Origin of the sequence: Veillonella sp. CHU740 (assembly GCF_003992055.1) — a bacterium.
Lineage (GTDB): Bacteria > Bacillota > Negativicutes > Veillonellales > Veillonellaceae > F0422.
In genome coordinates this window covers 1-57,671 of sequence record NZ_RQVD01000009.1, presented here as the reverse complement: position 1 = coordinate 57,671, position 57,671 = coordinate 1, and the positions used below count along the sequence as shown (strand labels likewise).

Annotated in this window: 48 protein-coding genes (1 of these 48 running past the window's edge); 44 read left to right on the top strand and 4 right to left on the bottom strand. The window is 41.3% G+C overall.

What is annotated here, in order from left to right; genetic code table 11:
* From EO115_RS06090 to EO115_RS06045, 10 genes are all read left to right on the top strand, one after another.
* Positions 1–691, top strand: the 3' portion of a protein-coding gene (locus EO115_RS06090) for a ParA family protein (protein WP_126938078.1). 74 nt of this gene lie to the left of the window's left edge; the window shows 691 of its 765 coding nt (coding positions 75–765); its start codon lies beyond the left edge, outside the window; it ends in the stop codon at positions 689–691.
* A complete protein-coding gene (locus tag EO115_RS06085) occupies positions 681–1,550 on the top strand; it encodes a ParB/RepB/Spo0J family partition protein (RefSeq protein WP_126938077.1) in 870 nt (289 codons plus the stop codon). Before EO115_RS06090 ends, EO115_RS06085 begins: the two co-directional genes overlap by 11 nt.
* 7 nt (positions 1,551–1,557) lie before the next feature.
* Positions 1,558–2,775 (top strand): [FeFe] hydrogenase H-cluster maturation GTPase HydF, encoded by a 1,218-nt coding sequence (hydF, locus tag EO115_RS06080; protein WP_126938076.1) that lies wholly within the window; start codon positions 1,558–1,560, stop codon positions 2,773–2,775.
* Between the two features lie 11 nt (positions 2,776–2,786).
* Positions 2,787–3,308: a DUF4446 family protein gene (locus EO115_RS06075; protein WP_126938075.1), complete on the top strand. Its 522-nt coding sequence runs from the start codon at positions 2,787–2,789 to the stop codon at positions 3,306–3,308.
* A gap of 12 nt (positions 3,309–3,320) precedes the next feature.
* A complete protein-coding gene (locus EO115_RS06070; protein ID WP_126938074.1) occupies positions 3,321–4,271 on the top strand; it encodes a M23 family metallopeptidase in 951 nt (316 codons plus the stop codon).
* 9 nt (positions 4,272–4,280) lie between these two features.
* Positions 4,281–4,859: a cob(I)yrinic acid a,c-diamide adenosyltransferase gene (locus EO115_RS06065; RefSeq protein ID WP_126938073.1), complete on the top strand. Its 579-nt coding sequence runs from the start codon at positions 4,281–4,283 to the stop codon at positions 4,857–4,859.
* Positions 4,860–4,923: 64 nt separating this feature from the next.
* Positions 4,924–5,778: a hypothetical protein gene (locus EO115_RS06060; RefSeq protein ID WP_126938072.1), complete on the top strand. Its 855-nt coding sequence runs from the start codon at positions 4,924–4,926 to the stop codon at positions 5,776–5,778.
* Positions 5,779–5,813: 35 nt separating this feature from the next.
* Entirely contained in the window at positions 5,814–6,164 is a 351-nt protein-coding gene (locus EO115_RS06055) for a GerW family sporulation protein (RefSeq protein ID WP_126938110.1), read from the top strand.
* 148 nt (positions 6,165–6,312) lie between these two features.
* The gene (locus EO115_RS06050) at positions 6,313–6,768 is read left to right on the top strand and encodes an OmpH family outer membrane protein (RefSeq protein ID WP_126938071.1); all 456 of its coding nucleotides are present in this window, start codon (positions 6,313–6,315) and stop codon (positions 6,766–6,768) included.
* A gap of 112 nt (positions 6,769–6,880) precedes the next feature.
* The gene (locus tag EO115_RS06045; RefSeq protein ID WP_126938070.1) at positions 6,881–7,228 is read left to right on the top strand and encodes a hypothetical protein; all 348 of its coding nucleotides are present in this window, start codon (positions 6,881–6,883) and stop codon (positions 7,226–7,228) included.
* A gap of 68 nt (positions 7,229–7,296) precedes the next feature.
* Here EO115_RS06045 and EO115_RS06040 read toward each other — a convergent pair whose 3' ends face one another.
* The 3 genes from EO115_RS06040 to EO115_RS06030 all read right to left on the bottom strand — a co-directional run bounded on the left by EO115_RS06040 (position 7,297) and on the right by EO115_RS06030 (position 9,515).
* Positions 7,297–7,578, bottom strand: coding sequence for a cupin domain-containing protein (locus EO115_RS06040; RefSeq protein WP_126938069.1), 282 nt, complete (start codon positions 7,576–7,578; stop codon positions 7,297–7,299).
* Between the two features lie 94 nt (positions 7,579–7,672).
* Positions 7,673–8,326 carry a hypothetical protein gene (locus tag EO115_RS06035; RefSeq protein ID WP_126938068.1) on the bottom strand — a complete coding sequence of 218 codons (654 nt, stop codon included), beginning with the start codon at positions 8,324–8,326 and terminating at the stop codon, positions 7,673–7,675.
* A gap of 1 nt (position 8,327) precedes the next feature.
* Complete coding sequence (locus tag EO115_RS06030; RefSeq protein WP_126938067.1) at positions 8,328–9,515, bottom strand: DUF1858 domain-containing protein; 1,188 nt, start codon at positions 9,513–9,515, stop codon at positions 8,328–8,330.
* Positions 9,516–10,242: 727 nt separating this feature from the next.
* Here EO115_RS06030 and sfsA point away from each other — a divergent pair.
* From sfsA to EO115_RS05915, 23 genes are all read left to right on the top strand, one after another.
* Complete coding sequence (gene sfsA, locus EO115_RS06025) at positions 10,243–11,397, top strand: DNA/RNA nuclease SfsA (protein WP_126938066.1); 1,155 nt, start codon at positions 10,243–10,245, stop codon at positions 11,395–11,397.
* A 154-nt stretch (positions 11,398–11,551) separates the two neighbouring features.
* Positions 11,552–14,026, top strand: a complete 2,475-nt coding sequence (gene gyrA, locus EO115_RS06020; RefSeq protein ID WP_126938065.1) for a DNA gyrase subunit A — start codon at positions 11,552–11,554, stop codon at positions 14,024–14,026.
* A gap of 417 nt (positions 14,027–14,443) precedes the next feature.
* Positions 14,444–15,361, top strand: coding sequence for a DUF2156 domain-containing protein (locus EO115_RS06015; RefSeq protein ID WP_126938064.1), 918 nt, complete (start codon positions 14,444–14,446; stop codon positions 15,359–15,361).
* Positions 15,362–15,552: 191 nt separating this feature from the next.
* Positions 15,553–16,161: a LysE/ArgO family amino acid transporter gene (locus EO115_RS06010; protein WP_126938063.1), complete on the top strand. Its 609-nt coding sequence runs from the start codon at positions 15,553–15,555 to the stop codon at positions 16,159–16,161.
* 172 nt (positions 16,162–16,333) lie between these two features.
* A complete protein-coding gene (gene eis / locus EO115_RS06005) occupies positions 16,334–17,515 on the top strand; it encodes an enhanced intracellular survival protein Eis (RefSeq protein ID WP_126938062.1) in 1,182 nt (393 codons plus the stop codon).
* A 211-nt stretch (positions 17,516–17,726) separates the two neighbouring features.
* Positions 17,727–20,633: a DUF3427 domain-containing protein gene (locus EO115_RS06000; RefSeq protein WP_126938061.1), complete on the top strand. Its 2,907-nt coding sequence runs from the start codon at positions 17,727–17,729 to the stop codon at positions 20,631–20,633.
* Positions 20,634–20,643: 10 nt separating this feature from the next.
* Positions 20,644–21,027 carry a (deoxy)nucleoside triphosphate pyrophosphohydrolase gene (locus EO115_RS05995; RefSeq protein ID WP_126938060.1) on the top strand — a complete coding sequence of 128 codons (384 nt, stop codon included), beginning with the start codon at positions 20,644–20,646 and terminating at the stop codon, positions 21,025–21,027.
* Between the two features lie 92 nt (positions 21,028–21,119).
* Entirely contained in the window at positions 21,120–21,797 is a 678-nt protein-coding gene (locus EO115_RS05990) for a hypothetical protein (protein ID WP_126938059.1), read from the top strand.
* Between the two features lie 147 nt (positions 21,798–21,944).
* On the top strand, positions 21,945–22,586 hold the full coding sequence (locus EO115_RS05985; RefSeq protein WP_126938058.1) for a hypothetical protein: 642 nt from the start codon (positions 21,945–21,947) through the stop codon (positions 22,584–22,586).
* 42 nt (positions 22,587–22,628) lie between these two features.
* Positions 22,629–23,282: a hypothetical protein gene (locus EO115_RS05980; protein ID WP_126938057.1), complete on the top strand. Its 654-nt coding sequence runs from the start codon at positions 22,629–22,631 to the stop codon at positions 23,280–23,282.
* A gap of 120 nt (positions 23,283–23,402) precedes the next feature.
* Positions 23,403–24,305 carry a peptidoglycan editing factor PgeF gene (gene pgeF / locus EO115_RS05975; protein ID WP_126938056.1) on the top strand — a complete coding sequence of 301 codons (903 nt, stop codon included), beginning with the start codon at positions 23,403–23,405 and terminating at the stop codon, positions 24,303–24,305.
* Positions 24,306–24,569: 264 nt separating this feature from the next.
* Positions 24,570–25,259 carry a YggS family pyridoxal phosphate-dependent enzyme gene (locus EO115_RS05970; protein WP_126938055.1) on the top strand — a complete coding sequence of 230 codons (690 nt, stop codon included), beginning with the start codon at positions 24,570–24,572 and terminating at the stop codon, positions 25,257–25,259.
* A 14-nt stretch (positions 25,260–25,273) separates the two neighbouring features.
* Entirely contained in the window at positions 25,274–25,777 is a 504-nt protein-coding gene (locus tag EO115_RS05965; RefSeq protein WP_126938054.1) for a cell division protein SepF, read from the top strand.
* Between the two features lie 16 nt (positions 25,778–25,793).
* A complete protein-coding gene (gene proC / locus EO115_RS05960) occupies positions 25,794–26,612 on the top strand; it encodes a pyrroline-5-carboxylate reductase (RefSeq protein WP_126938053.1) in 819 nt (272 codons plus the stop codon).
* A complete protein-coding gene (locus tag EO115_RS05955; RefSeq protein ID WP_126938052.1) occupies positions 26,602–27,387 on the top strand; it encodes an RNA-binding protein in 786 nt (261 codons plus the stop codon). The genes proC and EO115_RS05955 overlap by 11 nt, the downstream gene beginning before the upstream one ends.
* A 13-nt stretch (positions 27,388–27,400) precedes the next feature.
* Positions 27,401–27,913 carry a DivIVA domain-containing protein gene (locus tag EO115_RS05950; RefSeq protein WP_126938051.1) on the top strand — a complete coding sequence of 171 codons (513 nt, stop codon included), beginning with the start codon at positions 27,401–27,403 and terminating at the stop codon, positions 27,911–27,913.
* A 68-nt stretch (positions 27,914–27,981) separates the two neighbouring features.
* Positions 27,982–28,617, top strand: coding sequence for a bifunctional precorrin-2 dehydrogenase/sirohydrochlorin ferrochelatase (locus EO115_RS05945; protein ID WP_126938050.1), 636 nt, complete (start codon positions 27,982–27,984; stop codon positions 28,615–28,617).
* Positions 28,586–29,872: a glutamyl-tRNA reductase gene (gene hemA / locus EO115_RS05940; RefSeq protein WP_126938049.1), complete on the top strand. Its 1,287-nt coding sequence runs from the start codon at positions 28,586–28,588 to the stop codon at positions 29,870–29,872. Before EO115_RS05945 ends, hemA begins: the two co-directional genes overlap by 32 nt.
* Complete coding sequence (hemC, locus tag EO115_RS05935) at positions 29,869–30,807, top strand: hydroxymethylbilane synthase (protein ID WP_126938048.1); 939 nt, start codon at positions 29,869–29,871, stop codon at positions 30,805–30,807. The genes hemA and hemC overlap by 4 nt, the downstream gene beginning before the upstream one ends.
* A complete protein-coding gene (gene cobA, locus EO115_RS05930; protein WP_126938047.1) occupies positions 30,804–32,339 on the top strand; it encodes a uroporphyrinogen-III C-methyltransferase in 1,536 nt (511 codons plus the stop codon). The genes hemC and cobA overlap by 4 nt, the downstream gene beginning before the upstream one ends.
* Before the next feature lie 13 nt (positions 32,340–32,352).
* Positions 32,353–33,327 (top strand): porphobilinogen synthase, encoded by a 975-nt coding sequence (gene hemB / locus EO115_RS05925; protein ID WP_126938046.1) that lies wholly within the window; start codon positions 32,353–32,355, stop codon positions 33,325–33,327.
* Between the two features lie 21 nt (positions 33,328–33,348).
* Positions 33,349–34,644, top strand: coding sequence for a glutamate-1-semialdehyde 2,1-aminomutase (hemL, locus tag EO115_RS05920; RefSeq protein WP_126938045.1), 1,296 nt, complete (start codon positions 33,349–33,351; stop codon positions 34,642–34,644).
* A gap of 163 nt (positions 34,645–34,807) precedes the next feature.
* Positions 34,808–35,623 (top strand): sulfurtransferase, encoded by an 816-nt coding sequence (locus EO115_RS05915; RefSeq protein ID WP_126938109.1) that lies wholly within the window; start codon positions 34,808–34,810, stop codon positions 35,621–35,623.
* Between the two features lie 314 nt (positions 35,624–35,937).
* Here the strand turns inward: EO115_RS05915 and EO115_RS05910 are convergent, their stop codons facing one another.
* Positions 35,938–37,137 (bottom strand): MFS transporter, encoded by a 1,200-nt coding sequence (locus tag EO115_RS05910; protein WP_126938044.1) that lies wholly within the window; start codon positions 37,135–37,137, stop codon positions 35,938–35,940.
* Between the two features lie 552 nt (positions 37,138–37,689).
* Between EO115_RS05910 and ileS the strand changes: the two genes are divergently transcribed.
* The 11 genes from ileS to EO115_RS05855 all read left to right on the top strand — a co-directional run.
* A complete protein-coding gene (gene ileS, locus EO115_RS05905; protein ID WP_126938108.1) occupies positions 37,690–40,524 on the top strand; it encodes an isoleucine--tRNA ligase in 2,835 nt (944 codons plus the stop codon).
* Between the two features lie 101 nt (positions 40,525–40,625).
* Complete coding sequence (locus EO115_RS05900; protein WP_126938043.1) at positions 40,626–41,159, top strand: cysteine hydrolase family protein; 534 nt, start codon at positions 40,626–40,628, stop codon at positions 41,157–41,159.
* Positions 41,160–41,405: 246 nt separating this feature from the next.
* Positions 41,406–44,624 (top strand): autotransporter outer membrane beta-barrel domain-containing protein, encoded by a 3,219-nt coding sequence (locus EO115_RS05895; protein WP_126938042.1) that lies wholly within the window; start codon positions 41,406–41,408, stop codon positions 44,622–44,624.
* A gap of 57 nt (positions 44,625–44,681) precedes the next feature.
* Positions 44,682–44,879, top strand: a complete 198-nt coding sequence (locus tag EO115_RS05890; RefSeq protein ID WP_126938041.1) for a DUF362 domain-containing protein — start codon at positions 44,682–44,684, stop codon at positions 44,877–44,879.
* Between the two features lie 409 nt (positions 44,880–45,288).
* Positions 45,289–49,455 carry a DNA-directed RNA polymerase subunit beta gene (gene rpoB / locus EO115_RS05885; protein ID WP_126938040.1) on the top strand — a complete coding sequence of 1,389 codons (4,167 nt, stop codon included), beginning with the start codon at positions 45,289–45,291 and terminating at the stop codon, positions 49,453–49,455.
* Positions 49,456–49,487: 32 nt separating this feature from the next.
* Positions 49,488–53,732: a DNA-directed RNA polymerase subunit beta' gene (gene rpoC, locus EO115_RS05880; protein WP_126938039.1), complete on the top strand. Its 4,245-nt coding sequence runs from the start codon at positions 49,488–49,490 to the stop codon at positions 53,730–53,732.
* A gap of 457 nt (positions 53,733–54,189) precedes the next feature.
* On the top strand, positions 54,190–54,435 hold the full coding sequence (locus EO115_RS05875) for a ribosomal L7Ae/L30e/S12e/Gadd45 family protein (RefSeq protein WP_126938038.1): 246 nt from the start codon (positions 54,190–54,192) through the stop codon (positions 54,433–54,435).
* A 75-nt stretch (positions 54,436–54,510) separates the two neighbouring features.
* Complete coding sequence (gene rpsL, locus EO115_RS05870; RefSeq protein WP_009353904.1) at positions 54,511–54,885, top strand: 30S ribosomal protein S12; 375 nt, start codon at positions 54,511–54,513, stop codon at positions 54,883–54,885.
* Positions 54,886–54,931: 46 nt separating this feature from the next.
* Positions 54,932–55,402 carry a 30S ribosomal protein S7 gene (rpsG, locus tag EO115_RS05865; RefSeq protein ID WP_009353884.1) on the top strand — a complete coding sequence of 157 codons (471 nt, stop codon included), beginning with the start codon at positions 54,932–54,934 and terminating at the stop codon, positions 55,400–55,402.
* A gap of 20 nt (positions 55,403–55,422) precedes the next feature.
* Complete coding sequence (gene fusA / locus EO115_RS05860; protein ID WP_126938037.1) at positions 55,423–57,498, top strand: elongation factor G; 2,076 nt, start codon at positions 55,423–55,425, stop codon at positions 57,496–57,498.
* Between the two features lie 81 nt (positions 57,499–57,579).
* A partial coding sequence (locus tag EO115_RS05855) for a GTP-binding protein (protein WP_018590913.1) occupies positions 57,580–57,671 on the top strand: 92 nt, incomplete at its 3' end.

Genomic DNA, 57,671 nt, shown 5'->3' with positions numbered 1-57,671 from the left:
TTCTCTGGCAGTAGAAGGAAAACGAGTGCTCTTATTGGATTTGGATCCTCAAGGAAATGCAACAAGTGGCCTGGGTATTAATAAAGACGATATAACTCAAGGCGTGTATGAAATGCTTGTTGATGATGTAGCGATTACAGATATTATTGAAGAAACAGTAATAGATACTTTGCATATTGCACCGACAACAATTGATCTAGCTGGTGCAGAAGTCGATTTGGTCAACATGGATAACAAAGGATATATTTTGAAGCATGCTATCGCACCGGTTGTAGCGAATTATGACTATATTATCATTGATTGTCCGCCATCCTTAGGGATGTTGACAATTAATGCGTTAACGGCTGCGAATAGTGTGTTAATTCCAATTCAAACAGAATTTTATGCATTAGAAGGTGTAAGCCAGCTTATTAAAACGATTGAACTTGTACAAGAAGAATTAAATGAAGACTTAGAACTAGAAGGTGTAGTTCTTACTATGTACAATGGACGCACTAAATTAGCAGTACAAGTGGCAGAAGAAGTAACAAATTACTTTGGTGATGCTGTATATACAACGACGATACCTCGTAATGTTAAATTAGGGGAAGCACCAAGCCATGGATTGCCAGTTGTGATTTACGATAAACGATCGAAAGGTGCGGAAGTATATTGTGCATTAGCTCGGGAGGTAATACAACGTGGTTCTTAAAAAGACAAAAGGTGGTCTAGGAAAGGGATTAGGGTCTTTTGGATTAACGGGTACATTTAAGGATGGTCATAAAGGTGGCTACGAAGTAGATATCACAAAAATTCAGCCGAATCCAAATCAGCCTCGTAAACGATTTACAGAAGATGATATGACAACTCTTGTTGAATCTATTACTAAACATGGATTGATTGCTCCCATTGCTGTGCGCAAGGTAGAAGATCATTATGAAATTGTAGCTGGTGAAAGACGATGGAGAGCCTGTCAATTAGCAGGACTTTCCAAAATTCCTGTAGTAGTTCGAGACTATACAACAGAAGAAGTGAGTGAAATTGCTCTTGTAGAAAATTTGCAACGGCAGAATTTAGACCCCATGGAAGAAGCCTTTGGATACCAATATTTAATGGATACATTCAAAAAAACACAGGAAGAAATTGCTACTATCGTAGGCCGTAGTCGCTCTTATATTGCGAATATGGTACGACTCACACAATTGCCGGAATGTATTCAAGAAGATTTGATTGAAGGGGAGTTAACGGTAGGCCAAGCAAGACCTTTATTGGCCTTAAAAAGCGAAGATTTACAGCGAGAAGCGTTGGAGATTATTAAAGAAAAAGAGTTAAATGCTCGTCAAATTGAACAACTTGTAAAAACATTACAGGCAGGTAAGAAAAAACTTACGTCCACACAACCTAAAGCGACAGCAGAACTAAGAAAGCTGATGCAACGATTAAAATATAGCCTGGGAGCCCCTGTTGATATTCGTTTAAAAAACACAAAAAAAATACAAGGAACCATTGAGGTGACTTTCAAAAATGAAGAAGAGCTAATGCGATTGATTAGCTATATAGAAGGAGAATAAAGCAGCTATGTTAGAAGGAACAGCAAAGGCGAATCGAGTGCATATTGGATTTTTTGGACGATGTAATGCAGGAAAATCCACATTGATTAACACCCTAACAGAGCAGCAAATTTCCTTAGTATCGCCTATCGCAGGAACTACAACAGACCCTGTATCAAAAGCCATGGAATTGCTTCCATTAGGCCCTGTTGTGATTGTAGATACAGCAGGTATTGATGATACATCGGAATTAGGTGTGTTACGGGTGGAGCGAACAAAAACAGTAGTGCCACAAATGAATATGGCCGTGTATATGATGCGTACGGATGTAGCACCGATTCCTGAAGATATCGAATGGTTGCAACTCTTGGAAGAACAAAAGATTCCTACCTTAGTGGTGTATAACGAGGTAAGCGGTCATACAGGTGCAGCTTTTATCAAGGCACATCCGGAATTGCAAGCCTATAGTACACATGTGGCAATCGCTGATGTGAGTGATGGAGCTCATCGAATTGAGTTATTAGACTCTTTAAGTCGATTAAAACCTGTTGATGAAGAAGTACAGTCCTTATTAGGTGGTTATATAGAGGAAAAAGATGTTATCGTTCTTGTATGTCCCATCGATGAATCGGCACCAAAAGGTCGTATCATTTTGCCACAAGTACAGATGATTCGAGAAATTTTAGACCATCACGGCATGGCAATGGTGTGCCAAGTAGAAGAATTACAGGATACATTGCAACACTTGCACAGAGCTCCTAAATTAGTGATTACAGACTCACAAGCGTTTGAGGCTGTCAGTCAAATTGTTCCAGAAGAAATACCTTTGACAAGCTTTTCCATTTTAATGGCTCGATTTAAAGGAAAACTAAAAGACTTAGTAGCTGGCGTACAAGCTATTAGTCAGTTACAGTCAGGATCTAAGGTATTGATCAGTGAAGGATGTACGCATCGTCAACAATGCGAAGATATAGGGACTGTTAAAATCCCTCGTTGGTTACAAGCAAAAGGATACACAGATTTAGTATTAGAGTGGACTAGTGGAGGGCAATTTCCTCACGATGTATCTAGTTATGATGTCATTATTCACTGTGGTGGATGCATGTTGACTCGCCGTGAAGTATTACGCCGTATCGATGTAGCATCTGTTCAAGGAGTTCCTATTGTGAACTATGGTGTGTTGATTGCATCCTTGCATGGCATATTGCAACGTGCTATTGCACCTTTTGTACATGAATTAGAATAGAGAGGATTATTGTGTTAGAACAACTATTACCGTGGTTGCCATGGATATTAGGGGGTATTATTGTACTCCTTGTATTACATGCGCTCAGTCTACAGATTCGGGTGAATCGACTGACAAAACGATACCGATATTTTATGAACGGTGGAGATGGACAAAGTATTGAACGCCGTCTTGCTATCGAAGTAAAAGAACTTCGAGATATGGCAAGCACATGGGAAACCATTTTATCAGAGCAAAAGATTATTAAATCCACACAATCAGAAACATTTCAACATATAGGTTTTGTAAAATATAATGCCTTTGAAAATATTGGCAATGAATTGTCATTTTCACTGACTTTATTAGATGGTAACTTAAATGGGATTGTTATCTCTAGTGTATATGGTAGAAATGAATCCCGTATTTTTACAAAACCGATTGTCAATGGTAAAAGCCTAGCTAGTCTTTCACAAGAGGAATTAGCTAGCTTACAAGCAGCGATGGGACAGCGTAGTAATGGCGATGTATTGGCCAGCTCATCCGTTTCTGCCTAGAAAGGAATAGCAATGCAAGTACCTAAGTGGTTACAGTCTCGCCTAGAACAAAAAGGTGAGGATTGGACGTTGCGGTTTACCAAGAAACAGTTGCGAGTAGTAGCGGTTATTCTTATCGTCTTGCTAGTAGCACTTCTTGGATTTGGCGTGTGGGGGATAGCTCGACAAGTAGAAGTCTTACAACTACGCCAAGAAAACCAGCTACAAAAAGAGCAGCTTAAATTACTCGATCAAAAGGTTGAAGTATTAGATAAAAAAATGAAGACCTTAGATGAGTTAGATCAAAATATTAGAAATATGATTAAGGGGACAGAGTCGGGAACGGTACAGAATACAACCGCTACTCCAAAAACAAATGAAGAGAAAGAGGACCCTTCTCCCAAAAGCCCCAATAAAACTTTCACAATTACACAATTATCTGCACATATATCGAGTTTAGACAGACAGGCACAACGACGTATGACATCGATGTATACCCTATATCATGTGCTTCGTGATGGAGTGGGTAAAGATATTCGTGAATTGCAATCTATGTTATTGTCCGAAGGGGATGATACGAGTGCAAACAGTCATATGCCATCCATTTGGCCAGCAAAAGGTGTGATTACCTCTGGTTTTGGTGGGCGACAAGATCCCGTATATGGTGGTGGTGGATTCCATGAAGGATTAGATATCGCCAATGATACAGGAACGAATATTGTGGCTACAGCGGCAGGCACCGTAGTCTATGCTGGTGATGGTGGCGGATATGGTAATTTAGTAGAAATCGATCATGGCAATGGATTTGTCACACGATATGGTCACAATTCTGCTATTTTGGTGCAACAAGGGATGACTGTAAAAAAAGGTCAGTCTATTGCACTGATGGGTAGTACTGGTAAAAGTACAGGTAGTCATGTACATTATGAAGTGCGCGTGAATGGTGTGGCTGCCGATCCATTATTATTTTTGCCGATTCAATAGGAGGCAACTATGAAATCCTACGTACAAGTTTATACAGGTGATGGTAAGGGAAAAACAACGGCAGCTATCGGCCTCGCAGTACGAGCTGCAGGTGTTGGTAAGAAAGTATTGTTACTACAATTTATGAAATCTAAAGTCTACTCAGAACATGCTGTGTTAGACCAATTAGAGCCAATTACTGTAGAAACGGTAGGGAAACCGTTTTTTATCGTTCCTGAAGGTATGAAGCGTGATGAAGAATTGCGTCGTTGGGGTGATGATGTAGTGGTCTTTCCCAAAGGGCAACCACCACAAGAATACAAAGATTTAATTCATATAGGGCAAGAGCGAGCCTTGCAAGCCGTGTCCACAGGTGACTTTGATATCGTTATCTTAGATGAATACAATATGGCTCTTTTCTTTGGACTCGTGGAAGAAGAAGAAGGCCGTGCAATCCTAGCTGCACGCAACCCTGATGTGGAAGTTGTCTTTACAGGACGAGGAGCTCCACAGTGGTTATTAGACGAGGCAGATTTAGTGACTGTTATGGAAGCATACCGTCATTATTATGATCAAGGTGTAGAAGCTCGTCTTGGTATTGAGCATTAAGGGTAAAGAATGTTATAATTTAAGTAATATACGTCTTGTAAATTGCTGAAAGGCAGGTGGTATCGTGTCACTATGGATGATTCTATTACTTGTGGTAGTAGCTTTCATCATAGCAATTCTATGTATTCCAATCACGTACAGTCTGAAAGTAAGTTCTCGTAAACCCTATGAGTTTGACTTCCGATTGCAGTGGATGTATCGTATTTTAAAAATGCATTTTGCCTATAAACAAGGTCATTCGCTGTTCAAAGAGGTGTATGTGTTAGGGTCTATGAAAGTGGGTTCTGCTCGCGATTATGAAGATTGGTTAAATCGTCGCGTTAAAGAAGAGCTAGATCCACTATCCTCGCAAATGGAGGATGAGGAGATGGACGCAGACTCTGTGCAAGAAGAGATGGATCCGTATCCATTATCTGGTTATGATGGACCAGAGCCAGTGGCATCTGTACGATTTGATGCGGATGGAAATGTCATTGAAGAAGTAGGAACTACCTCATCAACAGACGAACAAAAAGAAACGAAGGATACAAAAGATCTTCCCACATTTTGGTGGTGGAAACATGTATCTAATCCTAAGCTGTATGAAGCCTTGTTTATTGTAAGTAAACAATGTGCTGGTCATGCAAGTCCTAGAGTGTTTCGTTTAGAGGGGGATTTTGGGATTCCAAAACCATACGAAATGGGACTGATTACAGCGACTGCCTATAGTCTTTGTCCGAAACAAATGGAAGAAGTAAATTTCTCCTATACGGATTTTGCCTATACAGGTAGTTTAGAAGTAAAGGGACATATGCAACTAGGTGTGTTTGCTTTTTACGGAATTCAATTTCTTCTAAAAAAAGCAGTTCGAGAATGTCTAACAGATAGTGTAAAAGCATTTTTACAGTATCGTCGTCGTAAGCAAAGTGCAGTAAATTAATACTTTCAGAAGTCTAAGAATCATAGGAGGTTATGATGGATACAAAACTTACAAACTTAAAGGAAAATTTAGAACCCTTATTTGAACAATTCAAAGAAATGATCCGTGTAGAAACTGTAGTAGGTGAGCCTGTACGTTTGGGCGATACTACGATTGTTCCTTTTGTAGATGTATCTCTTGGTTTAGGCGGATGCCAAAAAGCAAGTGGTGGCGGAGCAAAAGTTGAGCCAACAGCAGTACTTGTTATTAAAGGGGAGCGTATCGAGTTATTCAATATTAAAGGATCTGCTAAATATACTGGCTTTGATCGTTTAATTGGTATGGTTCCAGAAATTATCAGCAAATTACGAAAAGAAGAATATGTATATGTAAGTGAAGAGAAATAATTGCAAACTATTCGCATAGATTTGTAGTTATTGATTTCATGTAATATTCATATACATGACGTATAGTAAAGGGGTAAGTTGCTAAATAACAACAACTTTGCTATACTAGATAAATAGATGAAAATATTTCTCATAGGGAGGCTTATACATGAATTTAACTAAAAAAATTGCAACATTAGGCGCATTGGCTGTTGTAGGTGCTTTCACAGTATCCAATGCAGCAAATGTAGGTGTTATCAACGAAGAAGCTATTTATACTGGTTATAATGGTTTTGGTGCGATCCAAATGCAAATTGAAAAGTTGCGTGGTGAATATGGTCCAAAATTACAAACTGAGTTCAATAAATTGAACAACTTCAAAACTGATGCAGAAAAACAAGCATACTTCGATAAAAACGTTCGTAGTATCCAAGAAAAATACAATCAAGAAGAAGCAAAAGTATTAGCTCCATTGGATACAAAAGTAGGCGAGGCTATCAAAGCTGTTGCAAATGAAAAAAATATTGATGTAATAGCTATGAATCCATCTTCTGTTGGTGCAGTAAAAGAAGGTAACCAAGTTATCGACTTAACTCCAGATGTAGTAGCTCGTATCAACAAATAAGATATAATAAACCCCTAGGTCGTGTGACTTGGGGGTTATTTTTTTATTCATAGTATGATATTCTTATGGTATAGATATAAGATACGAGTGTGGTAATAAGGGAGGAAAAGATATGTTAAAAAGAGTGTTACTATTGGCTGTGTTGCTAATTTCATTAGGGAGTACGATGTCTTTGGCGGCAAATCATTGGTATTATGTGGGAACTAATGGTGGAATATCATATTATATTGATAATGATACAGTTCAGAAGGATGATAAGAATGCTTATGTATGGACAAAGATGGCCGACAGCCGTGGTAGAGAAGTGTGGGGACATGTTTTAATTAGTCGGTATGGCAAAACGTTTACTGTAACTGAAGTAAGGGGACCTGCTGGGATTCGTAAAGCAGACCAATCTACAAAGATACATCCTATTGTACCTAATTCACCAATAGAAAAAATTGTTGATTTAATTTGGTAGGTGAGCTATAAAAAAGGTGTGAACCCGATGCTAATGACTAGCATGGATTCACACCTTTTATTATGAGCTTATTTATGAATTAGATTTACAACGAACTCGCTATCTTCTACTAATGTAGCTTGGATGTAGTTGTTGCCGTCGAAGTGCAATACTTCGCCTGGTGTTAAGATATGGGATTCTGTGTCGTTAAGGAATACGTTTACTTTGCCTTTTACAACGGTGAAGATAACGTTAGCTTCTGGGTGATTGTGTTTTTCTACTTTGTCACCAGCGATGCCGCCTTTTTTCACGATTTTGTAATTAGGGCCATCAAAAATTAAACCTAGTTCTTGTTTTACAGTTCCTGCCATAGTAGAACCTCCTATTCTGGGGACTTTCACAGCGGTGAAAGTCAATACCAACAGCGGTCATGCTGCTCTAATAATATAAAAAGGGTTTAGCTACTTAGCTTTTTGCAATTGTATATACAGGAATGTCACCATCAAGGTTCACATTGAATGCGAAGTCCGGTGCTACGTGACTGACGAAAGCGCTGAACCATGCTTGGAAGGCAGCGGCCATAATAATTGGATTTACGCCGGCTGTTTTCCAATAGGAAATTTGATTTTGGTGATTTCCGTACCAACTAAAGGTAGTATCAGTTTGCTCGATAATAGTATCGCTTGGATCGCAAGGCATACCATTTACATAGTAGTCTTGCATCACTGTGTAAATGGCAGGTGCTGTTTGAGCAGTCAATTTTTCTTTTGCTTCTGTACCGCACATTGCGCCTTGTTTGATGAACGCTTCTAATACTGCATCGATACCGTCGTCTCCGCCACAATCCGTTAAATCTTTGATGAAAGTAGCTTCGCGAACGGAAGAGGTTTGTAATTGGTTTTGCAACCAACCGTGGATGTTGTTATGGTCGATGATGCGGTCCAACTGACGATCAGGCGGAATTGGTTTTCCATATAAATCGATGGCTGTTGCATATAACTCATCGGCTAAGTCGTCGAGGCGACTTTGTGCCTCTTTCTTAATAATTTGTTCACGTTCAGCGATAAGCTGAATTTTTTTGTATAACCAGAAATGAATGTGTCCTAGTACTGCTGACATGTTACGCTCCTTTTCGTGCGACTTCTAATTTGGAAACAAGTTCATCCACATCCATGCCGTGAATGCTAGCGGCTTGCCATAATGGTTCCCCCGTGGAGGAAGGGCAGCCAAGACAACCCATGCCGATGGATTGCAACACAGGCACCGTTTGTGGATACATATCTATAATATCACGAATGATGGAATCTTTTGTAATAGCAATTTCAGATACATTGCGACCAGCATTGAGTTTTGCCACTAATTCATCGATGTCCATGCCGTGGATATTCGCCGCTTGCCATAGAGGTTCCCCTGTAGAAGAAGGACAGCCAAGGCACCCCATGCCCATGGATTGCAAAATAGGAATTAATTCTGGGTATACGTCAACGATATGACGAACGATAGTATCTTTTGTAATCAGTTGTCCTGGTGAAAGTGGTGTGGCCCCTTTGTCGTTAGTTGGTGCAGCTGCTTCTACAAGACCTGCATTGCCTTGACCTGGTAATTTGACCACTGGTTCTGCAGCGGCTTTCGGAGCAGTTTCTGCAGCATCCACTGTGTCTAATACAGCAGCTTTGAAAGCAGCAAGACCGATGCGTTCAATGAATTGGCCCATACGCTCGATTTGCGCGTTTTCTTTATAGTACGTAATCATGCGGTCGATGATGGCTAGTACTTCCTCTTCGGTAGCCACCTCTGTGATTAAATCGCCTAAGCGTGGATGAGCGCCAGCGCTACCACCTGCATAGATTTGCCAACCTTGGTCATTACCGATAACGCCGATATCTTTTGTGATGGCTTCGGCGCAAGAGTTAGGACAACCAGATACGCCAATTTTCATTTTAGAAGGCATTTCTTTAGAGATGTATTTTCGTTCTAATTGCATACCTAAATGTACGCTGTCTTGTTTCGCACGTTTGCAGAATGTCGTGCCAGGGCAGAATTTCACAGAACGAACACGATTAGATACGGTATGCGCTGGTTCCATGCCAAGCATGGCCCACGCTTTGTCTACATCTTCTGCCTTTAGGTTTGTAATCATGATGCGTTGAGCACCTGTAATTTTCAAAGTTGCGTGGAATGTGTTTGCCACGTCGATAAATTTTTGTAACATTTGTGGTTGTACGAAACCACCAGGTATGCGAGGGGTAATTGCGTATGTGCGTTTCCCGTTGCGGATACGTTGTAAATTGCCTGCCACTTGTGCCATGTGTATCTCCTTAAAATTGAGTAAATGTTGTTTATGATTGTGTATGAAAGTAGGTATTGTCCTTAATATAGATAATGTTGGATAGCTATAATGTATCTAGTCAATCTAGTGAAGGGCTGTATACCTATTTATATGTTATGTAGTAGTATGTATAAAATTATAACAAGTATTTTACATCAAATTGTCTTAGACTGCAGTTTCATGAAAATAAATTATATAATTGCTATACATGACTAGGCGAAAGCCTATGCTCTTAGTATACTATAAGAAGTGGTTCTTGTATGTAGCTGAGGCAACGAATTTTATTCACAAACTATACACGGCTTATACACGGGAAATTTAAAGTTACACACAGAATTATCCACAAAAAGTGATTAAGTTATGACAAAAATAAACATACAGCAAAGATAACTTGGAATTACACACAGAGTATACATAAGATAATCACGGAGTTATCCACATATCAGTGAATAACTTGGAGCTTACACACAGATTAGGCACAGGATACTCACATAGTTATCCACAGAGTAGTGTATATATGTTACTAATTAGAATATTAGAGCACTGTGAATAGAGAAATTTTATCTTTTTTGATGATTTTGTAATGTATTAATCTTGATAAATATATTGTATAAATCTAGATATATGTATAAAACCTATCGTAGAATACTATGCGAAGATGGGTTAATAATGATGTAATATGAAGTGATAGAACGTAAGGATATATATGAAAGTATTATATGAAAATGTACAGGTTGCTACCTTTGTAGAGCGACCTAACCGATTTGTTGTTCATTTAGAGTTACAGGGACAAATCATAGCAGCTCACTTGCCAAATCCAGGTCGTATGTGGGAGCTCCTGTTTGTAGGGGTGAAGATGTATGTGGTGCATCATCCGAAAGAAGGCGCGAAAACGCAATATCGTGTCATCGGTATTGAACGAGATGGTGTGCCTATCATGTTGGATACCAATTATTGTAATGACATGGCGGAGTACATGATTGCTGAACAACTCATCCCAGGTTGGGAGGAATGGCGTGTAGTACGCCGTGAATATACTGTGGGTCATAGTCGCTTTGATTTGCTTCTCACCAATGATCAGGAAGAACACTTTTTACTGGAAGTAAAGTCCTGTACCTTATTTGGTGATCAAGGGGCCATGTTTCCTGATGCGGTAACGGAGCGTGGTAGGAAACATTTACTACACTTGCAAGAGTTACAACATGAGGGATACCGCACGGGTATTTTGTTCTTAGTGCAATGGGAACGAGCTCTGTGGTTTTCTCCAGACTTTCACACGGATTTGGAATTTACGAAGACATTTATAGAGGTAGCACCACAGTTAGACTGGAAAGCTATGGCATTGCAGTGGACACCAGAATTTACTAAACCTACAGTGGTGCGTGAGTGCTTATACAATGATGCAGCGGTGCAACGAGAAGCAGAGGACCGAGGGGATTACCTCATGGTGTTGCAGGTGGAAGAGCCAGTGACCGTAACCATCGGCAGTAAGGGAGACATGCATTTTGAAGCTGGGTATTATATCTATGTAGGGTCAGCGAAAGCCAATTTAGGAAAACGCATAGAACGTCATAAACGGAAGCGTAAACAAAAACATTGGCATCTAGATTATTTGCGAAGTGTCAGTACTGTTGTGGCAGCCTTACCGATTCGCAGCTCCAGCGATTTAGAATGTAAATTGGCAAAGGCGATGAAGGCTATTAGCGTAGACGAGGTGAAAGGTTTTGGTTGCAGTGATTGTCATTGTTCATCACACCTATTCAAAATGGATGTGAATCCTATCCATGATGAACGCTTTATGATCGATGTGGTGGAACAGTTCCGTATGAATCGATTAAATGAGGCGATGTTAAGCAAATAAGGATAGCTTTATAGGAATAATTATACGAAATATACTTTCATAAGCATTAAAATTTGAGTGTATTGAAACTTTCATGTAAAAAGATAGAAAAAAAGTGCATAAAATGGTATAATGGATTAGTTAATAGATTCGTTTTTAAAAATGAGGTGATACAATGGAGGAAAAGGCTTGGAGTCACGGCAAGATTGTGCCGGTCCAAATCGATAAAGAAATGCGCAGTTCCTACATCGATTACGCGATGAGCGTTATCGTTATGCGCGCCCTTCCAGATGTACGTGATGGGTTGAAACCTGTACACCGTCGTATTTTATATGCGATGCATGAAACAGGCATGACACCGTCGAAACCGTACAAAAAATCGGCTCGTATCGTCGGCGACGTACTTGGTAAATACCATCCACATGGTGATAGCTCTGTGTACGATGCAACGGTGCGTTTGGCCCAAGATTTTAATACAAGATATCCGCTAGTGGATGGCCATGGTAACTTTGGTTCCATTGACGGCGATTCTGCAGCGGCTATGCGGTATACAGAAGTTCGTATGTCTCGCATTGCCACAGAAATGCTAGCAGATATCGAGAAGAAAACAGTGGACTTCATGCCGAACTATGACGAATCTTTGGAAGAACCAACTGTACTTCCAGCAAAGATTCCGAACTTGTTGATCAATGGTTCCGCCGGCATTGCCGTGGGGATGGCGACGAACATTCCGCCTCACAACTTAGGGGAAGTGGTAGATGGTCTCGTGATGCTCATCGACGATCCAGAGGTAGATGTGAACCAATTGATGACGGCTATCAAAGGTCCAGACTTCCCAACAGGAGCGTCTATCCTTGGTCGTGAGGGTATTAAAAAAGCCTACGCCACAGGTCGTGGTAGCATCAAAATGCGCGCGAAAGCTCACATTGAGGCTATGACGAAAGGCAAACACCGTATCGTGGTCACAGAAATTCCGTACCAAGTGAATAAAGCACGCTTGATTGCAACTATTGCAGATTTAAGCCGTGATAAAGTGGTGGACGGCATTACCGCCCTTCGTGATGAAAGTGACCGCCGTGGTCTTCGCATCGTCATCGAATTGCGTGCTGACGTGCAACCAGATATCGTGTTGAATAAACTATATAAACATACACAATTACAAGATACATTCGGCGTGATTATGTTGGCATTGGTGAAAGGCCATCCAAAAGTATTGACGTTGAAAGAAGTATTAGGTCATTACTTAACACATCGTCAAGAAGTGATCGTACGCCGTACTGAGTTCGACTTGGCAAAAGCAGAAGCTCGTGCCCACGTATTGGAGGGTTTGCTGATTGCCTTAGATCATATTGATGAGGTAATCCATACTATCCGTAGTTCTCAAACTACAGATATTGCTCGCACCGCTTTGATTGAAAAGTTCAGCCTTACAGAAATTCAAGCGAATGCTATTTTAGATATGCGTTTAGCTCGTTTAACAGGCTTGGAACGTGAAAAAATTGAAGAAGAACATGTGGCATTATTGGTGTTGATTGCGGACTTGAAAGCGATCTTAGCCTCCGATGCACGCCAACGTGACATCATCAAAGAAGAATTGATCGCCATGAAAGAAAAATATGGCGACAAACGTCGTAGTGAAATCACAATCGATACCTCTGACTTTGATGTAGAAGATTTAATTGCTGACGAAGAAATGGTGATCACTTTAACTCGTCAAGGCTATATCAAACGCATGAATGCCAATGTGTACCGCAACCAACATAAAGGTGGCGTAGGTGTTGTGGGTATGAAAACGAAAGAAGACGATTATGTGGCGCAAATTATGCATGTGCGGACCCATAATACATTGTTATTCTTTACATCAACAGGTCGTGCGTACCGCTTGAAAGCATACGAAGTTCCAGAAGCATCGAGCCGTAACTCTCGTGGTACAGCCATTATCAACGTACTTCCTCTTAATGTAGGGGAAACAGTGACGAACATGATCGACTTAGAACGTATTTCCAGCGATGTGAACTTGTTCATGGTTACAAAACAGGGCGTTGTAAAACGGACATCCATTGATGAATACCGCAACATCCGCCGTGGTGGCTTGAATGCAGTGGCATTGGACGAAGGGGATCAGTTGATCTCTGTAGGCTTGACCTATGGCAACCAAGATGTATTGCTAGGCACGAAAAAAGGTATGGCGATTCGTTTCCATGAAGCAGATGTACGCTTGATGAAACGCGCTGCTCGTGGCGTGAAAGGTATCAACCTAAACGCTGGCGATGAAGTGGTAGGTGCTAGCATCATCCACGGTACTGGCGAAGAATGCCAAGTATTCACTATCAGTGAAGAAGGCTATGGCAAGCGCAATGTAGAAAGCTCCTACACAGTGCAAAAACGTGGTGGTAAAGGAACGAAAAACTTTAAAATCACGGATAAAACTGGCGAAGTAGTAGCCGTGGAAATCGTAAATGACAACGATGAAATGATGCTGATTTCTGAACAAGGCAAGATCATTCGCTTTGACGTGAACGACATTGCTGTGAAGAAAAGTAAAGCCATTTCTGGCGTGAAAACACAGAACTTAGACGAAGGAGATAAAATTGCCTCTGTGGCGGTTATCTCGAGTGAAGCACTAAAAGAAGACGAAAGCTTGTTCTAATATCGGCTTTCTTGCTTTTCTTAATTGAGAACAAGGGAAGAGCACGACACATTCCTCCACAAACTGATCCTACGGTAGGTTTGCTACGGGTCGTCACTTGTTTCGCTATGTAGCCTGCGGCGTTCTGTCTAAATTAGTATAAGGGAAGACCGTAACACACCCCTTCTCAAACTGATCCTACGGTAGGTTTGTTCAGGGGTATGTTGCGGTCTTTTTGCGTTTTCGTAATTTAGGTGGTTACGAACGCAACAAAGGCTGCTACTCGTAACTGCGTTCCTCAGTGTTTAGGTAGTAAAGGTGCGTCACATGGTTACTACTCGAAATGGCATTATACTTTTTCTGCATTGAATTTTATCGATGAATAGCATATAATAGTAATGTTATATCATAAAATCAGTGTATTAGGAGGCGAGTCCTATTTTAGACTTCAAGCGTTTTACCTTAGAAGATAAGCCCCGTATTGATGCGTATTTTGCAGAGCATCATTATGAAGCGTCAGATAACAGTTTTACTACATTGTTTATGTGGCAAGATGCGTATGGCATTACTTGGGCAGAAGAAGAAGGCGTATTATTTATTAAAGGTGGCGGAGTGACGGACACTCCATTTATGTTGCCACCATTTGCAGGAAAAGATGCCAAATTTGTCGATGGTTTACAAATGGCTAAGGAATGGTTCAAAGACAATCAAATTCCATTTTTATTAAAAGGTGTTAACCCTATTATGATGGAACGAATGCAAAAGCTATGTCCAGATTGTTATGAATTTACTGCAGACAGAGATAACTTTGAATATATTTATCGTACAGAAGATATGATTACCTTAGCTGGTAAAAAGTTACGTCAAAAGAAAAATCATTTAAATCAATTCCGTATGCAATATTCTAACTATGAATATATGCCCATTGATGAGACTACAATTCCACTTTGCCGAGAAGCGGCAGCGCAATGGGTAGAAACTCATCATGAAGAAGGAATTGAAGATGAGTTAACAGCTATCAACTTACTCTTTGATCATTGGGATGCATTAGGTCTTGTGGGCGGATGCATTAAACTGTTCGGACATGTCGAGGCTTTCACGATTGGGGAAATGCTGAATGAACATATGGCTTTGATCCACATTGAAAAAGCAAATCCGACTATTCGTGGTTTGTATCAAGCTATCAATAATGAATTTATTCGTCATGAATTCGCCGATACGAAATTTATCAACCGTGAAGAAGATATGGGATTGCCAGGCCTTCGCATGGCGAAAGAATCGTATCATCCAGACCATTTTGCAGAAAAATTTGATGCCCGTTGTATCAAACAGGGTGGCTGTGATGACACTCTATAACAAATCGCATGTAATTCCTAGGAACAATAGCATAGGTTCCTAGGAGTTTTATTTTCTCGTTGGTTAAAAAGTAGCTCGTTCTTGGCGATGTCTTTTGGGGACGCGCTTACTGGAACTGTACAAGACTTCACGTCAAGCCGTACAATACCTAGGTAGTAACAGAATGGATGTAGATAATGAAAGGAGCCAATATGACCTATTTTTGGGAAGGGCTTCTATTGGGATTTGCTGTATTGGCACCCATTGGAATGCAAAACCTATTTATTGTGAATACCGCGTTGGTCCAAAAGGTCTCTCGCATTGTGATGACCATTTTAATTGTGGCATTTTTTGATATTACATTAAGCGTGTCTGCCTTTTATGGCATCGGTGCTATCTTTGATATATGGACATTTCTGAAAGGTATTATCCTATTGCTAGGTGGGGCCGTTATTTTTTATATGGGCTATACCGTGTTTAATTCAGAACCACAAGTATCTCACATGGATACGAATGTGACGATTTGGAATATTGTGACCACAGCCTTTGCAGTGGCATGGTTGAATCCACAGGCACTGATCGATGTGACGATGATGTTCGGCGCTGTGAAAGCTAGCATTCCAGAGGATGCGGCTATATATTTCTTGCTGGGGTATATCGTATCTGCCTTTGCTTGGTTTGGTGCTTTGTCTACGATCATTCATAAGTTAGCCAAGCGGATACAAATTTCTCAGCTTGTTTGGATTAATCGCATTTGTGGACTCATCTTATTCGGCTACGGAGCAAAATTATTCGTAGATGGTGTGTTTATGTATCTATAAGCTAACATTTTGTTTTATATACAGTACAACATAGTAAGTTGTTGGATTTGTAAACTTTCACAAAAGAAGTGTATAAAGGGTCTAGCAGTAGACCCTTATTTTTTTATATAATAATAAGATAGATGAATTGAACTGTTAGTATGTGTACCATATCTATGGAAGAGGGATAATTTTGAAGTTTAGAATAGCAAAAGAGACGGATTTCAATGATGTAAAACGTTTGTGGGCCTACTGCTTCGAGCCAGAAGGGCATCCATTTTTTAATTATTATTTCGACAAAGCCTATGAAGCGGACAATACGATGGTCGGTATCGATCACAGCTATTTAGTGAGTACCGTTCATTTGCGACAAAATACAATTCGTGTTCGTGGCGTGAACCTCCCTATGAGCTATATGATTGGGGTGGCTACGGATCCTATTATGCGCCGTCATGGGGTAGGTAAAAAATTATTGAAAGCAGCCTTAGAAGAATTGAAAAAACGAGGTCAAGGGTTAACCATTTTGATGCCATCGAAAGCGGGCTTTTACCAACAATATGGTTGGGAATTATATGCACACCAATGGGTGCAAACGATGAAACTAGATGACCTTCGTCCGTTGACGAGCCATGAGTTATCCTTTGGCATGCTGCGGTCCCCACGCGAGTGGAAACGATTGGCTGGGGTGTACGAAACGTATACAAAACCATTGTCGGGCTATTCTTTGCGCAAAGAAAAAGAATGGGTTCGTTTGTTAGAGTCCCTATTTGCAGAAGGCGTACAAGTAGGGTATGTGAAAAATGATTCTGGCCAATTAGAAGGGTATTGTTTCTATCGATTGGGAGAGCCTGAAATCAGTGTGTCAGAATTTGTGTACACGACACGTCGAGCACAGAAGTCGTTATTGAACTTCTTATATAATCATCGCTCCCAAGGTGAAAGTGTACGTTGGAACGAAGGCATGATTGACCAAGGGTATATCTTTCAGCCAGATGGAAAAGTGGGACATAGCACGATGCCGTTTATGATGAGTCGTATCGTGGACGTGAAATTAGCGATGGAGAGTATCCCTGTTCCAGTAGCCTTAGAAGGAGCTATCCAATTTGGGGTGCGCGATGAACTATGTCCGTGGAATCACGGCACCTATGTCGTGTCATATAAAGAGGGAAAAGCACACATCGTGAAGCATAAAGATCATGTAGACGTGAATGCAAAACTAGTGTTCTCAGTAGGATCGTTGGGACTATTATTGATGGGACGCATGAGCGCCACAGAATTGGCCTTTGAGGAAAAATTAGAAGGGCCGGAAGATATTTTAGAAGTATTGAACCGTGCCTACCCAAAACAAAATACATATATTAATGAATGGTGGTAATCGAAAGCGATATACAACAATACTAGCAGAGAGAGCTCTGCTAGTGTCGGGTATATCGTTTTTTGTTATGAAAAGATGCAAGAAAATATAATGGAATTAGTTGAGTGAATGCTTTGTTGGGGACAGCATGATGCATGAATTAGTTTTTTCCTATTGATCTTATGCATAAGAGCTGGTACAGTGATCTTATATAGATATATAGGAGAAAGAGATGCACGAAATTAATTTTACGAAGGCCTTGCAACAAGGCGGACCGGAGTTTGTATCAAATAATGCAGAAGAAGGAAGAAAAGTTATTTCTGCCATAGAAAGCGAATTGAAGCGATGTGAATCGTTTTTTATTAGTGTTGCTTTTATTACTGCTGGTGGATTAAGTCCCTTGCTTATGACATTAAAAGAATTAGAAGCAAAACAAATTTCTGGACGAATTTTAACCACTAACTTTTTAATGTTCAATGATCCTAAAATATTGGACAAATTAAGCCAATTTAAAAATATTGAACTGCGAATTTTTGATGTGCAAGAATCAGACATTGGCTTTCATACAAAGGGATACGGATTTCATTTGCAAGATGAGTTCACCATAATTATGGGAAGTTCCAATATGACACTTCATGCATTGACACGAAATAAAGAATGGAATGTTCATTATAGTTCGCATAAGCAAGAATCGTTCGTTACCTCTGTATTAGAAGAATTTGAAAGTTTATGGTCTGCTAGTGAGACAAAATCTTATGCAGAATATATAGATACGTATAGACAGTTATATAAACAATATAATGAAGTGAATCAGAAACAGGTATTGCATATAGAGGAAACAAGGAAGTCTGTATATCATGAGGCGCAACAATCTTTGCAACCCAATAGTATGCAGTCCTATGTGATTGAACAGTTCAAACAGCTCTATAAGTCCGGCGCAAATAAAGGCTTACTAATTTCAGCAACAGGGACAGGTAAGACGTATGCTTCTGCATTTGCAGTGAGCAGTGTTAAGCCGAAACGAGTTTTGTTTTTAGTCCATCGTGAACAAGTGGCAAGGCAAGCGTTAGAATCTTATCGACATGTGATTGGCGATACTGTGACATATGGTGTATTGTCGGGTACGGCAAAAGGATTTTCTGAAACCTATTTATTTGCTACGATGCAAATGATGGCGAAGCCTGAATGTTATGAACGATTTTCTCCTACAGATTTTGATGTAATTGTGATTGATGAGGCTCATCGAGCAGGATCTGAAAGTTACCATCGTATTATGGATTACTTTACACCTAAGTTTTGGTTTGCTATGACAGCAAGTCCAGAACGGACGGATGATTTCGATATTTATAAATTATTTGATTATAATATTATTCATGAAATACGCTTACAGCATGCTTTAGAATCTGACTTATTATGTCCATTCCATTATTTTGGTATCAGTCAATTATCAGATGGGATTACAACCTATGAAGGTGATGAGGCACAAAGTATTTTTGCGAATGAATGGGATTATAAGACGAGAGCCAGATTGATTTTAGAACAATGTAACTTTTATGGATATTCAGGAGAACGAGTAAAGGGGTTAGTGTTCTGTCATAGTATAGAAGAAGCACAAGCTTTATCTGATGCATTTAATGAATTAGGGATGCGTACCGTTAGTCTAAGTGGTGCAGACTCACAAGAAAATAGAGAGAAGGCAATTCAACGATTGTCAGGGTCTCATACGAATGAGTCCTTGGATTATATTATGACGGTAGATATTTTTAATGAAGGTATAGACATTCCAGAAGTAAATCAAGTCGTTATGGTCCGTGGCACAGAGAGCCCTATTGTATTTGTGCAACAGTTAGGTCGTGGGTTACGGCGTCACAATAGTAAAGAGTATGTAGTAGTTCTTGACTTTATTGGAAATTTTAATAATAACTTTATGATTCCTGTGGCCCTTTCTGGTGATGTGAGTCATAATAAAGATAGTTTGCGTTATTATGTGCAAGAGGGAACTAGGGTAATACCTGGAGCTTCGACGATCCATTTTGATGCGGTAGCACAAGAGCGAATTTTTAAATCCATCGACACAGCTAAGTTTACTCAGATTAAAAACATTCGCCAGGCCTATAAACAGTTAAAGTATAAATTAGGTCGCATTCCAAGTCTTGTAGATTTTGAAAACTATGGAAGTATCGATATTTCATTAATCTTTAATAGTAGTGCTAAGACGTATTATAAATTTTTGGTGGACTATGAAACAGAGTATACGCATAGATTTTCAACGGTAGAAGCGAAGATACTAGAGTATATGGGTCAATATATGGTGCTTGGAAAGCGAGTACATGAGCTCTATGTATTGGAAGGATTGTTACAAGGTGAAGTAGATCCATTAGCGTATATGAGAACACAATTAGAGATACTAAATATTCCTTGTACAGTTCATACAGAGAGAAATATTATTAATTTGTTCACCGGACAATTTAAAACTGGCACATCTAAAGCTAGCTTTAAAGAAGCGGTGCTTTGTAGAGAAGAAGGTAGTAGCTTACGTATTTCTGATGTATTTTGTGAGGCTTTACAAAAAGAAGGTTTCCGAAATATGATAGAGGACTATGTAAAAGTAGGCTTTCAGAGGTATGAAAAGTATTATAAGGAACGGTATCAAGAAGCATCTTTCACGTTGTATCAGAAATACACCTATGAAGACGTATGTCAATTGATGGAATGGGAAACTAGTATAGTACCATTGAATATTGGTGGTTATAAGTACGATGAAGCAACGAAGACCTACCCTGTATTTATCAATTACGACAAAGGGGAAGATATTTCGGATACTATACGCTATGAAGATAAATTAGTATCTCCTCATCAGTTAATTGCCATTTCTAAAAGTGGTGTAGACCTTACTAATAATTTAGTGCAAAAAGCATTACATGCTCGTGAAGAAGGCATTGCTATGCATCTATTTATTAGAAAAAATAAAAATGATGAAGATGGAGCGAAAGAGTTTTACTATTTAGGACATATCCATGCTACTGGAGAAACAGAAGTATTTACGATGCCGGGGACTACGAAAAAAGCAGTTCGTATTGCCTATGAGTTAGACACACCAATACGAGAAGATTTATATGATTATTTTGTGAACCGTTAAGGAGATATGGATGAAAACGATAGAAGTAGTGGCGGCTGTCATAATGAAAGACAAACAGGTCTTGGCTACACAACGAGGGTATGGAGACTTACAAGGAAGCTGGGAATTTCCAGGCGGAAAGATTGAAGCTGGAGAAGATCATACAACAGCATTGTCTCGTGAAATCCAAGAAGAGTTAGATGTATTTATTGTGGTAGGAGAATTTTTGACCACCGTAGAATATGATTATCTTAGCTTTCATTTGATTATGCATGCCTATCAATGTGAGCTGAAAGGAGAGTTTCATTTACAAGAACATAGTGCAGCTCGTTGGTTAACAAAAGAAATACTATACGATGTAGATTGGTTAGAAGCTGATTTGCCTATCGTGGAATGTGTGGGAAAGTTGATTTGATGAGAAGGACTTTAAAAGCTACAAATGATATACTAATAATAAGTAATATATTGTGAGCTTAGTATGTATTCTTTGATGAAAGTAGAGAGAACATGAAGAAATTAACGACATCGATTGTATTAGCACTATTTAGTGCCACTGTGTTTGCTCCCACTCATGTGGATGCGAGTTGGTTATCTAAAACATTAAAGAAGTTTGAAGCCTCTTGGAATGCAATGGCAGAAAGAGAGCGTGCTTCTAAAGAGGGCTCTGTGGATAAAGTAGAAGAGGATGAACAAGATAGCCAAAATTCTACTAGCACCATACGTTTACCTCAAAAGTCTGATTATCCTAGAAATTATAGAGTGGGGCAAATGGTAGGATATAGATTGAGTGCTGAAGAATATGCTATAGCAGGTGTACACGTTAATTCGACGTATGAAGAAATCCGGAGGGTATTAGGTGAACCAACAGAAGAAGTCCATCATGAACTTCGGAGGGATGGAGAGCAAAAAGCTTTTATGCGGTATGGTGGCATCACCTATCGTAGTATTTACGGGCAGATAGAAACGGCAGGTGAAATAGTAGTAGTTAATAGAGATGCTGTTACTTATCGTGGAATTGCCGTGGGAGACTCATTAGAACAAGTATATAAAGTATATGGCCGCCCAACATATATTTTTGATGATGGTTCATGGTTTTATGGAGTTTTTAAATGGACCACGGACTATATCGGTGGTATATATTTTGAGAATGATGGTGTGAAAGTAACTAAAATTAGAGTTATATAATTAAGAAATCTGAGAGTGCATGTTTAGCAAGGAGGTACCTCATGTCAAATCAATCTCAATTTTATACATCGCCCTTGGTGCAAGAGGTATCTCTTCAGAAGAATTGTCTGTAGAAGATAAAGTTAGGTCATATTTAGAGGTATTATTATGAAAAAATTATCTACATCTATTTTACTAACGCTATTCAGTGCCACCATCTTCACACCAACTCATGTAGAAGCGAGTTGGTTATCTAAAACATGGAAAAAGATTGAAAAATCTTGGAATGAAGCGGGACAACAAAGCGAATCTAGTGAAACAATTGAAACATCTACGAGTAAGATTCGCTTACCACAGCGGTCAGATTACCCAAGCAATTATCCAGTAGGACGAGTGATAGGTCAGCATTTAAATATAAAAGATCGTAGTGTTGCGGGTGTTTTTGTAGGATCAACGTATGAGGATGTTCATAGAGTTTTAGGAACACCTACGGAGGAACAAATGTTTAATCCTTCGTGGAGAAAACCTCAAAATGTATTTGCACGTTATGGAGGTATTACGTTTTATAGTCATGTAATGGCAGTTCATAATACAGATTTAATTGAGATAGTGAATCGTGATGCTACAACGTATAGCGGGATTGCAGTAGGTGATACGTTGGAACAGGTGTATGAAGTGTATGGTCGCCCGACACATATTTTTGATGATAATGTGTGGTTCTATGGTGCGTTTATGCGAGATTCAGACTATATCTATGGTATTAGATTTATTAATGATGGAGAAAGAGTCACAAAAATTATAGTTACATAGATTATATATGGAAAAATATAATGCTTATCTAGGAGGGTTATTATGAAAAAATTAACAACATCTATTTTGCTAGCTGTTTTCAGTGCGACGGTTTTTACACCAGCTTCAGCGGAAGCGAGTTGGTTATCTAAGTCTGAGAAAAAACTAGAAGCAGTTAGGGATAAAACAGAGCAACGAAATACGTCTTTAGAAGTTCAGTCTAGCAGAAATGATGTGGATAGCGAAAGCTCTTCGGGTATAATTAATCTACCTAAGAGGTCAGAGTACCCAAGTAATTTTAGTCTTCATCGGGTTGTTGGAAACCCATTAGATGCTATGGAATATCAGGTTCTAGGAGTTCCAATGGGAGCAACTTTAGGACAAGTTCGATCTAGTTTAGGAAATCCGACTTCTCCTGGACATGGATTGGTATATGGAGGCGTAAGATTTACTCAAGTGTTTACAGAGGGTGACAATAAAGATTCATATGTAGTTAATTATATTGAAATTAAGAATCGAGATGCAGTCACATATAGAGGAATCGGTGTTGGTGATACTTTAGAAAAAGTATACAAGATGTATGGGCGACCAACATATATTTTTAAAACTAATACATGGTTTTATGGAGCCTTTATGTGGAACTCAGATTTTATTTCAGGGATTTCGTTTGAAAATGATGGAGAACGAGTAACTAAGATAAAGATAGATGCACATTAATTTCAGAGAGCTGAACATTTTCCTAACTACAATATAAAATAAATTTGATGCTCAAATTAAGATAATCTATATATTCATTACACTATAAATCAGTTTACTAATACCTCAGGAGGCCTCAATATGATCACAACTAAAATACCCTACTCATCCTCCACTCTTCACAAATCCTCCATCTCCCAAAATAATTCCACCAGTATTACCTATGAATATAGTCCGCTACTAGAGCGATTCCCTTTGACTCATGGTGTCACTTGTCGTTATGGTGGTGTCAGTGAAGGTGACTTCACCAGTTTTAACATGGGGCTTCATGTAGGTGATGATCCTGCGGCGGTGGTGGAGAACCGCAAACGGTTAGCTCAGGTGCTAGGGGTGGATCCGAATCATTTGACTTGTGGTGAGCAAGTGCATGGTGTGGGTGTAACGAGGGTGACAGAGGAGCTCGTCGGTAAAGGGGCTTTTAGTTGGGCTGATAGCATTCCTGATAGTGATGCTATCCATACTAACTTAGTGAATATACCTTTGCTATTACTAGTAGCCGATTGTGTGCCAGTTCTGCTCTATGATGCAGCACATCATGCTGTGGCGGTGATCCATGCAGGATGGCGAGGTGCTATTGTTCATATTGTGGAGCGCACTTTGGACAGCATGCATGAAGACTATGGAACGATGGCTAATGCATGTTACTTGTACATAGGTCCTTCGATTGGTGGAGACTCCTTTGAGGTGAGTGAAGAGATTGCACAACAGTTTCGTCAAGACATAGAAGGGCTTGGACTTTCACAGGAGATAGACCTAGTCAAATATATCCAACGGGAAGGGCAGACGGTGGCCACACCGCATGTAGATTTAAAAGGATACATTGCAACCTGTATGGTACAGCGAGGCATACCGATGGATCAAATCTCTGTATCTGGCACAGATACGATGACAGAAGAACGATGTTATTCGTATCGTCGTGACCAAGGACGTACAGGGCGCATGGCTATGTTTGCTGTGCTACGTGATGTAGAACATAAATTATAATAAAAGTTGTATTGACAGAGTCTATCACTACAGATATTTCTTAGTGATAGTTATGGAAAGTTTGGATGAGATTCCCTGTTTACGGGCAATACATGTATACGATTTATCATAAAGAATAAGAAAATACACAGAAGTAGCCTTGAAATCATGCTTTTTCTATGTACTTTTCTTATTCTTTCGTTTATAATAAAAAAGATAAAGTATTATTTTCTTTATTAAGACCTTTCACAGTAAATAGAAACGACTAAAAAAGGACTGACATATATGATTGCAACAGCATTACATCATGTGCAACAGCGCATAGAAGAAGCAAAAGCACGAGTGGGTAGAACAGACTCGGTCATGCTAGTAGCAGTGACAAAGAATCATCCTGTCGACGCTGTACAAGAAGTGGCTCGCCTCGGTGTGACCACAGTAGGTGAGAATCGTGTACAAGAAGCGCGAGGGAAGATGGAGCTCTATGAGGGCCCCGAATTACAATGGCATTTAATTGGTCAACTACAGAACAATAAGGTGCGCAATGTAATTGGAAAGTTTTCTTTAATTCATTCAGTTCATAGTGTCAAATTACTGGATGAAATCCAGCGTGTCGCGGCTAGAGAAGGACTAGTACAAGAAATATTACTGCAAGTGAATGTGGCTCGAGAAGAGAGCAAATCCGGTATGGATGTAGAAGAATTCCCAGCTATACGGGACTATGCGAAAACCTTGCCTAATATACGGGTGAAAGGGTTGATGTGCATGGCGCCTTTCTTTGATGATCCAGAGGAAGCTCGACCTATATTTAGAGTCGCTCGCGCTTTATTTGAAGATATGAAATCCCATTTTGATGTGGGACAGATTGAATATATATCGATGGGGATGACCCACGATTTTGAAGTAGCAATTGAAGAGGGTGCCAATATTGTGCGTGTGGGAACGGCAATATTTGGAGAACGCCACTATGATGAGTAACGGAGGAAATAACGATGGCACTGAAGGACAGTTGGAATTCTATGAAAAACTTTTTCGCTGGTAATCAAGACGATGAGTATGAATATGAAGAATATGCAGATGAAATCTATGAAGATGATCCACAACAACCAGTGGTAAGCGCACCAGTGGCAGGAAACCCTGCACCTGTGGCACCAGCTGCACGACCAAAAACAGGAGGATATAACACAGTGGCACAACGTTCTAGTGGTATGAAAGTAGTAATTGTCGAACCAAAAGCGTTCGAGGATTCTGAACACATTACAAATCAATTGCGCGATATGCGTCCAGTAGTCATTAATTTTGAAAACACAGATCCACATGAAGCGGCTCGTATCGTTGACTTCGTAAGTGGTGCAACATTTGCGTTAGATGGCAAATTAGAAAAAATTGGAAAAGATATTTTTATCTGTGTTCCAGTGAATGTAACAGTAGATTATACAGATAAAGAATATACAGAATTATCTGATAAATTAGCTTGGAAAGAACCACAAGCCTAAGTATTAGGAGGTAGCCATGCAAAAAATACTGATGATTGGTGTAGGCTCTATGGGCGGTGCTATTTTACAAGGCGCTCTAGAGCAAGGTGTTTGGGGCCCTGATGAAGTTGATGTATTAGTGCGTCGCAGTGAACAGGCCTCCGAATTAGAGCGCCAATTTGGGGTGACAGCTTTCACAGATTGTGAGGCTATACCGGCCTTTGATGAGTATCGATTGATTGTATTTGGTGTAAAACCTCAAGTGTTACCCTCTCTTATGGAGGAGGTAGGACCACATATTGAACCACGAACTATTTGCATCTCCATTGCGGCAGGAATACCGTTAGAGACCTTGCAATCCTTTGCGCCAGAAGCGCATTGGTTGCGAGCGATGCCGAATACTCCGATTTTGGTGAAAGCTGGTTTTACTGCGATTGCTAGTGGTGAAACAGTGACACCAGGTGAAAGGGAGCAAGCCCTGCGTATTTTTGAAGCTTTAGGGGAAGCTGTTGTTTGCTCTGAAGCGGATTTAGATCGCATCGGAGCTTTAGCGGGGGCCGGCCCGGGATATATGTATACCATCCTAGATGCGATGGCGAATGCAGGTGTACGGATTGGCTTGACTAGACAATTGGCCTTGCAAGCAGCGGTACAAACGATGTACGGTTCTGGTTTAATTGCTTTGGAAACAGGCAGCCATCCTAGTGTGCTTCGCGATCAAGTGACATCACCAGGAGGTACAACTATCGCAGGTATTGCAGCGATGGAAAAAGAAGGTCTTCGTTCAGCCATGATGGAAGGCATTCTAGCGTGTTATGAGCGGTCCAATGAAATAGGAAAACAACGTGAAAGATAAAGAAAAGTTAATTCGTTATTTTGAGGCTTCTGGAAATGGAGAAGAAGCGCGGCGCATGATCGACTTAGCGGAACAAGTACAAGCAGGTCGTCCGTATCGGGTGACAGACTTTATGTCTCCGGCGGGTTTGGTGATTGCCGATGCAGTGAAAGCCAATTTCGGTGGCATCGAAACCATCTCCAGTGGCGGTTACGAAGGGGCAGAACGTCTTCGTGTAGCCTTTGTAGATCCACACTTTCAAGGTACGGTAGATTTACAAATAGCCGTATTGAAAGTGTCTTGGGACCCACGATTTAGATTATTAACGCATCGAGATGTGTTAGGTTCCTTGATGGGGTTGGGGATTGATCGCACTCATTTTGGTGATATTATCGTTACCAGTGGGGGCGCTCAAGTAATTGTAGATGCAACGATTGCAGACTTTGTCATCCAAAATTTTACAAAAATTGCCATGGTATCCGTCACGGTATCGCCTATGGAATTGAGTGAATTACAGCCGAAAGAAGAAAAAATAAAAGAAGTGCGTACCACCGTCGCATCTATGCGTTTGGATTCTATTGCATCTTCAGGATTTAGTACGTCACGTACTAAAGTAGTGGAAGCGATCAAAGCAGGGTTAGTACAGGTAAACTGGCAACCAGCAAAAGGACCATCGCAAGAGGTAAAAGAGGGGGATGTCATTTCTCTTCGTGGTAGAGGACGTATGCAAATTGAAGGTATTACAGGTACGTCTAAAAAAGGACGTATCGGAGTACATCTAAAACGATTTATGTAAGGAGGTAGATCCTATGTTAACACCTATGGATATTCACAATAAAGAGTTTGGTAAAGGTATGCGAGGCTATAAATCCGACGAAGTAGACGAGTTTTTGAGCGAAGTAGCCGAAGCGTATGAAACATTGTACCGTGAAAATCGAGAAATGACGGATAAAGTAGAGTACATGGAAAAACGGTTGAGCCAATATGAGTCTACGGAAGAGACGATGCGAAATACCTTGGTATTGGCGCAAGAAACTGGGGAAAATGTAAAAGAAGCAGCTCGTAAAGAAGCAAATTTGATTTTGGAAGAAGCAGGTCAAGAGCGTAAAAAGATTCTAGAAGATGCAAATCGTACTTTGCGCGAAGCAGAAGCAAAATATGCTACCATTGCTAATGAAATGGCCGTATTCCGAGCTAAAGTAGAATCAATTTTGACAGCGCAATTACAATTATTAGATGGAATTTCTTTGCAAAATAACTCAGAAACAAACGTATCGTTAGCAAAAATTGCAACGACTGAGGTAACAGATACAGAAGCATAAGGTGATTTTCGGCTTGATTATTCAAGCCGTTTTTGCCATTGTAGAGATAGATAATATGGGTAGAGATTATGATAACAGTAGGACTTTCACTGAAAGGCAGACCATGTCTTGTTGTCGGTGGTGGGCAAGTAGCCCTACGTAGAATTGAAAAGTTGATAGAAGAAGAGGCCTCGATTCGAGTGGTGAGCCCCGAGGTGTTGCCAGAGATTGTAGCATATCATGAGCAAGGAAAGTTGCAATGGATAGAGGCACCTTACGCATCGAATGATATGGTGGGTCAACAGTTTGTTATCATCGCTACAGATCGACCAGATGTGAATGAAGCTGTTTTACAAGATGCGAGAGCAGTGGGGGCTTTCATCAATCGAGCAGATGTGAAAGAAGATTCCAACTGGGTTTTTGGTAGCTCTACACAGATCGGGGATTTAGATATTTCTATATTTACGAATCAAGTAAGTCCTCGTGTGAGTCGATTGTTACGTCAAGATATAGAACGACGATATACTATATTAGCCGAGTGGCTACCTCAGATTCGCCTATGGAGACAAGAATTGCAACGGTTATTGGCAACGTCAAAAGAACGGGAGCAGTTCTGGCGTATCTATTTGGGCGAATCGGAGTTTATACAAATACTAGAGGGTCATGGAGACTCAGTGAAGGAGAATATTGTACATGCAATTAGTCGTATTAGGTCTGAATCATAGAAGTGCACCTGTAGATGTGAGGGAGAAATTTTCTTTTTCCAAAGAAGCTCTTGATCATGCTATGGATCATATCTATGCTCATGAAGAAGTAGAGGAGTGCGTCCTTTTATCGACGTGTAACCGCACAGAACTCTATGTCGTCCTAAATGATATGGAGAATGTAAAAGAATATATGATACGTCTACTACTGCATCTGAAAGGCAAAGAAACAGTAGACGTAGATGAGAAATGGTTCTTCCTCCATGAAGGGAAGGCGTGTATTTCTCATTTATTTAGAGTAGCATCTAGCTTGGATTCTCTTGTGTTAGGGGAAGGTCAAATTTTGAGCCAATTAAAGATGGCCTATATCTCTTCCTATAGCAAGGGGTTAACAGCATCTGTGTTTAATATTATTTTCCAAAAAGCTATTGCTGTAGGGAAACGGGTACGGACGATGACAGGCATTGCGAATACGCCTGTGTCTGTGAGTTATACAGCTGTGAATTTGGCGGAAGATAGCTTAGATATACCTATGAATGAGGCAAAGGTTCTCATTTTAGGGGCTGGTCAAATGAGTGAGCTCACAGCACGTCATTTGCAAGCTAAGGGTGTGAAGAGTATGTTTGTGTCCAACAGGACTTTCAAAACAGCAGAAGAATTAGCTACACAATTCAATGGTAAGGCGGTGGCCTTTGACCATTTTGTGGGAGAAGCCAAAACAGCAGATATTATCATCACATCCACAGGTGCATCACATTACGTGATCGAGCGAGAAGAAGCAGAAGAAATTATGGATGGTCGTGGTGGTAAGCCAATTGTCATGATCGATATTGCTGTCCCTCGTGATATCAATCCAGATGTAACAGAGATTCCAGGTGTCTATTTGTTTAATATTGATGCCTTGGAAAGTGTAGTAGAAGCGAATAAACATCAACGAGAGGAAGAAGCTCGTAAGGCAGAACCGATTATTGAAGAAGCCTTAGGGGAAATCGAAGAGAAATTGCAATATTTATCGGTTCGTCCTATTATGGTTTTACTCAGCGAAAAAGCAGAAGCCATTCGTAAACGTGAAGTGCATCGTGCTATGGCGAAGTTACCAGATGCGACAGATCGTGAGCGCAAAATTATTAGCAATATGTCTCGTATGTTGGTGCGTAAATTATTGCGGGATCCAATGATTCACTTTGGTGAAATAGCGGGTAAAGAGGAAGAACGAGATTATTGGAAGTTATTCCAAGATATGTTTGCTTTGGAAGTGGAGGATGACACACTATGAGAGAGACAATTCGTATAGGCACCCGTAGTAGTGCCCTTGCTTTATGGCAAGCCAATTATGTAGCCGATACATTGCGCAAACATTATCCACAATGCCAGGTGGAGTTAGTCCATCACAGTACAAAGGGGGATCGCATTTTAGAAAAACCATTGGCTGAAATTGGCGGGAAAGGTTTATTTACAGAAGAACTAGAAGCATCGATGCGCGATGGGAGTATTGATTTGGCTGTACACAGCTTGAAAGATATGCCTACAGAATTACCAGAAGATTTGGTATTAGGTGCTATTACAGAACGTGAAACACCATGTGATGCCTTGGTATCTCCGAAATATAAAACCTTAGATCAATTGCCACAAGGTGCTAAGGTAGGTACTAGTAGTTTGCGTCGTCAAGCACAACTATTGAATCGACGTCCTGATTTACAGATTTCTGTACTTCGTGGCAATGTGCAGACACGTTTGAATAAATTAGAAACAGAAAACTTTGATGCCATTGTACTGGCAGAGGCAGGGTTAAAACGGTTGGGCTTGGAATCTGTTATAACACAGACTTTCACTAGCGATGAAATCATCCCTGCTGTAGGGCAAGGGGCATTGGGCATTGAATGTCGCAAGGATGATGCAGAAATGCTAGATATGTTATCTGTATTACATGATGAAAATACCATGTGGGCTACTCGTGGAGAGCGCAGTTTCCTTCGTCAACTCGAGGGTGGTTGCCAAGTACCGATGGGTGTACATGGGACGATTTATAAAGGACAATTAACGTTGAAAGCGATCATTGCTTCCTTAGATGGAAAGAATTGTTTTGAAGGTGAATTGTCAGGTCCAAAAGAAAAAGCAGATATGTTAGGTCGTAATTTGGCAAAAGCTCTCTATGAAGAAGGTGGCAAAGCCATCATCGATGACTTGGTAGAAAGAGGAGTGTTGAAATGACAGGGATTGTATATTTAATTGGTGCCGGACCGGGCGATCATAAGTTAATCACTCTAAAAGGTAAGGAATGTATTGAAAAAGCTGACGTTATCATCTATGACTATCTAGCAGATGCGCATTTCTTGTCCTATGCGAAAGAAGGGGCAGAGATTATTTATGCGGGCAAAAAAAGTAACAATCATACGATGCACCAATGGGAAATCAACGAACTTCTCGTGAAATGTGGATTAGAAGGCAAAGTGGTGGCTCGTCTAAAAGGCGGCGACCCCCTAGTATTTGGTCGTGGTGGTGAAGAGGCCTTGGCTTTGGTAGAAGCGGGCGTGCCATTTGAATTTGTACCTGGTATCACATCTGGTATTTCTGCACCAGCTTATGCAGGGATCCCTGTTACACAGCGTGCCATGGCGACCTCTTTTGCCATCGTTACTGGTCATGAAGATCCAACAAAACCAGAGTCTGGTATGAACTGGGAGGGCTTAGCCAAATCTGTGGATACCATCTCCTTTGTGATGGGTATTTCTAATTTACCGAATATTGCTAATAACTTAATCAAATACGGTCGTTCTAAGGAAACACCAGTGGCGGTCATCCGTTGGGGCACAAAACCAATCCAAGAAACGTTGGTCTCTACCTTAGAGCATGTGGTAGAAGATGTAGAGAAAGCACAATTGAAAGCGCCAGCCATCGTTATCGTTGGGGAAGTAGTATCTCTTCGTGAACAATTGCGTTGGTTTGATAATAAACCATTGTTTGGTAAAACCATCGTGGTCACACGAGCTCGTAGCAAAGCGAGTGCCTTATCTGAACGTTTACTAGAATTAGGTGCACATGTCATCGAAGCATCTGCCATCAAAACACAGGCCTTGCCTCGTACAGAAGAGATGGATGTGACCTATGATAGCTTATCTTCCTACGATGGATTAATTTTTACATCTGCCGAAGGGGTGCGGTTCTTTTTTGATGGCTTATTAGATCGTGGACTCGATAGCCGTGCCTTAGGTTCTATGAAAGTATGTGCTATCGGCAGTGCTACAGCGAAATCCTTATTAGATCGAGGTATTCGTGCGGACATCGTGCCACCAAATTACCAAGCGGAATCTGTGGTAGAAACGATTACTGCTGAACAAGGCCGTGTATGGCCAGAGCGAGCGCTAGGGGACTTGCGGTTTGTGTTGGTACAACCAAAAGTGGCGCGCGATGTGATTTACAAAGGACTTTCGCAGGCGGGATGCGATGTAAGTGTATTGCGTTTGTATGAAACGGTACAAGACACGTCCCACAAAGAATATTTAGAAGAAGCCTTGCGAGCAGGAGAAGTAGATTACATTACGTTCACAAGTTCTTCTACGGTGACAAATACAAAAGATATGCTTGGAGCTGATGCGGTGACCTTACTAAGCAATACGAAGGTTGTTTGTATTGGACCAATTACAGGAGCCACTTGTGTGGAAGAAGGCATTCAACCAGATTTGATTGGGGAAACTTTCACAATCCCTGCGATGGTGGACTTAATCTTGAACGATTGCAAATAGAAAGAGGCACAGTATGGAATTACGAAATAGACCAAGACGATTGCGCATTAATCCAGCCATGCGTGCGTTGGTTCGTGAAACAACATTACAAGTAGATGATTTAATCTATCCTATATTTATTGTTCCTGGAACAGCAGTGAAAGAAGAAATTTCTTCCTTACCAGGACAATACCATGTGTCCGTGGATGAGGCTGTAAAATTGGCGAAAGAAGCCTATGACTTAGGTATCAAGGGTGTGGAAATTTTCGGCATTCCTACTTACAAAGATGAAGATGGTTCTTCTGCGTGGGACATGGAACAACCGGTACAACAAGCGATTATGGCCATTCGCAAAGAAGTACCAGACCTAATCGTGATCTCTGATGTATGCTTATGCCAATACACATCTACCGGTCATTGCGGTCATGTGGAGCATCATGAAGTCATCAATGATGCGACGTTGCCATTGTTGTGCAATGTAGCAGTGAGCCATGCGAAAGCGGGCGCTCACATGGTGGCGCCATCGGACATGATGGATGGACGTATCGCGGCGATCCGTGAAGCTTTAGATGCAGAGGGATTCAGCCATGTATCGATCATGAGTTATGCGGCGAAATATGCATCTGCTTATTATGGTCCATTCCGTGATGCAGTCCATTCGGCACCTGGCTTTGGGGACCGTAAAGGATACCAAATGGACGAGGCTAACCGTTTAGAAGCCTTGCGTGAAGTGGAACAAGATATCATCGAAGGGGCGGATATCATCATGATTAAGCCGGCTTTATCCTATTTGGATATCGTACGCGAAGTGCGAGACAACTTCGATTGCCCATTAGCCGTTTACAATGTCAGCGGTGAATATGCCATGATTAAAACGGCAGCAGCAGCAGGTTTAGTGGACGAAAAACGCATTACTTTAGAAACCTTGTTATCCATGAAACGAGCAGGGGCAAAGATGATTATTACTTACCATGCCCTTGATGTGGCACGTTGGCTACAAGAAAAATAGTGTGGAAATATAGGAGCCATTATGTTTAGTTTAGAAAAATCAAAACAAGCCTTTGCAGAGGCTCGTACATATATGCCGGGCGGCGTGAACAGTCCTGTTCGCTCCTACCGCAGTGTGGGGGGGAATCCTCCTTTCATCAGTTCTGCCAGTGGATCTCGCATTTACGATATTGATGGCAATGAATACATCGATTACGTATTGTCTTGGGGTCCTATGATTCTAGGCCATGCGAATCCTGAAATTGTCGCATCCATTTTGGAAGCCATCCCTCGCGGTACTAGTTATGGGGCGCCAACGCTACTAGAAACAGAAGTGGCGAAGAAAATCCAAGCTTTCTATCCGTCGATGGAAATGGTGCGCATGGTGAACTCCGGCACAGAATCTACCATGAGTGCATTGCGTTTGGCTCGTGGCTATACAGGTCGTGACAAAATTGTGAAATTCATTGGCTGTTACCATGGTCATAGCGATAGTTTATTGGTGAAAGCTGGCTCCGGCTTAGCTACCTTTGGTGTGCCTGACAGTCCAGGTGTGCCAACTGGTGTGGCAGGAGATACGATTACTTTGCCGTACAATGATTCTGATGCGGTTCGCCAATTATTTGCAGAACATGGCAAAAGCATCGCAGCCATCATCGTAGAACCAGTAGCAGGTAATATGGGTTGTGTGCCTCCTGTGGAAGGATTCTTGGAAACCTTGCGTGAAGTAACGACAGAGCACGGCGCAGTCCTCATCTTTGATGAAGTGATGTGCGGATTCCGTTCTAGTTCTGGAGGAGCACAAAAATATTACAATGTCATCCCAGATTTGACATGCTTAGGTAAAATCGTAGGCGGCGGTTTACCGATGGCAGTATTCGGTGGTAAGAAAGAGATCATGTCTGCCATCGCTCCATCCGGTCCTGTGTATCAAGCAGGCACCTTGAGTGGTAACCCTGTAGCCATGGCAGCAGGTCTAGCTACTTTATCAATGTTGCAAAAACATCCGAATGCATTCCGTCAAGTAGAGGAATCTACGGAATTGCTTTGCCAAGGATTAGAAGCAGCGGCGAAAGAAGTAGGCGTACCTGTGGTGGTACAACGTGTGGGCTCTATGTTTACACTGTTCTTCACGGACAAAGCGGTACATAACTTTGATGATGCCAGTGCTTGCGATATGGAAGCGTTTAAAACATTCTTCCATTACAACTTGGAACGTGGCATCTATTATGCAGCCAGCCAATATGAAAGCAACTTCTTGTCTACATGTCATAGCGAACAAGACTTGGCATACACATTGCAAATTGCGAAGGAAGCGTTTCAAACGATTAAGGGATAGTAGGAGAACTGACGGTTTTCAAAGTATTGGAAACTGACGGGAATCAATATCACCTAACAGAATACACGTATGAATAGAAATGCCATACACATCGAAGATAATCTATGTTACACTAGATTATAGAGAGTGTATGGCATTCTTTTATTATATAGGAGGTGTAATGATGAGTATTTTAATCTCTCCGAAAGAATTACAAGAACAATTAAATAGAGTGGTGGTCCTCGATGCACGAGGCTTTGATGCCTATGCAGCAGCGCATATTCCAGGGGCTTTTGCCATCGATATGGATGCGCATATGAGCGGACCATTAGGCGTGCACGGCGGTCGTCATCCAGTGCCAGATATGTCCGTATTAGCACAACGATTGAGTGAATGCGGTGTGACCATGGATTCGCACATTGTGGTGTACGATGCATGGATTTCCTTTGCTGGTCGCTTACGGTTTTTGCTACTATACATGGGTTTCACCAATGTGAAAGTCCTAGCGGGTGGCATTGAACGATGGTACCGTGAGGGGTATCCGTTGACACAAGAATCTACACCTACTGTGGCAAATCCACAACCATTACAGTACACATTGCAAGAGCATTTAGTGATGAGCCGTGATGAAGTATTACAAGCTAGCCAAACAGGTAGTCATGTCATCATCGATGCACGGGCACCACAACGGTACGATGGATCTGTAGTGGATACCATGGATGGTATGACAGGACATATTCCAGGGGCGATCAACCATTTCTACGAATGGGGCTTTACCTCTGATGGCGTACGTCCCATTGCAGAATTAGAACAAGCCTACGGCGACTTAGCTAAGGTGGAAAAACCTATCGTTACCTATTGTGGATCTGGTGTGACAGCAGCGAACTTGATGATTGTTCTTGCTGAAATTGGTGTAGAACCTGCTATGTACGTAGGTAGTTCTAGCGATTGGGTGACTTACGAAGGATTCCCGTTGGAGACAGGGGTGAATACATTATAGTTTTGATTTGATGTTGTCAGTATAGCGGGTACTGATTCGTAAGTGTGTAAAGTACTACTATAGCGTAATGTATGCTACACATATGGCCGTAGTAGATTAGATTTATATATAAAATGTTTTTAATAAAATAAGATAAAAAACAGAGGCCTTTGGAATAAGACCTCTGTTTTGTTATATTGTATTTATTTTTTAATAGTTTCTCGAAGGTGTGTCCTTATGAGTATATATTGTGTAGTAGATACTAAGTAGTAAAGAACTCATATAATGCGGAGTATATAGTGTTTCAAAATATACAGTATTTTACAGGAGCGTAATTAATGATTTGCTGTCTGTGTGCGTCCCAGTGTAACTTTCAAGAACACTCCTGTCAGTGCAATAATCGCCCCTGTGGTGATAAACATAGTGCCGAAGCCCCATTGGGATGCGATGAAGGAACCGCCCAAGGATCCGATGAAGTAGCCCATAAATAAGGTGGATTGGTTATAGGCGAAGACTTGCCCTGCAAATGCTTTCGGGGTAATGCTCGATAGGTAGGTGTTAATACCTGGTAATAATCCGCCTAGGCCGATACCGAGTAGGAATCGCAAGATACACAAGGTGTAGATGTTATTGACGAAGGCTTGTGGTATGGTCACGAGGCCCACATAGATGAAACTTGTCCAAAGGATAAATCGAGGACCTAGTTTGTCGATGTATTTACCGAGGACGGAGCTAGCCACCATTTGTGCCAAACCTGTTACGGTAAATGTTAATCCCGCCAAGAGGGCAATGTGCTCTGCCCCTTGCCCCACGATTTGTTGCACGAATACAGATAGGATCGGTGCCGTTGCCATAGTGGTGAAAGCAAAGATAAAGGAACCTATAGAGATATAGATCAACCCTTTCCAGTCGGGAATGGATGCTTTCAACGTAGCCAGTGATTGCGATGTCCCCTTTGGTTGTGGTGTAAATTCTTCTTTCACAAAGAATAAGGTAGACAAGAAGGCTGTCCCCAGTAAGGCAGATACGATGAAGAAAGCGTACCGAATGCCAAAGAGTCCACCGATGTAACCACCGATCATGGGACCTAAGAGGGAGCCACCGAGGTTGGCAGCGGACAGGAGTCCAAGAGCCCAACCTGTTTGTGTTTGTGGCGTTTGCGTAGCTACGAGGGTAATGGAGCCAGAGAAAAATCCGGAAATCATTCCGTTTAGAATCCGTATGATAACGATGTGTTCGGGAGCTTGGGCAAATCCGAGAAGAGCGTTGGTAATAGCCATCCCAAGACTAGCGCGCAATAGAATGAGTTTGCGCCCTTTGCGGTCCGCAAGCTTGCCCCAAAAGGGTGCGAAGAGGGCCACCATAAGATAGGTCATGCCCATGGCGAGGCCAGACCAATTGGCGAGGTCCGCCTGATCGTGGACCCCTAGGTCTTGTAAATATAACGGAATGAGAGGGGCTGCTTGACTAAGCCCCACTGATGCCATGAAGGCACCAAATAAACAAACATATAATGTGCGTTTCCAAAGTTCCATGTTGACTCCTATGTGCGTGGTGTAAAACTGTAATCATCCATGTACTTATGGTAGCATATCAGTGAGATTTATTATACCCCCAACACTAGATATATGTGAAAATATAATGGCTATTTTTAACTTCTAAATATACTTTCATAAATATCATTCAATAATGGTATTATGGTTATAGGATATATCGTTTATTGTGTACGTATAGAAATGCGTTTAGACCTATTGCAAGTACTCTGCAGATAGTATATAATTGTATCTGTAATTGACAACGATATATGTTAATACGTTGATAAAGACGGTCATGCAAGGTAGCTCCGAGCGAGTGAGGGATGGTGAAAGCCTCATGGGTGAATGCATGGCGGATCACTTTTGAGTATATGTTGGGGAGCCCGTACTGGGGGTACTCACATCGGTGGACACCGTTATATGTTTGAGCGATGATTCGTTGGGGGTAACTTTCATAAGAATCATCAGTAGGGTGGTACCACGGATTTGCATTCGTCCCTTCGGGGAGCGGGTGCTTTTTTTATTGAGAGGAGAAATACAATGTCTAATGAAGTGGATTATGGTAAGACGTTGCACTTGCCTGAAACAGAATTTCCTATGCGCGGTAATTTGCCAAAGCGCGAACCAGAATTTATCAAGTTTTGGGAAGATAATAAAATTTATGAAAAACGCTTAGCTAAAAATAAAGGTAAAAAGTCTTTCATTTTACACGATGGCCCTCCCTATGCGAATGGTAAATTGCACATCGGTCATGCCTTGAACAAAACATTAAAAGACATTGTGATGAAATATAAAACGATGCAAGGCCATTACACACCATATATTCCTGGTTGGGATACACATGGTCTTCCTATCGAGCATGCGGTTATCAAAAACACTGGCTTGAATCGTCATGAAATGAGTCCATTAGACCTTCGCAATCAATGTCGTGAATACGCATTGAACTGTGTAGAAGAACAAAAGAAAGATTTCATCCGTTTTGGTGTACTTGGTGAATGGGACCGTCCGTATTTGACATTGCGCCCTGAATTTGAAGTGAAACAAATCGGCGTGTTCGGTGAAATGGCGAAGCGTGGCTACATCTACAAAGGTTTGAAAACTGTATACTGGTGTACCCATTGTGAAACTGCCTTAGCAGAAGCGGAAATCGAATATGCTGAGAAAAAATCTTTCTCCATCTATGTTAAATTTGCTTACGTAAATGGTGCTGACAGCACATTGCCAGCAGGTTTTGACACTAGCAAATTGTTCTCCGTTATCTGGACAACAACTCCTTGGACAATGCCTGCCAACCAAGCGATTTCTGTGAACCCAGAGTTAGATTACTCTTGGGTGAAAATCGGCGATGAAGCATGGTTATTAGCAAACGGATTAATCGAAACAGCTACCAAAGAAATGGGCGTAGAATCCTATGAAGTGTTGAACACATTCAAAGGTAGCGAATTAGAATTGGCGAACTTTAAACATCCATTTGCAGATCGTAATGCTCCTATCTTGTTGGGTTCTCACGTTACATTAGATGCTGGTACAGGTTGCGTACATACTGCTCCTGCTCATGGTGAAGATGACTTTAATGTAGTGAAAGCTTATAAAGATGCTGGTAAAATCGATTTCGATATCTTATCTTTAGTAGATGCTACTGGTCGTTACATTGCGAAAGTAGATGAACCTCGTTATGGTGATACAGAACAACCACTAGCTGGTGTTGAAATCCATGATGCAGAAGTGCCAGTGATCAAAGTCTTGGCTCACAATGGTGCGTTGGTACAAAAAGGCAATATCCGTCACCAATATGCTCATTGCTGGCGTTGTAAAAATCCTGTTATCTATCGTGCTACAGAACAATGGTTCTCTTCCGTGGATGGCTACCGTCAAGAAGCTTTGAAAGCCATCGACGAACAAGTACAATGGATTCCTAAATGGGGTCATGACCGTATTTATAACATGATTGCAGACCGTGGGGACTGGGTTATCTCTCGTCAACGTGCGTGGGGTGTGCCAATTCCTATCTACTATTGCGACCATTGCGGAGAGCACATCATCAATGATGATACGATCTCTTCTTTGCAAGAATGGTTTGCCAAAGAAGGCTCCAACGCTTGGTGGGCTCATGAAGCGAAAGAATTATTGCCAGCAGGATTCACATGTCCATCTTGCGGACATGATTCTTTCCACAAAGAAACAGATATCATGGACGTATGGTTCGACAGCGGTAGCTCTTGGTCTGGCGTATTGGAACAAAACGAAATGGATGTACCTTGCGCTATGTACTTAGAAGGTTCCGACCAACATCGTGGTTGGTTCAACTCTTCCTTGTTAACAGGTATCGCTACACGTGGTCATGCACCATATAATGCTGTATTGACTCACGGTTTCGTAGTGGACGGGGAAGGTCGTAAAATGTCTAAATCTGTAGGCAATACAGTAGCTCCTTCCGACATCATTGATGTACACGGTGCTGACGTAATGCGTTTATGGGTATCCTCTGCAGACTACCAAGCAGATGTGCGTTTGTCCAAAGACATCGTAAAACAATTGGCGGAAGTATATCGTAAAATCCGTAACACATTCCGTTTCTTGTTGGGTAACTTAGACAACTTTAACCCTAACACAGATAAAGTAGCTTACAAAGATTTAACAGAATTAGATCGTTGGGCGTTACATCGTTTAGAAGAAGTTCGTCAAAAAGTAACGAATGCTTATGAAAACTATGAATTCCACATTTTGTATCATACGATCCATAACTTCTGTACCGTTGATTTATCTTCCTTCTACTTAGACGTGTTGAAAGATACTATGTACGCAGAGAAAGAAAACAACGTAGCTCGTCGTAGTGCGCAAACTGCAATCTACGAAATCTTGACAACATTAGTGAAAATGGTCTCCCCAGTTCTTTCTTTCACAGCCGAAGAAGTATGGCAATACATGCCAAAAGAAGAGGGTATGGAAGAAAGCGTGATGTTAGCAGATTGGCCACAAGGTCATGCAGACCATGTGGACGAGGAATTGTCCGCTCGCTGGGCGACGATGCTAGACCTTCGTAGCGAAATGACAAAAGCTTTAGAAGGGGCTCGCCGTGATAAAGCTATTGGTCACTCCTTGGATGCATCCATCACTGTGTATGCAGATGACGACGCGTACCAAGCATTGACTGGATTTGGCAGTTCCCTAGCTAGCTTGTTGATCGTGTCTGAAGCGCATGTAGTGGAAGGCCGTAACAATGCACCAGCCAACGCAGTGACAGTAGAAGACGGAGCATTATCCATCGTGGTAACTCCTTCTGAGTTAGAAAAATGCGAACGTTGCTGGATTCACCGCGACACAGTTGGTCAAGATGGGGATCATCCAACATTATGTGCTCGTTGTGCTGACGTAGTCAAAGGATAATGACAATAGCATAAGTAGTCAAAGGTTCAAGTACTATCAATTTAGGTAAGGCAAGGGAGTGTATCATTTCCTTGCCTACTTTCTAACAAAGGAGATGCCCTATGAACGTATTGATTGTGATAGACATGCAACATGATTTTATTGATGGAACATTAGGTTCACCGCAGGCACAGGCCATTGTACCGACGGTACGTGAAAAAATTCGCAACTTTACTGGTCCCATTGTGTTCACTCGTGATACCCATGATGGGGGTTATCTTGAAAGCCAAGAGGGTAAACATTTGCCAGTGGAACATTGTGCCCGTGGCACCAAAGGTTGGGAGATTGTAGATGACCTGTTGGAAGTGGCTCGTGAACGAGGTCAACGGGTGGATGTACTAGATAAACCTAACTTTGGGTCCTTAGATTTGTTGGCTCATCTTAAAGGAATGCACGAAGAGGAACCTATCGAATCCTTAACTTTGATTGGTTTATGTACGGATATTTGCGTGGTTTCCAATGCTTTGATTCTAAAAGCAGGATTGCCAGAAGTTCCTCTTCATGTGGATCCGAAATGTTGCGCAGGGGTGACCCAAGAATCCCATGAGGCGGCACTGTTGACGATGAAGATGTGCCAATGCATTGTGGAAGAATAATATATATGCTAGCATAACGGAGCAGAATACAATAGATAGAGGAATGCTGATGAGTCGGCATTCCTCTTTTGTATGTATGCATAATAGGTCTAGGTAGGTAGTATTTGAGTGTGCTCCACATCTTGACAGTTGTACATGTGATATATGATAATAAAAACATAGTAAAAAATATATATACATAATAAAAGTATTTATTTTATCTGAAATAGTGTTATATGTAATAATAGGCGAGCAAGGAGAAGAAGCATGAGAAAACGCAGTATGATGACAATGGGGGCGCTATTAGCAGCGTATGCCCTGACGACGAGTGTGAGTTATGGGGCACTACAAAACCAAACAAATTATACCGCTGAGGAAACAGTAGCTGGGGGAACAGATACGTTCATTAAAGATGGCGTAGGAGTAGTAGGTGGTAATCTAACAATTACTGGGTCAGAAAACATAGACCTTACTATGGATAATAAATCTGATGAGAGTTTAGGTATCAATGTGATCAACGGAAAATTAACGGCCAATGACCTTGCGATTACTGTTAAGCCAGGGGACGACGCTGTTAACAATCGCCCTAAAGGTATGATTGTACGTGGTAGCTCCACGGCGGATATTAAAAATTTGAACGTAACCGTGACGAAGTCCAACCGTAATCCAAATACAGGTAATAGTCCAGATAGTGACGCTGCCTATGGTGTGGCAGTAGGCTATAATTGGAAAGGTGAAGGGGATAAAACTGACTTCACAGTGAACAATGCCACCATTAAGGTGAATAATACGGCAGATACTGTAAAAGGTCATTATACGAATGGGTTAAGTATAGAACGTAGAATTTTTTTCATGAATGTAAAAGCACAAGGTGATTTCCTCAATGGATATCAGATGTCTGGTATTAAAATCTATCGTTCTAATGGGGCTGTCCCTAAATTTCACGCCACAGGTGATGTGAATGTGACGGTAGATGATGTAAGTGCAGATAAAGTAGCGGATTACAATGTAGGCCTTTACATTTCTGGTGATGATGCATCTGCTGTATTTGATGGTAATACTAATATTAAGGTAACAGCAACAGGTATTAACTCTGCTGGGATTAAAATCGGTAAACCAAAAGATTCTGGTACAGTAGGAAATGCTACTGTCACAGTGAATGGTAAGCTAGATTTGGATACTACTGGCGTTGATGGCACCTATTTGTTTAAAACTGATGCAGAAGAAAAACTACATCGAGGATCTGGGGCAGTCCGTCTATTTGAAAAAGGATCCAAGCTGCTCGTAACTGGTCAAAATACAAAAGAAGCATCGACTATTAAAGCTAGTACGAATGGTGTAGTATTTGATACCATTGATTATGAAAATTTAGCTAATGTGAATGTGACAATCCTTGGTGATAATAAGGAAATGTTAACTCGTGGTGCAGACAATGAAAATGGTGTAGTCAACCTAACCAACACAAAAGTGAGCACTACTAGTGAAGTAGATGATTTAATCTTAGCCAATGCTCGTCATAAGGCAGAAGGTGAAGTGTATGCTCTTGCGAAAAGTGCAGAAGGATTTGGCGTGCGTGGTGTTCGTGGTAGAATTGAAGGATTCTTCCAAACAGGGGCGTTCAACGTCAAAAATGCCAAATTCAACCTAACTGGCGAATTATCTGAAGCCACAGCAGCGAAAAAAGGTTGGGCTATTCGCGCTAAATCTGAAAATGCTGAGGCCACTGTAGAAACAGACCGAGCTACGTCTGAATTAACAGCAACGATTGCAGATAAAGCTGTCCTTACAGGTTTAATCCATGCCGATAAAGAATCTACGTTACATATGACAGTCGATAAAGAAGCGGCTTGGAAATTAGCGAAGAAAGAAGATTTGACAGGGGCGCAAGAGTCTACAGCTACTACAGTGACATTGTCTAATGGTGGTATTCTTGATGCGGGTACGAACTTAACAGATGATGCGAAAGCAGAATATACAGTGACAACAGTACAAAAAGATGGTACTACTGTATCTGACTTCAAAAATGAAGGCGGTATTATTACCACAGTTAACAAATCCTATGAAGATGTATTGACATTGAATGGTAACTACACAGGTAAAGATGGCTTTATCAAAATGAATACGAAGTGGGATTCTCCTGGTGATGAAGAAGGGGCTAACTCCGTATCCGATTTAGTGCATATTACAGGCACTGCGAAAGGATCTACCACAGTAGTACCTGTGGCAGCAGATGGCACAGAAGCTGTGATCGATGGGTCTATTGGTTCCATTGCAGCAGACTTAACGAAAAATACAGTACCAGTGGTTCGTGCTGATGTAGAATCCAGCGAAGAAGGGGCTTTCACAGGGGTGGCTAAAACAACTGGCGCAGGTGAATTGAAACTGGCGCATCGTGTGAAAGACGGCAAACATGAGTGGTTCTGGACATTGATGGGCTTGAATAAAACGCCTAATTTAGATAAACGTACGCCTGGTTATGTACAAATGCCAGATGTAAACTCTCGTATGATGGGTCAAATTTTGCGCACCTTGCATGAACGTCGTAGTGAAAACCCACGTGTATTACATGAACAACGTCATATGGAATCCTATCCAATGAGCCGTGTTATGTATGCCCATCATGAAGAGGGTGATGATCATCCATTCTGGGCAAAAGTATTGAAAGATTATGGCCGCCATATTGATGATCGTTTTGGCTACACATTGCATACGCATGGTATTCAATTGGGCCGTGATTGGAATGTGAAAACGAAAGAAGACGGCTCCACAAGTGTGAATAGTGGATATGTAGCCTACCAACAAGGTGGCGTGAACTTCCAAGATAATTTCAATACAGATGACCAAGGTAAACAAGTGACAAACTTGCAAACAGGCGTTGGCAAAGTTCGCAATCTTTCCCTAGGTCTTACACGGACAAAATATAACAAACACGAAGAGTACATGGATGTAGTAGGTCAATTCAGCTGGCTCCGCAACACCTATGAAGCGGTAGGCCATGACAGAGAAACACAATCTGGTTGGGGCTTTGCTGGTTCCATTGAATTCGGTCATCCGTACATCAATCGTGAAAACGACCGCCGACGTATCATCATTGAGCCACAAGCACAATTGGTGTACAGCTATGTGAACCTTCATGGTATTCATGGTACTGATAAAGAAGTATCTCATGGCGGACATTCCAATTTGGTAGGTCGCTTAGGACTTCGTTTCTCCCGTGATAACTACAATAAGGAAGGTGTGGCTACACGCACAGTCTATGGCGTAGCTAATGTGTGGAGAACATTCACAAAAGGCAATGAGGTTCATATTGGCCAAGATGCATTCCGTGGAACGTATGGCAGTACAATTGGTGAACTAGGCTTAGGTTTACAATGGCGTAAAAACGACCGCGTGTATATTTACGGTGATGTACGCTTTGAAAGAAACTTAGGTGGCGCATACTACAAAGGGTATCGCGGTAATGTAAGTGTGAAATATATTTGGTAATCTATGGTATAGGCGAATAGCAAGCCTCGTAGTATACTAAGACTAGGAGGCTTGCCTATGTACTTTCATATTAAAGACACCTGCGTGTGTTGCGCAGGGTGTGCTATGGATTGCCCAACACAGGCTATTACACGCAAAGGTGATCGCTATGTTATCCATCAGGATGCGTGCATTCACTGTGGTGATTGTTATGCCATATGCCCAGTGGGCGCCGTGCAGATGGTAAAAGAAAAGGACTTGGATACGAACGAATAATGCGTTTGTGTGCCAAGTCCTTCTTTGTATACCTATGTATATGGCCATGTATTAGGGAAGTACTGGTTATCTGAATGTATAACAGAGCATCTCTAACATATATTTTTAAGAGATTGTGTCACAAATGTTTGACTACTGTAGATATATGAGAGACTTTCAGTATAATAGTTCTTGACAAATAGATAGAAGAAGATTATAATATTTAATTGCAAAAAAGTAACTATAACATTGAATTGATGAAGGAATATATCCAAGGTTGTGCTGAAATGAGGAAAGCAAGGTTCACAAGAAAAAATTACGAGCCTTGCTTATTTTGTCATTGGTCAGCAGGAAAACTGAGACCTGGAATCGTCTGCAGTCATACCGTTATAGAATATGTAAGCCAATTTTTATGAGGGGTGAAAAGAACATGTTCAAACCTGAGCAGGTGGGTAAGCGTACTCGATATACCTACGCTAAGATCAACGAAGTTCTCGAAATGCCACATTTGTTAGACGTGCAACGCAAGTCTTATGAGTGGTTTTTAGAGAGCGGTTTACAAGATATTTTTAACGATATTTCTCCGATTAAAGACAATTCGGGAAAGCTAGCTCTTTCCTTTGAGGGATTCAGCCTTGGAGAGCCGAAGTACGACATTAATGAATGCAAAAACCGTGATGCAACTTATGCAGCACCTTTGCGTGTCAATGTTCGTCTCGTTAACAATGATCCAGAAAATCCAGATATTAAAGAACAAGAAGTATTCATGGGCGACTTCCCGTTGATGACAGATACAGGAACTTTCATCATCAATGGTGCGGAACGTGTTATCGTATCCCAATTGGTTCGTTCTCCAGGCGTATACTATGGTGGCAGCATCGATACAATGGGTAACCGTTTGTATGATTCTACAGTGATTCCAAACCGTGGTGCTTGGATTGAGTTAGAAAAAGATGCGAATGACATCGTGTCTGTACGTATTGACCGTAACCGTAAGTTGCCAGCTACTGTATTAGTACGTGCATTGGGTTGGGAATCTAACGAATCCATCTTGGAATTATTCTGGAATGGACAAGTGGACGAAAACGGTCATCCAGAATACGACGAACGTTTACTTCGTACATTAGAAAAAGACAGCACACAATCTGCTGATGAAGCATTAGTAGAAATCTACAAAAAACTTCGTCCAGGCGAACCACCAACTGTGGAAAGTGCTCGTAACTTATTCGATAACTTATTCTTTGACGCTCGTCGCTATGATTTAGCGCGTGTGGGTCGTTATAAATTAAATAAAAAATTAGGTTGGCGTCAACGCTTGTTCGGTCAAACATTGGCGGAACCAATCGTAGACGAAAATGGGGAAATCATCGTAGATGCTGGTACATACGTGAACGAAGATGTTCTTGATGTAGTAGCCAATAGCGGTGTGTACAGTGGCGATGTAGTGCCTGAGTTCTTCGTAGTGAATACAGAAGGTACTGTAGTAAAAGTAATCTGTAACAACAGCAACTTGCCATTCAGCCATCGTACAGTGACTCGTGAAGATATGATTGCCAACGTAAGTTACATGATGAATTTAATCGAAGGCATTGGACAAACTGACGATATCGACCATTTGGGCAACCGTCGTCTTCGTTGCGTAGGCGAATTGTTACAAAATCAATTCCGTATCGGTTTAACTCGTATGGAACGTGTGGTAAAAGAACGTATGACAATCCAAGACGTATCTGTGATTACTCCACAAGCTTTATTGAATATCCGTCCAGTTGTGGCAGCCATCAAAGAATTCTTTGGTTCTTCTCAGTTGTCCCAGTTCATGGACCAAACTAACCCATTGGGCGAATTGACACATAAACGTCGTCTATCTGCGTTAGGACCTGGTGGTTTGTCTCGTGAGCGCGCAGGCTTCGAAGTTCGTGACGTGCATCACTCCCACTATGGCCGTATGTGTCCAATCGAAACTCCAGAGGGTCCAAACATCGGTTTGATTAACTCCTTGTCCAACTATGCGAAAGTGAACGAATTTGGTTTCATTGAAGCACCGTACCGTAAAATTGAAAAAGTATATGGTACTGGTGATGAAGCTAATAAAGTTATAAAAGTTCGCGTTACAGACCAAGTTGTATACATGACAGCTGATGAAGAAGAAGGCATGACAATTGCCCAAGCGAACTCTCGCATTGATGAAGAAGGTTACTTCGTGTCTGAACATATCGCATGTCGTCGTGGTCATGACGTATTAGAAGTATCTCCAGATAAAGTAGACTATATGGATGTAAGTCCAAAAGAAGTAGTATCTATCGGTACTGCTATGATTCCATTCTTAGAAAATGACGATGCGAACCGTGCCTTGATGGGTGCGAACATGCAGCGTCAAGCAGTGCCTTTACTTCGTGCGCAAGCACCGCTAGTAGGTACAGGTATGGAATACAAAGCGGCGACAGACTCCGGCGTTTGCGTATTAGCAAAAGAAGCTGGTATTGTTACACGTTGTTGGGGCCATGAAATCCATGTACAACGTGACAATGGTCGTGTAGACGTATATAAATTGAATAAATTCATGCGTTCTAACCAATCTACATGCTTTAACCAAAAACCAATTGTATACCGTGGTCAATCCGTTGTAAAAGGTCAAGTATTGGCAGATGGTCCAGCTACAGATGGTGGCGAATTGGCATTAGGTTTCAACGTGTTGGTTGCCTTCATGCCTTGGGAAGGTTACAACTACGAGGATGCGATCTTATTAAGTGAAGAACTTTGTAAAGAAGATATCTACACATCCATCCATATTGAAGAATACGAATGTGATGCTCGTGACACGAAACTAGGTGCCGAAGAAATTACTCGTGAATTGCCAAATACTGGCGATGATAACCTTAAAAACTTGGATGAAGAAGGCATTATCTGCATCGGTGCAGAAGTAAAACCAGGTGACATCTTAGTTGGTAAAGTAACTCCTAAAGGGGAAACTGAATTAACTCCAGAAGAACGCTTATTGCGTGCTATCTTTGGCGATAAAGAACGTGAAGTTCGCGATACTTCCTTGCGTGTGCCACATGGTGAAGCAGGTAAAATTGTGGACGTTAAAATCTTTACTCGTGAAAATGGCGACGAATTGCAACCAGGCGTAAATAAAGTGGTTCGTGTGTATATTGCGCAAAAACGTAAAATCCACGAAGGCGATAAAATGGCGGGCCGTCACGGTAACAAAGGTGTCGTTTCTCGCGTTATGCGCCAAGAAGATATGCCATTCTTGCCAGATGGTACACCAGTACAAATCGTATTGAACCCATTAGGCGTACCGTCTCGTATGAACATTGGACAGGTATTGGAAACTCATTTAGGTTGGGCTGTACAAGGCTTAGGTATGCAAATTAAAGCAACAGACTTAAAAATCAAAGAAGTCTTGAACGAAGCAAAACTTAATGGTGCATATTGGGATGAAATCGATGGTATTAAAGATATCTATGCTGAAATTGAAAGCTTAGAACAAGCCATCGCAGATCCTACGATCAATAACTACTTGGAAACAGATAAACAAATCGACAGCCAAAAAGTAGTAGCCTTAGATAAAATTCTTAACCGTAGCCGAGAAAAATTTGAAGAATTGGGCGGACAAACACGCTATGACTTCTTATTAGCAGAAGAAAAACGTATCTATGAATTAGGTATTGAAACATTTGATGATGTAGACGCAGAACGTCCAGAAATGGAAGAAGCATTAGCAGAAGAGTTGCACGCACTTCGTCGAGTGGTTACTGTGATCGAAACGATTCACCATGTTCGAGAAAAACGCAGTCACTTACGAGCTGAGTTGGAAAAATATGGTTATGACTATGACACATATGGTATGCCAAAACCTGACGTGGCTGGTATTCATATTGCAACACCGGTATTTGACGGAGCTCATGAAAGTGACGTATTCGATACATTGCGTATTGCTGGTCGTGATGATGATGGTAAAACTATATTATACGATGGCCGTACAGGCGAAAAAATGGATAACAAAGTTACCGTTGGTTACGTATACATGTTAAAACTTCACCATCTAGTAGATGATAAAATCCATGCTCGTTCTACAGGTCCGTACTCCCTTGTTACGCAACAACCATTGGGTGGTAAAGCTCAATTCGGTGGACAACGTTTCGGTGAGATGGAAGTGTGGGCTCTTGAAGCGTATGGCGCAGCCTATACATTACAAGAGTTGTTAACTGTGAAATCTGACGATGTTGTGGGCCGTGTAAAAGCTTACGAAAAAATCGTTAAAGGTGAAAATATTCCTGAACCAGGCGTACCTGAATCTTTCAAAGTATTATTGAAAGAGTTACAAAGTATCGGTCTTGACGTAAAAATCTTGAACGAAGATCAAGAAGAAGTTGTCATCAAAGAGTTAGATGAAGATGATGCACCACGTCATGATGATATTCGTGAAGTGATGGAAGAAGGTACAACAGAAGCGACTGCGGAAGGAGAAAGTTCCACAGTAGAAGGAACACCTGACGGATATATTGTAGAAGAAGAACCTGTGACAGCAGGTGAAGAAGACGATATCATCAGCCAAATCAGCGGCTATGTAGAATCTTCTGATAATGAGTAAGTACCACTATCTCGTAAAGGAGGGAGCATACAGTGCTAGACGTAAATGAATTTGATTCCATGCGAATCGGTTTAGCTTCGCCACAACAAATTTTGGAGTGGTCTCATGGAGAAGTTAAAAAACCTGAAACAATTAACTACCGCACCTTAAAACCAGAGCGAGATGGTTTATTCTGTGAGCGCATTTTCGGACCAACAAAGGACTGGGAATGTCATTGTGGAAAATATAAACGCATCCGTTATAAAGGTGTTGTCTGTGATAAATGTGGTGTAGAAGTCACTCGTGCTAAAGTACGTCGTGAACGTATGGGTCATATTGAATTGGCTACACCAGTGTCTCATATTTGGTATTTCAAGGGCATCCCATCTCGTATGGGATTGATCCTTGACATATCCCCTCGTTCCTTGGAACGTGTATTGTACTTTGCTGCGTATATCGTAGTGGATCCAGGTCAATCTCCATTGTCTAAACAACAATTGTTGTTTGAAACTGAGTTCCGTGAATACGAAGCGATGTTTAATGATGCTGATTACAAAATCGCTGGTAAAAGTGTCATCATTGAAACCATTGCACAACGTCGTGAGCGTTTGCAATTGATCAATTCTGCTAAGCACAAAGAAGCTGTCAATGCAGAGTTGGCAGCGAACACTGAAATTCCAGAAGAAGAAAAAGAATACGAAGTATTAACTCGGGAAGAAAAATTAGAGCTTGGTGCCTTGGAAGAGAACACATTCGTGTGTATCGACATGGGTGCAGAAGCGATTAAAGAATTACTTTGCGAATTAGACTTAGAAGCATTGAACGATGAATTGCGTGCTGAGTTGGAAACTGCTACAGGTCAACGTAAAGTACGTGCCGTTCGCCGTTTAGAAGTAGTAGAAGCATTCCGTCAATCTGGTAATCGCCCAGAATGGATGATTATGGATGTAGTACCAGTTATCCCACCTGAATTGCGTCCAATGGTGCAATTAGATGGTGGTCGATTTGCCACGTCTGACTTGAATGACTTATACCGTCGTGTTATCAACCGTAATAACCGTTTAAAACGTTTGTTGGATTTAGGCGCTCCTGACATTATCGTGCGCAACGAAAAACGTATGCTACAAGAAGCTGTAGATGCGTTGATCGACAATGGTCGTCGTGGCCGTCCTGTAACGGGTCCAGGCAACCGTCCATTGAAATCCTTGTCTGACATGTTAAAAGGTAAACAAGGTCGTTTCCGTCAAAACTTGTTGGGTAAACGTGTTGACTATTCCGGCCGTTCCGTTATCGTAGTTGGCCCAGAATTGAAAATGCATCAATGTGGTCTTCCAAAAGAGATGGCATTGGAATTGTTCAAACCATTCGTGATGAAACGCTTGGTAGAACGTGGACAAGCAAGCAATATTAAAGCAGCAAAACGTCAAGTAGAACGTATCGGTGCTGGTGTTTGGGAAGCTTTAGAAGAAGTTATCAAAGAACATCCAGTATTATTAAACCGTGCCCCTACGTTGCATAGATTAGGTATCCAAGCCTTCGAACCAATCCTTTGGGAAGGCCGTGCTATCAAATTGCATCCATTAGTATGTACAGCCTTCAACGCCGACTTTGACGGTGACCAAATGGCATGTCACTTACCATTGTCAGTAGAAGCACAATCGGAAGCACGTACCTTGATGCTTTCATCCCATAATATCTTATCCACCAAAGATGGCAAGCCAGTAGCGGTTCCATCTCAGGATATGATCTTGGGTACGTACTACTTAACAGTAGTTCGTAAAGGCACTGAAGATACAGCAAAACGCTTTGCGAACTATGACGAAGTAATGTTGGCCTATGAAGCTGGAGTCATCGGATTGCAAGACGTTATCTACATTCGTATCGAAGGATATGGTCTAGTGAAAACAACAGCAGGTCGTTTGATTTTCAACGAAGCTTTATATCCAGAAATCCGTCAATTTGTGAAAGAAGAAGACGGCACATGGTCCTTGGGTAAAGTCATGGATAAGAAAATGGTTGGTAAATTAGTCGACCAATGTTTCCAAGCGTTCGGCAACGAAAAAACAGCAGAATTGCTTGACCGTATTAAATCCTTGGGTTACTCCTTCGCTCGTCGTGCTGGTATGACGATTGCTATTGCGGATATCAAAGTACCAGAAGTAAAAGCTGGTATCGTAGAAGAAGCAGATACAGAAGTTAATAAAGTATCCCGTCTATATCGTCGTGGCTTAATTACAGAAGAAGAACGTTACCGTAAAACGATCGATCTTTGGAATGAAGCAATCGATAATGTAACAGAAGCCATGATGGATAATATGGCGGCTGACCAAGACGGTTTCAACCCAGTATATATGATGGCGATTTCCGGTGCTCGTGGTAACAAACAACAGATCCGTCAGTTGGCGGGTATGCGTGGTTTGATGGCGGATCCATCTGGTCGTATCATCGACTTACCGATCAAAGCGAACTTTAAAGAAGGTTTGACTGTATTGGATTACTTTACGTCCTCTCATGGTGCTCGTAAAGGTTTGGCCGATACAGCCCTTCGTACAGCTGACTCCGGTTACTTAACACGTCGTCTTGTTGACGTATCCCAAGACGTAATTGTTCGTGAAGAAGACTGCGACGTAGTAGGTATTGACTTGGCTCGTGAAAGAGCTCGCTTAGCGCGCAATACAAAAGATGCGTTGACATACTTGAAAGATGATTTAATCGGTCGTGTATTAGATCGTGATGTAGTGGATCCTATGACTGGTGAAGTGATTGCTGACGCTGAAAGCATCGTAACAGAAGCAACCATCGAAGCGTTGGCAGAATCTCAAGTGAAATCTATCGCATTGCGTGGCGCACAATTGGGTAGCGATAGTGATATCAACCATACTAACATTGTTCAAACTATTGCATTAGGTGAAGTGGACGATACGATTCGTACCACATTACGCAACACAATGGTTGAAAATATGTTGGGTAAAGATACTGTGTATCCTGTTATCGATAGTGAAGGTGTAGAAATCTTTCCTGCGCATACAGCATTGACAGAAGAAGGTATCGAAGCTATCTTGAACTCCGATGTAAAAGAAGTTCAAGTTCGCAATAATGAAATTCATGGCATTGAAGTAGAAGCTATCGTGGAAGGTACTGGCGTTATCGAACCATTGAAAGATCGTATCGTGGGCCGTACAGCAGCAGAAGAATTAATCAATAAAGAAACTGGTGAAGTTATCGTTCCATTGAATGGTGAAATCACTGATGAATTAGCTGATGAAGTAGTAAAACATTACGACACAGTGAAAATCCGTTCTGTATTGACTTGTCGTTCTCCATATGGCGTATGTATGAAATGTTATGGTCGTGACTTAGGTACTGGTGGACAAGTACAAGTTGGTGAAGCAGTAGGTATTATTGCAGCACAATCCATCGGTGAGCCAGGTACACAGTTAACAATGCGTACATTCCACACAGGCGGTGTTGCCGGTGACGATATTACACAAGGTTTGCCTCGTGTCGAAGAATTGTTTGAAGCACGTCGTCCGAAACGTAATGCTATTATTGCAGAAGTAGAAGGTACTGTACGTGTCGTTCCTAACGATAATAAAAAAGGTACCAATACAATCTTCATTACTACAGCTGAGGGTGAAGAGTTTGATTACTTAATCCCTTACGGATCGCGTATCATCGTAAAAGATGGAGATGTAGTATCTTTAGGTGCACGTTTAACAGAAGGTTCCATTAACCCTCATGACATTATGCGTGTTATGGGTACAGAAGCAACGCAACGTTACCTAGTATATGAAGTACAAAAAGTATACAAATCTCAAGGTGTAGAAATTAACGATAAACACATCGAGGTTATCGTTCGACAAATGTTACATAAAGTAAAAATTGAGGATGCTGGGGATGCAGATGTATTACCAGGAGATTCTATCGATGTGAATACATTTGAAGATGAAAACCGTCGTTTACGCTTAAATGGTAAACAAGAAGCCACTGGCGTACGTACACTATTGGGTATTACTAAAGCAGCTTTGGCAACAGACAGCTTCTTGTCAGCAGCTTCCTTCCAAGAAACAACACGTGTTCTTACAGAAGCAGCGATCAAGGGTAAAATTGATCCATTACTTGGCTTAAAAGAAAATGTTATCATTGGTAAATTGATACCAGCTGGTACAGGTATGAGCCGTTATCGCAAGATTAAAGTAGTGAAACAAAATCCGCAACTAGAAGATCTAGTAGTAGATACAGAAGTAGTAAGTGCTGGTGAAGCATCTCAAGAAGTAGTATCTGAAACAAACGAATAGTCAATACTTCAAGAGACGTAGATTCTTAGATATCTAGTTCTATACAAGTGAAAGGTAATACCTTCCTTGTATAGAGATGATATCTTAGATACAATGATAGCGAATAACCTACAAAAGTATGGTTATTCGCTATTTTTGTATTCCCTAAAAAGACAAATAATGTAGTCAACCTAAAAAATAAAAAACAAGTATATCAATTTTGCATAGCTAGAATTAATTAAAGAAAAGAAAATGAATGTATATACATAAAAATAATAAATTTTGTATAAAATAGATATTATTTATGCAAAAAATAAAATATATGAACCACACGGAAGCATGTACATATAAAATGGCTTGATACAGCACTTTTAGGGACATAAAATCGTTTGACATGACCTATAAAGGGTGGTAAACTATTAGAGTGCCTAAGGGACAGTGTGCCCTAAAGCGAGTAACGAATGAGAAGGAGACGCATATGACAATCGATATGCTTTCAAATGCAAATCTCACAATAGGAGCGAAACAAACGCGAAAAGCCGTGAGTCGTGATGAAGTAGAGTGTGTATTTGTAGGTCTTGATAGCGATGACCGACTTATCTTGCCGATTCTGGAAATTTGTTTAGAGCACAACGTGCCTGTGAACCGAGATCATACGATGGAGGAACTAGGGCAGGCTGCTCACATTAAGGTAGGAGCCGCTGCAATCGGCGTGCTTCGCTAGTTTTGGTAATATCCGAGCGACATATTGTTGAGCGGATCAATTATAAATCTAATTGTTTGGAAAGGAGGTGCCCACATGCCAACTATTAACCAGTTAGTACGTAAAGGCCGTAAAACTTTAGTGCGTAAATCTGACTCTCCAGCTTTGAAAGAGTGTCCACAAAAACGTGGTGTATGTACTCGTGTATACACAGCTACGCCTAAAAAACCGAACTCCGCGCTTCGTAAAGTTGCCCGTGTTCGTTTGACAAACGGTATTGAAGTAACTGCATACATCCCAGGCATTGGTCACAATTTACAAGAACACAGCGTTGTACTTATCAGAGGTGGACGTGTTAAGGACCTTCCGGGTGTGCGTTATCACATCGTTCGTGGTGCATTGGATACAGCTGGCGTACAAAACCGTATGCAAAGCCGCTCCAAATACGGCGCGAAACGTGCTAAAAAATAATTTAGCATAAGATTAGAAAACACACATCGTTAAAGGAGGAATTGACATGCCAAGAAAAGGCCCTGTTGTGAAACGCGATGTACTACCAGATCCGGTATACAATAGCAAATTAGTAACACGTTTCATTAACAAAGTAATGTACGATGGCAAAAAAGGCATTGCTGAATCCATCGTATATGATGCATTTGAAATTATTCGTTCCAAAATGGGTCAAGACCCAATGGAAGTTTTTGATCAGGCTTTAAAAAATGTAATGCCTGTATTAGAAGTACGTGCTCGCCGTATCGGTGGTGCTAACTACCAAGTGCCGGTTGAAGTTCGTGCTGATCGCCGTTTATCTCTAGGTATTCGCTGGATGGTAAACTATGCTCGTCTTCGTGGTGAACGCACTATGAAAGAACGTTTAGCAGGCGAATTAATGGACGCGTTCAATAACACTGGCGCAGCTATTAAGAAAAAAGAAGATACTCATAAAATGGCAGAAGCTAATAAAGCATTTGCTCATTACAAATGGTAATTAGTTAAGGAGATATACAAGTGGCAAGAGAAGTTTCTTTAGAGAAAACTCGTAATATCGGTATCATGGCTCACATCGATGCTGGTAAAACAACCACAACGGAACGTATCCTTTACTATACTGGTCGAGTTCACAAAATCGGTGAGGTACATGAAGGTGCTGCTACGATGGACTGGATGGAGCAGGAGCAAGAACGTGGTATCACTATCACGTCCGCTGCGACTACTACCCAATGGAAAGGTCATCGCATCAACATTATCGATACTCCTGGTCACGTAGACTTTACAGTAGAAGTAGAGCGTTCCCTTCGTGTACTAGACGGTTCCGTAGCTGTATTCAGTGCTAAAGGTGGCGTTGAGCCTCAATCTGAAACAGTATGGCGTCAAGCGGATAAATACGGCGTACCTCGTATCGCTTATGTAAATAAAATGGATACAGTAGGTGCTGACTTCTTCCGCGTAGTTGATATGATGAAAACTCGTTTAGGTGCAAATAGCGTTGCTATCCAAGTACCTATCGGTGCAGAAGATACTTTCAAAGGTATCATTGACTTGGTAACTATGAAAGCTGAAATCTACATCAGTGATGACGGAAAAGAATACGAAATCACTGAAATCCCTGAAGAATACGCAGACGTAGCGGCTGAACGCCGTGAAATGTTGGTGGATGCAGTGGCTGAAACTGACGACGAATTGATGGAAAAATACTTAGAAGGCGAAGAAATTTCTGAAGAAGAAATTAAAGCGGCTCTTCGTAAAGCAGTGTGTGAAAACACATTGTTCCCAGTTCTTTGCGGATCTTCCTACAAAAACAAAGGTGTACAAATGTTGCTAGATGCTGTAGTTGACTACATGCCAGCTCCAACAGACGTACCAGCGATCAAAGGTATCGACCCTAGCACTGGTGAAGAGACTACTCGTCCTTCCACAGATGACGGTCCTTTCGCTGCGTTAGCTTTCAAAATCATGGCTGACCCTTATGTTGGTAAATTAGCGTTCTTCCGTGTGTACTCCGGTACATTAGAGTCTGGTTCTTATGTATTCAACTCTACTAAAGGCAAAAAAGAACGTATCGGCCGTATCTTGCAAATGCATGCTAACAGCCGTCAAGAAATCGACCGCGTATACGCTGGTGATATCGCTGCTGCAGTAGGTCTTAAAGATACTACGACTGGTGATACACTTTGCGATGACAAAGCGCAAGTTATTCTTGAATCCATGGAATTCCCAGAACCAGTTATCTCCGTTGCTGTGGAACCAAAAACTAAAGCGGACCAAGAAAAAATGGGTATGGCTTTAGCTCGTTTGGCTGAAGAAGATCCAACTTTCAAAGTTCGTACTGATGAAGAAACTGGCCAAACAATTATTTCTGGTATGGGTGAGCTTCACCTTGACATCATTGTTGACCGTATGAACCGTGAGTTCAAGGTTGAATGTAATGTAGGTAAACCTCAAGTAGCGTACCGCGAAACAATTCGTAAAGCAGTTAAATCTGAAGGTAAATTCGTTCGCCAATCTGGTGGTAAAGGTCAATACGGTCATTGCTGGTTGGAAATCATTCCACAAGAACCAGGTGCTGGTTTCGAATTTGAAAATAAAGTTGTTGGTGGTTCTATTCCTCGTGAATACATTGGACCAGTTGAGAACGGTGTTAAAGAGGCTATGGAATCCGGTGTTATCGCTGGTTATCCAATGGTTGACATCAAAGTTATCGTATTTGACGGTTCCTACCATGATGTTGACTCCTCTGAAATGGCCTTCAAAATTGCAGGCTCCATGGGCTTCAAAGAGGGTGCTCGTAAAGCTGACCCAGCATTACTTGAACCATACATGGCTGTTGAAGTAGAAGTTCCAGAAGAATACATGGGCGATGTAATCGGCGACTTAAACTCCCGTCGTGGCCGCATGGATGGAATGGAAGCTCGCAACGGTTCCCAACATATCAAAGCATATGTTCCATTGAGCGAAATGTTCGGATATGCTACTGACCTTCGTTCCAAAACACAAGGTCGTGGTAACTACTCCATGACATTCGATCATTACGAAGAAGTGCCTAAGAAAATTGCTGAAGAAATTCAAGCTAAGAAAAATGGCTAATCAAAAGTAAATCCTGTGGGGCGCTTAGCCCCATAGGGTTACTATACATAAAGTTTTAATTATCCGGGAGGACAATTCAAAATGGCAAAAGCAAAATTTGAACGTAATAAACCACACGTTAACATTGGTACTATCGGTCACGTTGACCATGGTAAAACTACTTTAACAGCAGC

Excerpts from the sequence above, each read along its gene's own strand:
- EO115_RS06045 (WP_126938070.1), top strand. The coding sequence starts at position 6,881 with ATGTTAAAAAGAGTGTTACTATTGGCTGTGTTGCTAATTTCATTAGGG.
- cobA (WP_126938047.1), top strand. The coding sequence starts at position 30,804 with ATGACAGGGATTGTATATTTAATTGGTGCCGGACCGGGCGATCATAAG.
- gyrA (WP_126938065.1), top strand. The coding sequence starts at position 11,552 with ATGGAGGAAAAGGCTTGGAGTCACGGCAAGATTGTGCCGGTCCAAATC.
- EO115_RS06050 (WP_126938071.1), top strand. The coding sequence starts at position 6,313 with ATGAATTTAACTAAAAAAATTGCAACATTAGGCGCATTGGCTGTTGTA.
- rpsG (WP_009353884.1), top strand. The coding sequence starts at position 54,932 with ATGCCAAGAAAAGGCCCTGTTGTGAAACGCGATGTACTACCAGATCCG.
- rpoB (WP_126938040.1), top strand. The coding sequence starts at position 45,289 with ATGTTCAAACCTGAGCAGGTGGGTAAGCGTACTCGATATACCTACGCT.
- hemB (WP_126938046.1), top strand. The coding sequence starts at position 32,353 with ATGGAATTACGAAATAGACCAAGACGATTGCGCATTAATCCAGCCATG.
- EO115_RS06065 (WP_126938073.1), top strand. The coding sequence starts at position 4,281 with ATGAAATCCTACGTACAAGTTTATACAGGTGATGGTAAGGGAAAAACA.
- pgeF (WP_126938056.1), top strand. The coding sequence starts at position 23,403 with ATGATCACAACTAAAATACCCTACTCATCCTCCACTCTTCACAAATCC.
- EO115_RS06030 (WP_126938067.1), bottom strand. The coding sequence starts at position 9,515 with ATGGCACAAGTGGCAGGCAATTTACAACGTATCCGCAACGGGAAACGC.
- EO115_RS06055 (WP_126938110.1), top strand. The coding sequence starts at position 5,814 with ATGGATACAAAACTTACAAACTTAAAGGAAAATTTAGAACCCTTATTT.
- sfsA (WP_126938066.1), top strand. The coding sequence starts at position 10,243 with ATGAAAGTATTATATGAAAATGTACAGGTTGCTACCTTTGTAGAGCGA.
- EO115_RS05980 (WP_126938057.1), top strand. The coding sequence starts at position 22,629 with ATGAAAAAATTAACAACATCTATTTTGCTAGCTGTTTTCAGTGCGACG.
- hydF (WP_126938076.1), top strand. The coding sequence starts at position 1,558 with ATGTTAGAAGGAACAGCAAAGGCGAATCGAGTGCATATTGGATTTTTT.
- EO115_RS05945 (WP_126938050.1), top strand. The coding sequence starts at position 27,982 with ATGATAACAGTAGGACTTTCACTGAAAGGCAGACCATGTCTTGTTGTC.
- rpsL (WP_009353904.1), top strand. The coding sequence starts at position 54,511 with ATGCCAACTATTAACCAGTTAGTACGTAAAGGCCGTAAAACTTTAGTG.
- hemL (WP_126938045.1), top strand. The coding sequence starts at position 33,349 with ATGTTTAGTTTAGAAAAATCAAAACAAGCCTTTGCAGAGGCTCGTACA.
- EO115_RS05990 (WP_126938059.1), top strand. The coding sequence starts at position 21,120 with ATGAAGAAATTAACGACATCGATTGTATTAGCACTATTTAGTGCCACT.
- hemA (WP_126938049.1), top strand. The coding sequence starts at position 28,586 with ATGCAATTAGTCGTATTAGGTCTGAATCATAGAAGTGCACCTGTAGAT.
- EO115_RS05910 (WP_126938044.1), bottom strand. The coding sequence starts at position 37,137 with ATGGAACTTTGGAAACGCACATTATATGTTTGTTTATTTGGTGCCTTC.
- EO115_RS06070 (WP_126938074.1), top strand. The coding sequence starts at position 3,321 with ATGCAAGTACCTAAGTGGTTACAGTCTCGCCTAGAACAAAAAGGTGAG.
- hemC (WP_126938048.1), top strand. The coding sequence starts at position 29,869 with ATGAGAGAGACAATTCGTATAGGCACCCGTAGTAGTGCCCTTGCTTTA.
- EO115_RS05900 (WP_126938043.1), top strand. The coding sequence starts at position 40,626 with ATGAACGTATTGATTGTGATAGACATGCAACATGATTTTATTGATGGA.
- EO115_RS05875 (WP_126938038.1), top strand. The coding sequence starts at position 54,190 with ATGACAATCGATATGCTTTCAAATGCAAATCTCACAATAGGAGCGAAA.
- EO115_RS05895 (WP_126938042.1), top strand. The coding sequence starts at position 41,406 with ATGAGAAAACGCAGTATGATGACAATGGGGGCGCTATTAGCAGCGTAT.
- EO115_RS05965 (WP_126938054.1), top strand. The coding sequence starts at position 25,274 with ATGGCACTGAAGGACAGTTGGAATTCTATGAAAAACTTTTTCGCTGGT.
- EO115_RS06000 (WP_126938061.1), top strand. The coding sequence starts at position 17,727 with ATGCACGAAATTAATTTTACGAAGGCCTTGCAACAAGGCGGACCGGAG.
- EO115_RS05950 (WP_126938051.1), top strand. The coding sequence starts at position 27,401 with ATGTTAACACCTATGGATATTCACAATAAAGAGTTTGGTAAAGGTATG.
- EO115_RS05970 (WP_126938055.1), top strand. The coding sequence starts at position 24,570 with ATGATTGCAACAGCATTACATCATGTGCAACAGCGCATAGAAGAAGCA.
- EO115_RS06010 (WP_126938063.1), top strand. The coding sequence starts at position 15,553 with ATGACCTATTTTTGGGAAGGGCTTCTATTGGGATTTGCTGTATTGGCA.
- proC (WP_126938053.1), top strand. The coding sequence starts at position 25,794 with ATGCAAAAAATACTGATGATTGGTGTAGGCTCTATGGGCGGTGCTATT.
- EO115_RS05995 (WP_126938060.1), top strand. The coding sequence starts at position 20,644 with ATGAAAACGATAGAAGTAGTGGCGGCTGTCATAATGAAAGACAAACAG.
- EO115_RS05915 (WP_126938109.1), top strand. The coding sequence starts at position 34,808 with ATGAGTATTTTAATCTCTCCGAAAGAATTACAAGAACAATTAAATAGA.
- EO115_RS06035 (WP_126938068.1), bottom strand. The coding sequence starts at position 8,326 with ATGTCAGCAGTACTAGGACACATTCATTTCTGGTTATACAAAAAAATT.
- EO115_RS06040 (WP_126938069.1), bottom strand. The coding sequence starts at position 7,578 with ATGGCAGGAACTGTAAAACAAGAACTAGGTTTAATTTTTGATGGCCCT.
- EO115_RS05890 (WP_126938041.1), top strand. The coding sequence starts at position 44,682 with ATGTACTTTCATATTAAAGACACCTGCGTGTGTTGCGCAGGGTGTGCT.
- EO115_RS05985 (WP_126938058.1), top strand. The coding sequence starts at position 21,945 with ATGAAAAAATTATCTACATCTATTTTACTAACGCTATTCAGTGCCACC.